Raw genomic sequence first — 57,671 nt, 5'->3', positions numbered from 1 at the left:
TCAGTATTGGAAACCAGTTCCAGCTTATAAGATTCTTTCCAGCCTGCGGCTTTACGTAATAGGACGATTTTCGCTGAGTTGGTTAATGTCAAAGACTTTTCAACATAATCATTGCTCAATGTGATTTCTTTGTTCCAGACCGGAGAAAGTGTTCTTAAATCCATTACCAGCACATCATTGACATTATCTGTCTTTTTATTCGCATATCTGTCATTGAATATGGCTGCATATTTCCCGTTTTCTGAGAAAAGGACATAAGTAGTTCCTGATTTGTTGGTAGACTCGATGCTGTATTTTGCAATACTCTTTGTTGTAAAAGTCCCTTCCTTTCTACTGAAAACATGCTGGAATACTTCCTTTCTGTTTTCTTTTCCGAAATACTCTTCCGTAAATGCTATAAATTTATCATCATCGATCTGTTGCGACCCCAGATAATTGTGAAGAACACCATTCGTTTTGTTGGCATAATCTTTCACATAAGTATCCACAAGACTTCCGTTCTGATCCAGTTTTCTCATCAGTAATTTCTTGTGAGGGAAAACATTTCTCATCAATCCGTCAATATTGATAACACTGAACATATAAGAATTGTAATCATCTGCCAGTACCAGTTTATCATCCGTTTCAAGATTGGCATCCACTGTGAATTTTGTTCCTTCTGTTACTTTCGTCTGTGCATAAGAGTACACGGAAGCGGTAATTAATGCCGAAGCAATAATCTGTTTAATCATATCGTTTTCTTTAGTTATTATAAATTTTTTCTTCTAATCTTTTCAGTTCAAGATTAGCATCGTAGGATAGTTTAATATCCACTAAATGCTCCTGTAACTCATTTAAATATTTCTCTGCTTCCTGATAGTTTCCTAAAGCAATATTCAATCTTATCAGGTTAAAATAAAGGTATTCTCCGATCTTCTGATTGTAAACAGCTTTCTTATCGTTGTAATTTACTTTTGTTAAAGCTGTTTTCCAGAGATCAATTCCTTTCTGCATATTCTCCATGGCAATTTTGTTCGGTGCATAATCCGATTTCGCCTGAAGCTTTTTCAGATTGGTCGTCACATAGATATACGCTTTCTCCAGATCATCATACTCTCCTTTGTTTTTTACCGTCGCCAATGTCACCGTAGAATTAATCGTCTGATACCCGAAGTTTTCATTGATAATATTTCTTGTGCGGTCGATCGTTCTTTGCAGGAATCTTTTTTCCTGAGCATTGAGATTAATTTCATTAGTCGGAACGCTTGCTATTTCTGCAAAATCTGAGAAGTAGGTTTTATCGAGCTTTACTGCGCCGCCTTGCTTCGCTGTGATTTTTGTAGGTTGGTTGGCAAAAGTTTTTCCCTGATTGTCCTGAAAATTTGTTCTTTCCATTTCAATGACAATATCAAGATAATTTCCACCTTTTGAAAAACCGGTCACATCAATTTGAGAAGCCAGAATTTTGTTATCCACAATTAAAGCATCCCTCAGATCAGGCTGCTGGTACACCGGCATTGGAGGAATATTAAGGATAGGTCTTGAAGGAAGCCTCAGTACGGGAGCTCCATTGGTTGCTGCAATTTTTTCAACAGCTGACAATTTGCTGTATTCTGCAGATTCAAGTTTGTATTTTTCCTGAAGTTTTTTTACTTCAGCATCATAGTCTTTTAATCTTTCCTGATGCTCATACTTGGCATTTTCAACATTAGCCTGGTAATTGTCTACCTTTTTCTGGTGGTCTTCTTTTGAAATTCTGATGACATCATCTTTTGTAATGTTATAGGGAGACTTTACCATAATCGTATAATTTCTGTTGGAAAGTTCCGTAGGAAAAACCGGTTCTTTTAAAAGCTGGAAACTGATTATTTCTTTATCAATTCGCTGAGCCTGGGAAAATTCGGAATAAAATAATGGTATTAAAAAAAATAGTTTAAATTTATTCATGGATATTATAGTTTTCGGTGCAAATGTATAATAATTTTATGGACATTTTCTGATAATATTTTGTCCAGTTATTATCAAAACTGGTCACAAAAAAAGGCAGCTGCACAAATGCAGCTGCCTACAGAAATTATTAACTCAAAAAATTTTATTTTTTAATGGCTTTTACCGTTGATTTTGAACCATCCTTAAAGTTCATCGTCACTAAGTATAAACCGGCATTTAATTCCCCTAACTGAAGTTCATTAGTTGGATTGTCAATAGTTTTCACTACTCTTCCCGCTACATCTGTAACCGTTATAGTTTTAACACCTTTTATATCACTAATATGAAAAACATCTTTAAAAGGATTCGGGTAAATATCTCCTTTTTTAAGACCATTTACTTCAGCGGTACTGAGTTGTATATTTTCGTCAACTGAAAATGCAAAAATATTAGGATAACCCGATCCGCTTGCTTTAGTTATCATCACACTTTGTATAGGTTTCACCTGGTTTACCGCATCTATTGCCAATGCATTCTGATAAAGTCTCGGATCTGTACTACTTGATTCTAATGCATCTGAAGTTCTTTTTATCCTTCCAATCCCTTTGATGGCAAAGTTAGCTCCTCCATACCAATCAGAAAGACTTATATTGGAAAATACCTGGCTACTTCCATCCGTAAAATTGACTGTTACATTCACCTTAGATGTTCCACTACCACTGGTAGAAAGCATATACAATGTAAAAGCAGCTTTAGGAGTTGTAAACGTAAGAGTTCCGCTATCATTGGCAGCAGCCAGCCTTAATGAATTATTCGCATTTAAGTTTCCTAAAACATAACTAAGTCCCGGAGTTGTTGTAACTACAGAGTTGATAATGCCATCAACAGGAATACCGTACGTAATAGCTGGGCTTGTGGGTGTCAACTGAAAATCTTTAGCTACAAAAGCGTAAGAAACTCCATCTACATCATTGCTTGTACTCATCATGGAAGAACCCATCCCGTTAGCGATGACATCGGTTGTAAAGCCTGAAGAAACCGGCATGGTTTGATAATTCTGAGCCTGCATTACAGCGGTAGAGAATACAGCAAGACATGAAAGCTTTTCTAAAAATAGTTTTTTTTTCATAGTGAGAGGTTTTTTGTGTTTAATCTAATCCAAAAATAAAAAACCACTAATAAAAAAGCTATTTCACAAAACAATAAATAACATATTGACTTAAATTGTAAAAAATAGCTACAAAAAAACTAAAATTATTAACACAAAAAAAATAAGTAATGAATATTATTTACCTGTTCTCAATAATAAATCCCGGAATTTTGAAATAATCTATCTCATAAAAATGGGAATATTAAAGTCAGGAAATTACCCCTTATAACAAAAAGGCAGCCGCACGAATGCAGCTGCCTACAGAAATTATTAACTCAAAAAATTTTATTTTTTAATGGCTTTTACTGTTGATTTTGAACCATCCTTAAAGTTCATCGTCACTAAGTATAAACCGGCATTCAATTCCCCTAACTGAAGTTCATTAGTTGGATTGTCAATAGTTTTCACTACTCTTCCCGCTACATCTGTAACAGTTACAGATTTTACATTTTTGATATCTGCAACATGAAGCACATCCTTAAAAGGATTAGGATATACATTCACTTCTTTTTTCTTCAGATTCGTTTCTGAAGTGGATAAAGAGGTAGCCACTTCAAAGGTAAAATCAATAAATTCTCCTCTTGAAATAGCAGAACAAGGGTTTGAAGGGGCTGTACTGTTATAATCAGTCACCACTCTCATTCTATAAGATCCAAGAGGTGTTCCTGCAGGCACAGTGATAGATCCCGACGTGCTTGTAACATAAGTATTGGTCACAAACATTCTTTCTGAAGCTTCAAAAGTTAAATTATTATTCCAGTCTACCCAAACCCCGATTCCACATGTAGGGCCACCGACCGTAAAAGATACGGAAGTACTGGATCCAGGAGCATTGATTATTTTGTTACTGGTTGTTGTTAAATTCTGATATCCGCCTGCAACACTTGAACCGGATGAATAAGCCATATCTACAAGTCCTCCTGTAGAACTGAAGTCAGAAAGCCATGAATTCTGAGAAGTAGATGAAGGTAAGCAATACCCTGTTTTGAATGTAAGCATTTCACTCCAGATACTTTTATCAGCAGCACTGCATACAGATCTTACCCATACATAATAATTGGTATCAGAAGATAATGAACTTAATGGTGCAGAAGTCGTAACAGAAGTTACAGAGTTGGAAGCGTTCAAAACAGTAGATGCATCAGGTGCAGTATTCGTTGTACTGTAGTATACTTCGTATCCATTTGCAGGAACCGAAAGAGGAGCTGTCCAGCCAATTGATGCAGAGTTCGTTGTAAGATTGGATACTGCAACTGCAGTCGGCTCAAGGCAGGATGGAATATCCTGAACGGTAATATTATCAATATAAATAGAACGGTAAGTACCTCCTAAACCATGTTTGAATGCCAGTTGCAAATCAGAACCTGCAGGAATATTCACAGTATATTGTGCATGCGTGGTTGTAAGAGAAATAGGAGTTCCTATCTGTGTAAAAGAAGCAGGGTCTGCAGGGTTTGATAAAGTACCTACTAACAATGTAGTCCCTGTTGTTCCTGTTTTTGCATAGAATCTCACACGTTTGGTCCCGTCTGAAAGGTTCACCGTTGGAGGTGCTACCAACATCTGATTTCCTGTAGTAGCGCTTGAATTATATAGATAGTAAGCGTTAGGTACTGAATAATTACTGGTGGTCGTTACATATCCATACCCCGAAAATGAAGGAGTTTCCAGGTATGCCCAACAGCTTGGTGCATTGTTATTACTTTGTGAACCTGTACTTGTCGTATCAAAATTTTCTGTATAAGGAACCGTGAAAGTAGAACAGGCCGTTTTAAATGTTCCTGCAAAAGACCATACACTCTGTCCGGTTGCTGTATTACAATTCGATCTTACCCAATAATAATAGGTTGTATTGGAATTAAGACCTCCTATTGTTGTACTTGTTCCTGTTACTCCCGGATAAGTAGGTGTTACTGAGCTTGCCGGTATTGTGCTGGAAGTACTGTGGTACACATCATAACTGGCAGCACTGCCTGTCCATGAGACTAAAGCAGAATTGGCTGTGATTCCGGAAACGGCCTGCAATACAGGAGGCATACAATCCGAATAGGCATCTGCCGAAAAAGCAAAAATATTCGGTATACCTGAACCACTTGCTTTGGTTACCGTTACACTTTGTATTAGTTTTGCCTGATTTGCAGCATCTATAGCCAGTTCAGCCTGATATAATCTTGGATTGGTTCCGCCCTCAGGAGAGGGAATATCATCACCGGCACTGGGAGTAGCCCCGGGCTTTTTAATCCTTCCTATTCCCTGGATGGCAAAACTAGGTCCATTATACCAGTCAGCAAGACTGATCCCTGAAAACGTCTGCGAACTTCCATCAGTAAAATTCACTACTACATTTACCGTAGAAGTACCACTTCCACTTACTGCAAGCATATACAGCTTGGTTGCAGCTTTCGGTGCTGTAAATGCCAGGGTTCCGTTATCATTAATTGCAGCCAGTCTTAAAGAGTTGTTCGCACTCAGACCGGCCAGTTGAAAACTCAGTCCCGGAGTGGTTGCCACTACAGAATTAATAATCCCGTCAACAGGAATACCATACGTAATAGCTGCACTTGTGGAGGTTAACTGAAAATCTTTAGCTACAAAAGCGTAAGAAACTCCGTCTACGTCATTGTTTGTAGTAATTGTGGAAGAACCGATGCCGTTAGCGATTACATCAGCTGTAAAGCCTGAGGAAATGGGCATGGTTTGATAATTCTGAGCCATCATAGCCGTGGCTGAAAACAGAGCAATAGCAGGTATTACTCTAGAAAATAAATTTATTACCATTTTAATCACATTTGAGGCGAAATTTAAGAAAAATAATAATACGAAAATATTATTTTTAACAAAATCACAACCTTTATTTAAAATGTATGAAAAATTAATATTAAAAACCTTTTAATAAGTAAATTTTAAAGGTAACATAAAACGTAATGAAACATCTTCTTATTGATTCTTAATTTTATTATTGAGAAATTAAATCCTATTTTTGTCATACAAATTTTTTGAACAATGCCGAATATTTCAAACAGAGCACTGCATATGCCGCCATCGCCGGTAAGAAAACTGGTTCCTTTTGCGTTACAAGCAAAACAAAAAGGAATAAAAGTATACCACCTTAATATCGGACAGCCTGATATTGAAACTCCGGAAACAGCTTTAAATGCTTTAAAGAACATCGATTTAAAAGTATTGGAATATGCTCTTTCTGAAGGTAATATAGAATACAGAAAGGCCCTTACTAAATATTATCATTCATTAGGCTTCTCAGATCTTACTCCCGATAACTTCATTGTTACCAACGGAGGTTCTGAAGCGCTTAACTTTGCGATCTCTACTCTATGTGACGAAGGTGATGAAGTCATTATCCCAGAACCTTACTATGCCAACTACAATGGTTTCACCAGCACATTTGATGTGAATGTAGTAGCTGTACCTTCTACAATTGATACTGGTTTTGCTTTGCCGCCTGTTGAAGAATTTGAGAAAAAAATTACAGAAAAAACAAGAGCGATCATCATCTGTAACCCTGGTAACCCTACCGGATATCTTTATACCCGTGAGGAACTTCAGAAACTGGCAGAAATCGCTTTGAAATATGATATCGTCATCATTTCTGATGAAGTATACAGAGAATACGTATACGATGGAAAGCAGCAGATCTCAATGCTTGATTTCCCTGAATTAGCTGAAAATTGTATCATTATTGACTCTGAATCCAAGCGTTACTCTATGTGTGGAGTAAGAATCGGGTGTATGGTGACACGTTCCAACAAGATCCGCAATGCAGCAATGCTTTTTGCACAGGCAAGATTAAGCCCGGTTCTTTTAGGACAGATTGCAGCAACAGCAGCACACCAAAATGACGGCCCTTACATCAGAGCTGTAAGAGAAGAATATACCCACAGAAGAAATGTATTGGTAGATCTTTTAAATGCTATTCCAGGAGTGATCTGCCCTAAACCAAGAGGAGCTTTCTACTGTGTTGCAGAACTTCCGGTAGACGATACTGAAAAATTTGCCCAGTGGCTGCTTGAAAAGTATTCTCTTAATAACGAAACCATCATGGTGGCGCCTGCAGGAGGATTTTACAGCGATCCTGAATTAGGTAAGAAACAGGTAAGAATTGCCTATGTACTGAAAGAAGAAGATTTAAAAAGAAGTGCTGAAATTCTTAAAGAAGCTTTAAAGAAGTACAGAGAAGAATTCAGTCTGTAAAAATATACTGATGCCGACAACAAAAAAATTCCATCTGAAAATCCTGTTTTCGATCCTTTTGCTGTCGGCATTTTTTTCCTGTGATTCCAAAAAGACAGAGCCATCTGTTTCTCAAAAAAATCCACACGAGATTACCTTCATCAGCGTATCCGACATCGGAGGACATCTGGGAAACTACAGAATTGTGAAGGCCACAAAAGATTCTGTTTTTGCAGAACAAGGGATGACAGCCAATCAAACCCATAAAGCGTGGTCATCTGCTATGAATGCCGAAACCTGGAAAAAGCTGGTATCAACGATCAATATTGTAGATCTTGACCATATCAAAAGTTCTCCAAGCCAACAGTCTGTAGACGGAACAGATGAAACCTTCCAGATCCGGACTCCCAAAAAATCACATATCTATGTGAATGCTTATGCAGATACTTTACATTACAAGCAGTTACAGCAACTTAAAGAACAACTAGACAAAATTCTCCCCAAAGAATACCAATAAAAACATGCAGGAAAATTTTTCATTACAACCTTACAACACATTTGGTGTTGAAGCCAAAGCCCGTTATTTCACTGAAGTTAATACTATTGATGAATTAAAAGAGGTACTCATTTTCGCGAAGACCCAAAATCTTCAGCTTCTGTTCCTGGGAGGCGGAAGTAATATTCTTCTTACCAGAAATTTTGATGGTCTTGCTATCAGACTTAATTTAAGAGGTATTTCCGAAGAAATCATCAATGAAAATGAGGTATGGGTAACCGCAAAAGCAGGTGAAAACTGGCATGAATTTGTAATGTACTGCCTGCAAAAAAATTATGGAGGCCTTGAAAATCTTTCTTTAATTCCGGGAAATGTAGGAACTTCTCCGATGCAGAATATCGGTGCGTACGGAACAGAGATCAAAGATATTTTTGTAAGCTGTGAAGTATTGGACCTGGAGAATCTTGAATTGAGAACTTTTAATCTTGAACAATGCAGATTCGGATACAGGGACTCTATTTTCAAACAGGAAGGAAAAGGCAGATATGTTATTCTGGAAGTTACTTTTAAACTAACCCAAAAAGATCACCATATCAAAACCGAATATGGAGCGATCCAATCTGAACTGGAAAATCTTGGCATTAAAGATCCTACCATTCAGGATGTTTCAAAAGCAGTGATCAATATCCGTCAAAGCAAATTACCGGATCCTAAAGAAATTGGAAATGCCGGAAGTTTTTTCAAGAACCCAACCATCCCTTTAGCTCAGTTTGAAGCATTAAAACAAAAATTTGAAAATATTCAGGGTTATCCGAATGGAGATGGGGTAAAAGTTCCTGCCGGCTGGCTGATTGAGCAATGTGGATGGAAAGGGAAGCAGATCGGAAATGTAGCTTCACACAAACGGCAGTCTCTGGTCATCATCAATGCTACAGGAAATGCTACAGGAAAAGAAATTTTTGATTTTTCTACAGAGATCATTAATTCTGTAAAGGAAAAGTTCGGGATAGAACTTGAACGGGAAGTGAATATTATTTAATCTAAAAATATATAAAGGCTGATTCGTATGAATTCAGTCTTTTTTTTATTTCTTATTATCTGTAAGTGTTGGTTGAGTGCACAGTCGCAAGGATCTTTTATTTTCTTTGTTAGTATTTTACGGCGCAAGGATTTTTATCTTCGATAACATTTAATACTGTTCGATCTTTGTACTACAAAAGGATTAACCTTATCTTATTTCATTCTCACCCTTGCTGAAAATCTCATATTTGAGCGAAGTCGAAATGCTCCCGCGCCTTTAAACGGCATATTATTTAAAACTTTTGCTCCTTTGCGCTCACCCAACAAAAAATTAATTCAGAATCAATTCATACATAGTCTCCGGAAAATCATTATTTTAGCTTAAAAATTACAATTTGTGATGAAAATAGCTATTCTTGGAGCCGGAAATATGGGACTTTCTTTTTCGAAATCATTCTTAAAATACGAACTGATCAAACCTGAACATCTGCATCTTATTATCAGAAGCCAGGAAAAAATCTCCAAAATAGCTGAGGAATTTCCCAAGTCCAAAATCTCCACTTTTGAAGAAGTAAAAGATATTGATGCTGATTTGATCATCATTGCAGTAAAGCCTCAGGATTTTCAGGCGGTTGCCCAAAATATTCAATTTACTTTCAAAGAAAACCAGATGATTTTATCCATCATGGCGGGAATCAATATTGAAAAAATCCAGAAATTACTGAATCATCCGCTTGTGGTAAGAGCAATGCCGAACTCTCCTACCCTTCTGGGAATGGGAATCACAGGGTATACTGCGGCCAATGGAATTTCTTTCAGCCAGTTAATCAATATTGAAAGATTATTAAACAGCACAGGAAGATCGGTTTATCTGGAGGATGAGGAACTTCTGGATGGAGTTACAGCTCTGTCAGGAAGCGGCCCTGCCTATTTTTATTATATTATTGATGCTATGATTAAAGCCGGCATTGAAATGGGAATTGAAGAAAACCTTTCCAAACTTTTTGTAAAACAGACCATGCTGGGCGCTTACCATCTGATCAATAATTCGGAAAAGAATCTTGAAGAGCTGATTAAAGATGTTGCATCCAAAGGAGGAACTACTGAAGCTGCTTTAAAAACATTTGAAGAAAACAGTTTCAAAGAAATTCTGAAGCAGGGAATTCTGAACGCCGAAAAGCGTGCAAAAGAACTCAATAGTTAAGTTTCCTATCCAAAAATCTGCGTAGCAACCATCCTATATATACCCCGAAAGTATTCAGGAGGATATCATCTACCTCAAATATTCCCATTCTGGTAAAATATTGAAGCGCTTCTACAATAACAATACATGAAATAAAACCAAATATCAGAGGTTTCAGCTTTTTCAGTCCGGGAATGAACCAGCCCAGAAATCCAAAAGGAATAAACATCATAATATTACCCAAAACAATGGTTACTATATCTATAGTTTTATTGGATCCCTGAATAAATTTAATCGTAGAAAAAACAGGTTCTACCGTGATGAGATTTTCCTCATACTGAAATCTGCCCATTCCCAAGAACATCAGATAGAGCAAAAACAGAGTATACGGAACAATAATGATTGTATAAATTTTCTTTAACATCGAACTGCTAATATATTCATTTCAAAAACATTAAATTTGTGTATTAAAATAATTTAATGAAATACGTTCTGCTTACACTTATTTCAGCAATGCTGCTGTCGGTCTCATGGCCAACTTATGGGGTTCCGTTTTTTATATTTTTTGCCCTTGTTCCTCTTCTGATGATGGAACATGGCATTTCAAAATTTTCTGATTATAAAAGGAAAAGCTGGGTAGTCTTCGGATTATCTTACCTATGCTTTGTCATCTGGAACGTAGTCACTACAGGATGGCTGTATGGTTCAAAGAATCCGGATGGAAGCCACTCACTGATGGCTGTTTTATTCCCTGTATTAGTCAATTCTCTTTTATATTCTCTGGTATTCCAATGTTATCACTGGTACAAAAATGCCCAGGGAACGTATTGGGGACTAGGATTTTTAATTGCCATCTGGATGAGTTTTGAAAAGTTTCACTTAGGATGGGAACTGACATGGCCATGGTTGAACCTGGGGAATGTATTCTCAGACTATCCGAAGCTGATCCAATGGTATGATACCTTAGGAGCAACCGGAGGAAGTTTTTGGATTCTTGTCATCAATGTTCTGATTTTTTATACTGTAAGAACATGGGAAGCCGGAAGAAAGAGAAAAGACCTGATCAAAAACTCCACTATTGTTACGGCTTTAATTGTTTTGCCAATGATTATTTCAGTAATCAGATATAACAATTTTGATGAAAAGCCAACCGGACAGGTTAATGTTCTGATGCTTCAGCCGGATCTTGATCCTTATGCTGAAAAATACTCGAAAGACAGTCTGACCATAGAACAGGATTTATTAGCACTTGCTGAAAAAAACTCGACAGGTAAGATTGATTATTATATCGCCCCTGAAACAGCGTTACCGGGAAGAGGATCCATTTCCGAAACAGGTTTTGAAAAGAGTTTACTTTTAAACAATATCAAAGGATTTTTATCAAATCATCCCGGATCTGTTTTTGCTACAGGAATTTCTTCACACCGATTCTTTTATAATCCAGCCGGCTTACCTAAAGAAGCATATCAGATTAATAGTGGTGTTTGGGTGAGCAGTTATAACACCGCCATTCAATTGGTTCCCGGTCAAAAAGTACAGGCTTATCATAAAGGAAAGCTGGTGCCAGGTGTTGAAATATTTCCTTATATGAATGTTTTAAAACCATTATTGGGAGATGCCATGCTGAATCTGGGAGGAACAGTAGCCTCTCTGGGAACAGATAAAGAAAGAGTTGCCTTTTCAAATCCTTACAATAAAGGAAAAATGGCCCCGATTATTTGCTATGAAAGCATCTATGGTGAATTTGTAACAGACTATGTAAAAAAAGGAGCTAACTTTTTAGGTATTATGACCAACGACTCATGGTGGGGCGTTACGGAGGGACATAAACAGCTTCTATCTTATGCTAAACTTAGGGCTATTGAAACCAGAAGAGAAATTGCCCGTGCTGCGAACAGCGGAATTTCAGCGCATATCAATGCTAAAGGAGAGATCACAGCCGATACTTTTTATGGTGACCAGACAACCTTATTCGCAAAGGTAAACCTGTATGATACAATGACTTTTTATACAAGAGCAGGAGATCTTCTTTCAAGGTTTTCCATATTTGCATTAGGATTCTTATTGTTTTACTATCTGATTGAATGGTTTAAAAAGAAAACAAAGAAAGCTTAGTTTTTAAACACTAATTGCACAAATTTACGCACGAATAGCACAAGATCTGTAGATCATACAGATTTTGTGCTATAAAAAAGAGAAAAGCCAGCTGGACGTCTGGCTTTTCTCATTGATAGAAGATAGAATTGATTCAATTACTTAATCGTAAGTTTCCTGGTGGTTATTTCGTTTTTTATCTTCAGTTTTAGTAAATAAACTCCTTTAGGCAAATGAGCAACATCAATAGACTGATCTCCATTGATACTGATATTCAGTTTTCTTCCGTCCATCGAATACATTTCAGCTTCTGAAACTTTTTCTCCTTTGATATAGACTTTATCTGACACAGGGTTTGGATAGATAACAAGCTGCTTTTCAGATTTGATTTCCGCTGTTCCCAACACACTTTGTGCAGAAGCGTCAGAATATACTTTTGCAGCATCAATTGATTTCACACTCCAGTATACATTTTGAATGGAAGGATCAAGTTCAAGAAACCATGATGGTGTCGTTACCACATATTTCGCAATATCATGAGCTCCCTGCGCTGTTCCTACCGAGATCTCATAACGTAATGCATTCACCGGAGTTTTATCATCAGAAGCACCACTCCATGTAAAATTGAAACGGTTTCCGTTTTTAGTAAGATTCAGTTGCGTTGGTGCTGTAGGTTTAGCGTTTGCTTCTGCAGCATTATTTTTAAATACTTTAGTCAGTGAAGGCAGATCTGAAGCAGACCAGTCGAATCCCCCCAATAAGATGTCCGGATGATGATCATTATTAAAATCAAAAAGCTGTACCAGCCCGGGACCTCCAAGGACAGTAATCCCCGTTACAGTTCCTTCATTGAATGTATGATTGGAAACATCATAGATATAGGTTTTCACTACAGCATTATAATTTTCATTTCCTGAAATAATAAAGTCATAATAGCCGTCATTATTTAAATCTCCGACACTTAGTGCAACATCAGAAATATCGCCAGCTTGAATTATATGAGGAGTTAATGTTCCGGTACCATCATTCATTAAAACAGCAGAATAGGCATCATCGTTGGCATCTCTTCCAATCACCACGATATCCTGAAATCCATCAGCATTAAAATCTGCAAAATCTATTTTCCCCACTGAGACAGGCGCAAGATCCTGTGTATGAGTCAGAACTCCTGTCTGGTTCATGTATACTTTGGATATAGCATCTCCGTTGATGTCTGATCCGATAATCACAAGATCCAGAAGATTATCATTGTTAAGATCTACCACTTTAAAGCTCCCGCTCTGAGTTCCATCTACCCAGTTTTCTGTAAGATCAAAACCGGTGCCCGTATTTTTGTAATAATCCAGACTATTTCCAAAACCTCCTCCGTGAGCGTATTGAGTTCCATTAAGGGCATAATCAGGCTTTCCGTCATGATTAAAATCAAAAACTTCCAGGGATCCATAAATTTTTCCCGGCAGTTCCGCTTCTTTTACAAATCCTGACCCCGTGTTTTTGAAGCGGTATTGTTTATAATTAACAACATCCATATAACTTAGCCCCGTCGAAATAATATCCAGTAACCCGTCATTATTATAATCAATGAATTTAATATCTCCCAGATGGGTCATATCTGCTCCCAAGCCTGCAAACGGCAACAATGTTGTTCCATTGTTCTGATATACTTCATTATACGTACTGTCCACATTTCCATCGCCATCAGCATCTATCGCTCCGTTGAGTACAATATCCAGCGTACCGTTGTTGTCTATATCTGCAATATCAGCTGCAGAATAATAAAAATTATTCATACTAGTCTGCATTTCAGTAAAATTCTGAGCCATGATGCTGACTGGTACCATAGAACATAAAATATAGATCCTCTTCATAATTGTTTTTATTTAGATTAATTAAAAACAAAGATAGAGTATTAAATTTTCCGGGTGAAAAAAAGGCTGTATGAAATATATCAGCACTGATTATCTGCTGTATCCCAAGGATTCTGCTATTTTAAAAATTCAATATTATTAATCAGCCACTTATTTGCAAATATTTTCCAAAAGATTTGTCTATCTAAAAAATTCTTCGTTATTTTGCACTCTCAAATATTATACAAATAAGAACATCGAGATATGTCAAGAATTTGCCAAATAACAGGAAAGCGTGCAATGGTTGGTAACAACGTTTCTCACGCTAATAACAAAACGAAGCGTCGTTTTGAAATTAACTTATTAGAGAAGAAGTTTTACCTTCCGGAGCAAGATAAGCACGTTACACTGAAAGTATCAGCTCATGGATTGAGAGTGATTAACAAGATTGGAATCGAGGAAGCTATTGAAAGAGCTACTAGAAACGGATTGATTAAAAAGAATTAATAAATCATGGCAAAAAAAGGAAACAGAGTTCAAGTAATCCTTGAATGTACAGAGCACAAAGAAAGTGGAATGCCAGGAATGTCAAGATACATTTCTACAAAAAATAAAAAGAACACTACAGAAAGATTGGAATTGAAAAAATACAATCCTGTTCTTAAGAGATCTACCATTCACAAAGAAATTAAGTAATTTATAAATAATAACTTACCATGGCAAAGAAAGTAGTAGCAACCCTACAAAGCGGTCAGTCTAAGAAGATGACTAAAGTGGTGAAAATGGTTAAGTCTTCTAAATCAGGAGCTTACGTTTTCGAAGAAAAAGTAATGAATGCTGATGAAGTAGATGGTTATTTAAAAAAATAATCAGTACTTTGTTTACAATATAAAAAACTACTCATTTTTTGAGTAGTTTTTTTGTTATATTCGTTTCATAAAAAACACATTATGAAGCAATTCTTTATTTTATTTTCAGCCATACTATTCACCTCGCCTTCCTATCATTCTCAAACCCTTCAGAATAAAAGAAGCTCTACAGAGAAAGTAAAAATTATTATTTTGGGAAATGTACAGGATGCCGGCTCTCCTCAGATCGGATGCCGTAAAGAATGCTGTGTGGATCTCTGGAAACATCCCCGGCCCGACAGAAAAGTATCTTCTCTGGGAGTCATCGACAAAGAGCTGCAGAAAAATTATATCTTCGATGCCACCCCGGATTTCACTCAGCAGCTGCAATTCCTGATGGAGCATTCAGCCGATCCAAAGAAAGCCGTGCCTGATGGTATATTTATTACCCATGCCCATATCGGACATTATACAGGTCTTATGTTTTTAGGAAAAGAAGGTATGAATTCCAAGGATGTTCCCGTCTATAGCATGCCAAGGCTTAAAAAGTTCTTTGAAACCAGTGGGCCATGGTCCCAGCTGGTCCGTTTGAATAATATTATTCCCTATGAGATGCAAAATGAAACACCAATAAAGGTGAACTCTCATTTAGAAATCACTCCTATACAGGTTCCTCACCGTGATGAATATTCGGAAACAGTGGGTTTCCTTATTAAAGGACCTCATAAAAAAGCGTTATTCATTCCGGATATAGATAAATGGAATAAGTGGAAATACCATATTACAGATCTCATAAAAACAGTAGATTATGCATTTCTGGACGGCACATTTTATGATTCGGAAGAAATAGGCTACAGAAATATTGAGGATATCCCGCATCCTTTTGTTGTGGAGAGTATGGAACTGTTTAAAAGCCTGTCACCTGAATATAAAAAAAGAATTTTCTTTATCCATTTTAACCATACCAATAAAATTTTAAATCCGGATAGCAGACAGAGTAAACAGGTTATTGAAAAAGGTTTTAATATAGCACGCCTGGGAGACGAATTTGACTTATAAAGGCAATCAGTGTCCTGATCAGACTGTAATAAAAACCCTGCTGCTGAATATCAGGAGATAAAAATAATAAAGACTTTGTTTACATATAAAAAAACAACTCCTGTTTTGGGTAGTTTTTTTGCTATCTTTGCTCACCAGATTATTAATCAGTAAAGTATGAAAAAGATACTTGTTCTGGCCTGCACAGCAACTTTTTTATTTTCATTCAGTCAGAAAACAATGAATACTGTAGAATATAAAAGTTCGCCGAAAGTTTTCAGCATAAAAGGATTATCTCAATCGGTAAGCATTGATTGCGGAAATTCCAGAATGATTTTGCTATCCGGACAGGTGCCTCTGGACACGGAAGGCAATCTTGTGGGAAATACGATTGAAGAGCAGACCCAGCAGGTTTTCAAAAATATTGAAAACATCCTGAAAGAATATGAAGGTACAGGAAAAGATATTATCAAACTGGTCATCTACACCACAGACATCAAAAAAACACCTGATTTCAGAAAAGTAAGGGATTTGTATGTCAATCTTCAGAATCCTCCCGTAAGCAGCCTTGTAGAAGTGAGCAGGCTTTTCAGAGATGATGTGTTGATAGAAGTAGAAGCCACAGCAGTGATTAAAAATAAATAAGAATAAACTAAAACTATGAGTTGGTTTAAAAATATTTTCAAAAAGGAAGAAAAAGAAACCTTAGATAAAGGATTGGAAAAATCCAGCCAGGGATTCTTTGAAAAAATGACGAAAGCCGTAGTCGGTAAAAGCAAAGTAGATGATGAAGTTCTGGATGATCTGGAGGAAGTACTGATTGCTTCCGATGTAGGTGCCTCTACCACTATCAAAATTATTGAAAGAATTGAAGAACGTGTTGCCAGAGATAAATATGTAGGCGTTAACGAACTTGACAAAATTCTCCGTGAAGAAATTTCGGGATTATTGCTTGAAAATCCACATGCCGGTACGGGAAATATAGATACTTCCAAAAAACCATATGTCATTATGGTAGTAGGAGTAAATGGAGTGGGAAAAACAACAACCATCGGAAAACTGGCTCATCAGTTCAAATCGGAAGGTAAAAAAGTAGTTCTTGGAGCTGCAGATACCTTTAGAGCGGCTGCCGTTGACCAGCTTGTTATCTGGAGCGAAAGAGTGGGTGTACCCATTATAAAACAGGAAATGGGATCGGATCCTGCATCTGTAGCTTTTGATACGGTACAAAGTGCTGTAGCTCAAAATGCAGATGTTGTCATCATCGATACTGCAGGAAGACTTCACAACAAGATCAACCTGATGAACGAGCTTTCCAAGATCAAAAGAGTGATGCAGAAAGTGATTCCTGATGCGCCTCATGAAATTTTATTGGTACTTGACGGCTCTACAGGGCAGAATGCTTTCGAACAGGCAAAACAATTTACAGCAGCAACAGAAGTAAATGCTTTGGCAGTAACAAAACTGGACGGAACAGCCAAAGGAGGTGTTGTTATCGGTATCTCCGATCAGTTCCAGATTCCGGTGAAGTATATTGGTGTAGGCGAAAAAATGCAGGATTTACAACTTTTTAATGGTACGGAATTTGTAGACTCATTCTTCAAGAAAAGATGATTTATATCATGTTTTCCCTTATATTAGTAACAAATCATTTTTAAAATATTAACAATAAAAAAATTTGCAACTATGGGAATTATTACATGGATCTTATTCGGTCTTATTGCAGGTGCTATCGCTAAAATGATCATGCCTGGAACTCAGGGAGGAGGATGGCTTATCACTATCATCCTTGGAATTCTGGGAGCATTTGTAGGAGGAGCTATAGGAGTTTACGTTTTACACTGGGGAGATGTTACTTCATTCTGGAATCCGAGAAGCTGGATTCTCTCCATCGGAGGAGCTTTAATCATTCTCTGGATTTATGGAATGGCAACAAAGAAAAGCTGATAGTAACGCTGATAAAAAATAAAATCCCGGATCTGAAATTTCAGGTCCGGGATTTTTGTATACAATATAAAATTTAGTTAGTTGTTGATTCTGATCTGATAAGGCATTTCCATTTTCACCTCAGACTGTAGCTTTTTGTTTGTGATCTGCTGCAAAATCTCATAGTTGGACTTCCCTATCTTATTTTTAATAATTCGTGCCGAAACATCTTCCTCATTCAGGTCTTTAAAGATTTGTTCGAACGGGGTCATTCTCTTAGGGAAAGCCTCTACGTGGTAAGATTTCATTCCTGCTTTCTGAGCGGCAAATTTCACAGCATCAGTTAAAGTACCCAATTCATCCACCAATCCAATTTGCTTGGCACGAACACCACTCCATACTCTACCGCCTCCTACATTATCAATCTGTTCAAAAGTTTTCTTTCTGTTCTGAGTTACAAAATGAACAAATCTCTTATAGGTACCTTCCACACTTCTTGTCATCATATTGACTCCGTAAGGGGTCACTCCGTTTAATCCGGAATAATACATAGAGTTGGCATTGGTAGAAACAATATCCGCACGAATTCCGTTTTTAGCAGCAATATCTTTATAGTAAGGCATCACCCCGAACACTCCGATAGAACCGGTAAGTGTATTAGGTTCCGAATAAATTTTATCTGCAGCCATTGCTACATAATACCCACCTGATGCTGCATAGTCTCCAAAAGAAACGATCAGTGGCTTTTTCTTTTTCAGCTGCTGTAATTCAAATAAAATTTCATCTGAAGCATTGGCACTTCCTCCCGGAGAGTTGATTCTGAACACAACCGCTTTCACTTTATCATCCTCCTGAAGTTTTTTGATGTACTTCACATATTTCTCGGAATGAATATCATTATATTCATCTCCGTTATTAATAGATCCTGAAGCATAAAGCACTGCAATCTTTTCACCCGATTTATCTTCATCCGCATAAGAATTGATATAACTTGTTAAAGAAATCTTGTTCAGCTTTTCTTTATCTTTTACATTGAGCTTCGCTTTCAGAAGATCTTCATATTCGGATTTCTGGATCAGCTTATCCGCAAGTTTATATTGTAAACTCTGCTCAGGAATCATTCCGTATAAGCTGTCTGTAATTGTTCTGAACTGAGCAGTATCAATTTTTCTTGAAGCCGCCATTTTATTGGATGTATTTTTCCAAAGATCATTCAAAAGAGTGCTTAACTGTTCTTTATTTTCAGGAGAAATATCATTTCTTAAAAAAGGTTCTACCGCAGACTTGAATTTACCATGACGGATTACTTCGATTCCGATTCCGTATTTATCTGCAAAATCTTTGAAGAAAGTAACCTCAGTAGAAAGACCTTTTAATTCGATCATTCCTGCCGGATGCAGATAATATTGATCAGCAACAGATCCTAAATAATAAGCAGACTGTGATACTCCGTTTCCATAAGCGTATACAAACTTTCCGCTTTTTTTGAAATCCTCAATAGCATTTCTAAGATCATCAATCTGCGTAAGGCCTGCAGACAAGTCATCGGCTTCTATACTGATTCCTTTAATATTATCATCCGTTTTTGCTTTGTTGATAGCCTCTAATGCATCATATATAAGAATACTTTTATTTTGGGCACCTATCCCGAATAATCCCATCTCTTCTTCGGTAGGACTATCGATTATATTGGTCTTTAAATTAATCGTAAGAACTGAGTTCTTTTTCACCGCCACCGACTTATCATTCCCCATTGCACTGAACACAAGCATCATGATGAAAAAGATGAAAAATAGAGCGCAAAGTATGATAATTGCGACTATATTTGCCAAAACATTTTTGAAGAAACTTCTCATAAATCAATCAATTTTCTAATATGTCGCAGCATAAGGTCGTTTTGTTACTGGGAAGTAACTTAGGAGAGCAAAAAAAAAATGTAGAGCTTGCATTAAAAAAAATCAGTGAAGCCGGAAATTACATTTCACAAACCAGCGAATTTTTAATGTCGGACCCTGTAGAGTTTGCCAGTTCCAATATTTTTTGTAATATTGCAGCAATAATATTCACACATCTTTCACCCATTCAACTGCTTGATTGTATTAAGAATATAGAAGTTGAGATGGGAAGAATTAATGATTCAAAAGTATCCGGAGGTTACACAGACAGGATAATAGATATTGATATCATTAAGTATAATGAGTTGAATTTTAAATCAGAAAGATTAGAAATCCCTCATAAAAAACATCTTTTTGAAAGGGATTTTTCCAGGATATTATTAAAAGATTTTATTTAAAACATAAAACATATTGTATGAAATTAGGTTTATTATTATTGGCTACGTCATTGCCAATTGCAGCTTTCGCACAGAACAGCGGCACAACAGTAAGCTCTTCCACAGAGTACCCTAATACATTCTCCTCAGGTTCCGCTAATGTAAAACCCTTTGACAATAAATCCAGACGTTTCAGAGACTGGTCTATTTCTGTTGGAGGAGGTCCTGCATTTATGGTACACTCCGATTTAAAATCTATCCGCAAGGATAAGACTAATTGGGGATACAATGCTTACGTAAGCGTGGACAAACAAATCACACATGCATTCGGGCTAAGCCTTATGTATATGAGAGGAGAAACAAAACAGACAGCCCAGCTTCCTGGTGCTGAAGGTGTAAAATCAGGAATAGCTACTGCAACAACACAGTTTGACAACATCTCTTTATTGGGGGATATCAACTTCTCGAACTTATTCAGAAGAGTAGACAACCACTCTCCGTACAGATGGGCTTTCCATGGATATATGGGTATCGGACTTCAAGGGTTCAGAACATCACTGCATGATAACGACGAATTCAGATGGAGCAATACGCCAAGAAGAACTCCTTTATTCATTAAACAGGACATTGATATCAACTCTATCTTCTATCAGGGAGGTGTGGGAATAAAATACAATGTTTCAAAACTTATTGACGTTGAGGCAAGAACCATGTACATTATCAGTGGTGATGATGAATTCGATGGCGGCGGATGGGCAGATCCTAATGATTATGATCCTTCCACTCCAGGTTCAAAATATAACATGTTAAATTCCAGAAGATCTGATAACGCCTGGACAGTAAGTTTAGGAGTATCTTTCAAACTAGGAAAGCACGAATCTCATCTGGCATGGCATGACCCGCTTCAGGAAGCTTACTACAGAACCAGCGTTCTTGAAAATGCAAGTACAGACCTTGTTGTCTGCGAAAAAGGAGATGCAGACAATGACGGAGTATGTGATGACTGGGACAGACAGCTTGATACTCCTGCAGGAGCAAGAGTAGATGGAGCCGGAGTTGCTTTGGATATGGATCTTGATGGAGTTATTGACCTTTACGATAAGTGCGTAACTGTACCAGGACCTGTTGAAAATAACGGATGCCCGATTAAATAATTAAAACAGCCTTACAATTCTTTTTCAAAAAAGAAATCAAATAATAATACACGATGAAATTAAGTTTAGCAATTGTTGCATTAGCTTTGGCAATTCCTTCTGCCGCTTATGCACAAGACTCAACAGCAGTTTCCAATGGAAAATATCCCAATACATTTTCCTCAGGATCTGCCAATGTTACACCATTTACCAACCAATCCAAGAGATTTAATGATTGGTCTGTTTCAGTAGGAGCAGGTGTTCCGCTTCTGCAGTCAGCAGATTTAACCTCTATCAAAAATGGTAATGGTAAAAACCTTTTTGGCTATTCAGCGTATGTAAGTATTGATAAAGCGATTACCCATGCTTTTGGGATCAATTTACAGTATGACAGAGGTGAAACCAGACAAGGATGGTTCAATACTAAAAATGCAGCACCGGATGCAACAGCAGTAGGAGCAAGAACTCAGTATGACGCGATCTCTATCTTGGGAGATATCAACTTCTCAAACCTTTTAAGAAGAGTTGACAACCACTCTCCTTACAGATGGGCACTTCACGGATATGCAGGTATCGGTACTATTGCATACAGAGCATATCAGAAAGACGGTAATAACAGACAGAGATTGATGACAGAAATCAAACCTTTCGAATTAGGTTCTATGTTCTTCCAGGCTGGTACAGGTCTGAAGTTCAAAGTGAACAGAAGAATCGATATCGAAGGTAGATTAATGTATGTAGTAACCGGTGATGATGAATTTGACGGTGGAGGTGATGCTTACAGCGCTATCAACAAGCGTTCTGAGCAGGTTTCAGACAACTTCTTCAACGCTACTTTAGGTCTTTCTTTCAAACTAGGTAAGCACGAGTCTCATGTAATGTGGCATGATCCGCTTCAGGAAATCTATTATAAACTTGATGTACTGGCTAACAAAAACCAGGATATTGAAGTATGTAAAAAAGGAGATGCTGATAACGACGGAGTATGCGACGATTGGGACAGACAGCTTGATACTCCTGCAGGGGCAAGAGTGGACGGTGCCGGAGTTGCGCTTGATACTGACTTAGACGGTGTAATTGACCTTTACGATAAGTGTGTAACAGTTCCAGGACCTGTTGAAAATAACGGATGTCCTGTTGTTAAAGATAATAAGCAAACTGCTGTAGAAGTAGAGAAAACCCTTAAAGATATTTATTTCAACTTTAACAAAGCAACCATCAGACCTGAATCTAATGAGAAACTGGATCTGGCTGCTTCAATTATCAAAGAAAACGGAGGTAATTACCTGTTAACAGGACATACAGATATCAAAGGAAATGCAGCATACAACCTTAGATTGTCTAAAGAAAGAGCAGCAGCTGTAGTTGGAGCTCTGGAAAACAGAGGCATCAATCAAAATGTGCTGAAATCAAGAGGGGTAGGTTCTGCTGAAGCTACTATCCCTGCATCAGCTTCAGATGCTGAAAGAATGGCGGACAGAAAAGTTACTGTAAGATTTGTAGAAAGTTCGGAATGGGATTCTATCAAAAAGAAAGACTATGAAGATGCTCCTGTAAAAAAAGCAGTCAAAAAAGCTCCCGCTAAGAAAAAGAAGAAATAATTTCAAATACTTCATAAACCGAAAAGAATTGTTCTTTTCGGTTTATTTTTTTTCTACTACGAATTTTTTTACATACCTTTATCATTATTTTCAGGACAATTGTACAAACACATTAGTAATCAGCACGTTTGTTTTGAAAAAAATTAACACAATATCACTTTTTAGCGTAAAAAATCATTTAAAATAACTTAACTTAAAAAAATAACACTATGAAATTAAGTTTAGCAATTGTTGCATTAGCTTTGGCAATTCCTTCTGCCACGTATGCACAAGACTCAACGGCAGTTTCAAAAGGAGAATATCCTAATACATTTTCTTCGGGATCTGCTAATGTTTCCCCATTCACCAATCAATCTAAAAGATTTAACGATTGGTCTATTTCTGCCGGGGTGGGTGTTCCACTTCTTCAGTCTGCGGATTTAACCTCTATCAAAAATGGTAACGGTAAAAACCTTTTTGGATATTCAGCTTATGTAAGTATTGATAAAGCGATTACCCATGCTTTTGGGATCAATTTACAGTATGACAGAGGTGAAACCAGACAAGGATGGTTCAATACTAAAAATTCAGCACCGGATGCAACAGCAGTAGGAGCAAGAACTCAGTATGACGCGATCTCTATCTTAGGAGATATTAACTTTTCCAACCTGTTAAGAAGAGTTGACAACCATTCTCCTTACAGATGGGCACTTCACGGATATGCTGGTATTGGTACTATTGCATACAGAGCCTATCAGAAAGACGGAAGCAACAGACAAAGATTAATGACGGAAATCAAACCTTTCGAATTAGGTTCTATGTTCATGCAGGCTGGTACAGGTCTTAAATTCAAAGTGAACAGAAGAATCGATATTGAAGGTAGATTAATGTATGTAGTAACCGGAGATGATGAATTTGACGGTGGAGGTGATAAATACAGCGCTATCAACAAACGTTCTGAGCAGGTTTCAGACAACTTCTTCAACGCTACTTTAGGTCTTTCTGTTAAACTTGGAAAACATGAATCTCACTTAATGTGGCATGATCCGCTTCAGGAAATCTATTATAAACTTGATGTACTGGCTAACAAAAACCAGGATATTGAAGTATGTAAAAAAGGTGATGCTGATAACGACGGAGTATGCGACGATTGGGACAGACAGCTTGATACTCCTGCAGGGGCAAGAGTGGACGGTGCCGGAGTTGCGCTTGATACTGACTTAGATGGTGTAATTGATCTTTACGATAAGTGTGTAACTGTTCCGGGACCTGTTGAAAATAACGGATGTCCTGTAGCTACAACAGGACCTGTAGTAGAAACAGAAACTAAATTGGAAGGAATTGAGTTTGACCTGAATTCTGACAGAATTTTACCTTCAAATACTCCAATTTTAAATAATGCAGTAAACTATATTAATTCTTCAAATGGTTCTTACAATGTAATCGGAGCTACAGATACAAGAGGTACTGATGCTTACAACCAGAAACTATCTGAAAGAAGAGCAAACAACGTTAAGAACTATCTGATCAAAAACGGTGTTCAGACAGGTAAATTACAGGCAATAGGAAAAGGTGAAAAAGACCTTAAATATCCTGAATGTGAACCGGCAACGAAGTGCCCTGAGTGGAAAAACAGAGCCAACAGAAGAGTATACTTCGAAGCTAAATAATAAACATATTGATATATTATATGAAAGTCACGCCCTGCGTGACTTTTTTTGTCCTAATTCTTTCCTTATTTTTACAACATGATTTCTCCGCAGGATTTTCAAAAGCTAAAATATGATACTCTTAAGTATTTCTGGGGTTATACCGACTTCAGAGATTCTCAGGAAGAAATTATCAATGCTGTTATTAATGAAAAAGACACCCTGGTTCTCTTACCTACAGGAGCAGGAAAGTCTTTATGCTATCAACTACCAGCCTTATTGAAAGAAGGAACCTGCCTTGTTGTTTCTCCTTTGCTGGCATTGATGAAAGACCAGGTGAATCAGCTTAAAGCCCGCGGTATAGAAGCAGAATATCTTTCCTCAGAGTTGGATGAATATGATGCTGAAGCCATTTATGACCGCTGTAAAGAAGGACTTACCAAGCTGCTCTATGTTTCCCCTGAAAGGCTTACCAATACTCAGTTTATTCAAAATATGGAAGAAATACAGCTCTCCTTCATTGCCGTTGATGAAGCGCACTGTATTTCAGAATGGGGACAGGATTTCAGGCCCAGCTACCAGAATATAAAAGGATTCAGAAGTAATAACCCTGAAATTCCCTGCCTTGCCTTGACTGCAACTGCAACTCCGAAAGTGCTGGAAGAAATTAAAAATAAACTGGAACTGAAAAATCCTTTTGTTTTTCAAAAGAGTTTTAAAAGAGAGAACATTAAAATTTTCACAGATGAAGTATCTGATAAATTTCAGCGTGTTTTTGATATTCTAAAATACAGCAATGATTCCGGAATTGTTTACGTAAGAACAAGAAAAGAGGCTGAACTGCTGGCAGAATTTCTAAAGAAAAATCAACTGAAAAATGTAGATTATTTTCATGCCGGCCTCACAACCAAAGAAAAGAATGCAAGACAGAATCTTTGGAATAACAGTGACAATCACGTCCTTATTTCTACCAATGCCTTTGGAATGGGTATTGACAAAGATAATGTCCGTTTTGTCATTCATTATTCTCCCGCTGCATCCCTTGAAAACTATTATCAGGAAATCGGAAGGGCCGGAAGAGATGGAAAAGACAGTTTTGCTTTCATGCTCTGGAACAAACAGGAACTATTGAATTTTGATCAGGTTTTAAAAAACCAGACACCCAACAAAGCTGAGTTTTTGAAAATCGTTAGTTATCTCTACTCTATTTTTCAGGTAGCTGAATTTGAACTTCCGGAAAAGACATTTCAACTGAATCATCTCAGTATACAGAATTTTACAAAACTATCGAAGGCCAAGATCAACAATGTCCTCAATTTTCTGCACAACCAGGAAATTGTCTACTACAATGATAACAAGAGTCTGTCTTCGCTCGAACTTTTTATTAAAGCTGATGAGATTGATCAGCTGCCACAAAAAGATGGCCATTTCATAGAACTCCTTTTCCGTACCCTATCAGGAATTACTACGCATAAAGTGATGTTCAGCGAACAACAGGTCAGCAACAAAATCAATATCAGTGTTCCTTTAATCAAAGAACGTCTGAAAGAGCTTCAGCAAAAGAATTACCTCGAATATATCGACGGGGCATTAGCCAGCATTAAATTCCTGAAACCCCGTGATGAAAGAGCTGTGAACAGCGCTTACTGGAAATTATTTGAACATATTCAGAGGAATAAAATCCAGAAATGGGAAGAGATGAAGTTTTACGTAGAAAATAACGACTATTGTAAAATGAAACTAATTTTAGCCTATTTTGGTGAAAAAAATTCAAAAAACTGCGGCCAGTGTTCGGTCTGCGAAAAAAATAAGCAGTCTATCTTTGGTAAGAATATTTCTCAACAGATCATTAATTTATTAGCTAAAAAGTCAGCTACCATTGAAGAACTGTCTATCCAGCTCAGCTATCATTCCAAAGAAAATATACTGGAGAATCTGATTTTCCTTTTGGATTCAGGAAAGGTAAGAATGCTCAACTTCAGAACATATGCGCTTAATCATGAGTAATGAGTAATGGGTAATAGATAATGGATAATTAGTAATGGTAAACATTGGGTAGAAAGAGAGTATGATGTCATCATTATGATCTCAACCTGCCTAAATCCACTACTCTCAAACGCTCATACTCTAAAACTCTCCTACCTTCAAACCCTGATATTTTCCGACTCTCAGCTCAAAAACTTATCTTTGCAGTATGAAATCATTGAAAGTCGTTTTTTTAGGAACTCCTGAGTTTGCAAAAACCTCTTTGGAGGCCATCCACCAATCTCACCATCAGGTAGTAGGTGTTGTAACTGTTGCTGATAAGGCAAGCGGACGCGGACAGAAAATTCACCAGTCACCGGTAAAAATCTATGCAGAAGAAAATAATATTCCTGTTTTTCAGCCGGAAAAGTTGAGAAACCCTGAATTCCTGGAAGAACTTAGGAAACTGGATGCTGATGTTTTTGTAGTGGTTGCCTTCAGAATGATGCCTAAAGTGCTTTTTGAGATGCCTAAAATGGGAACCTTCAATCTTCATGCTTCATTGCTTCCTGATTACAGGGGTGCTGCACCCATCAATTATGCTGTAATCAACGGAGAAGAAAAAACCGGAGCAACTACATTCTTTATTAATGAAAAAATTGACGAAGGAAATATTCTTCTTCAGCAGGAAATGGAAATTTTACCGGATGAAAATGCCGGAAGCCTTCATGACAGACTCATGGAAATGGGCTCAGGCCTTGTGGTTAAAACATTGGATGGTCTTGCTGAAAATGCTATTGAAGAGAAACCTCAGCCCCATGTAGAACATCCTAAAAATGCTTATAAAATTTTCAAGGAAGATACGAGGATCAATTGGGAACAGCCTTCAAAAACCATTCATCAGTTTATCCTGGGAATGTCTCCTTATCCTGCAGCTTTCACTACTTTAAAGATTGACAACGAAGAAAAAGGACTAAAAATATTCGGGGGTAAGTTTGAACTTGTTGACCACGGAAAACCAGCCGGAACTCTTGATATTTCAAAAAATGAATTTAAAATTTACACTCAGGATGGGATCTACTACCCTCTTGAACTTCAACTGGAAGGTAAAAAAAGAATGATGGTAAAAGATTTTCTGAATGGCTTCCGAAACTTTGACGGAATTATATTAAGCTAAAATAGACTATTATCAAACATAGAAAAGTCCCGAAAGCATGTACAAATAAACTTTCGGGACTTTTTATTTTTTCAGTCATCAGCTTTTACTGACAATTTTCTTTCGGATTCTGCTTATAAATTCCGGAGTTACTCCCAGATATGCTGCAATCTGAATATTCGTTAAACGGTTGGCTGTCTGCGGATAATCTTTTAAAAACTCAACATAGCGTTCATCTGAAGGTTTGCTTAGATTATCAATAATTCTACGCTGTAGGGCAATAATTGATTTTTGAAATTTAAGCCTCATTAATCTTTCAATCTCCGGCATTTCAGCGTACAGTTTTTCTTTGTCTTTTTTGGGAATAAGAAGGATTTCACTATCCTCAAGCGCCTGAATATTGAGTTTAGAGGGAATACGGTTCACAAAACTATCAATATCGGAGATCCACCAGTTTTCGATTCCAAAATACAATATCTGTTCGGCTGCATTATGATGGGTATGAAAAACTTTAAAACATCCGCTTACTACAAACCCTTCAAATTCGCAAATCTCTCCTTCTTTTAAGAGGAATTCTTTTTTCTTTATTTTCCTTAAACTGAAAGCACTGCAGTATTTCTCCAGCTTTTCGTCTGAAATTTCAATATATCCCCGGATGTGTTTTTTTAAAGATTCAGTCATGGTCTAAAAATAAAAAAAGGTTTAGAAAAATCCTAAACCTTATAATTTTGTATTATAAACAGTCAATTAATGTGAAAAGAATTCACTATTGACCATTCATTTTTTATAGTTGTACCATCTCCGTAACCTCTACATCATAGCCTCCAACCTGAGGTTTGATATTAGGGTTTTGAGTGATTACTTTAAACTTGTTGATTCCTAAATTCTTAAGGATTTGCGTTCCGATTCCATAATCTCTGTAGTTGTACGCCAGTGTAGGATGCTGCTCCTGGCCGTCCTGATAGTTCAGGAACTGCTGAAGTTTTCTCAATGTATTTTCAGAATTAGAAACATTGTTGATGAAAATAATAGCTCCTTTTCCAGCCTCATTAACCATATTGGTTACTTTTTCCAACAGAGGTTTCTCCCCATTATTTAATCTTGTCAATACGTCGAAATAAGAATCTGAAGACTGTACTCTTACCAAAACAGGCTCATCTACTGTCCACGTTCCTTTTGTCAATGCAAAGTGGATCTGGTCATTGGAAGTTTCTCTGAAAGCATAAAAATCAAAATCACCATAATGGGTTTTTACTTTTTTCTCTTCAAGTCTCTCTACAAGATTTCCTTTTTTAAGCTGATAATGGATCAGGTCTTCGATAGAAACGATCTTCATATCGTGTTTTTGGGCAAAAGCATGAAGTTCAGGCAAACGGGACATTGTACCATCTTCATTCATGATCTCGCAGATCACACCTCCTTCTTTCAATCCTGCTAAATTCGTAAGATCGATTGCTGCTTCAGTATGTCCGGCTCTTTTCAATACACCTCCTTTCCTTGCACGAAGCGGGAAAATGTGGCCAGGTCTCATAAAATCTGTAGGCTTGGATTTTTCATCCATCAATGCTAAAATTGTTTTTGCTCTGTCACTTGCAGAAATTCCGGTAGATGTTCCGTTACCCAGAAGGTCAACCGATACGGTGAAAGCAGTCTCCTTAGGATCGCTGCTTCTGCTTACCATCACTTCAAGTCCAAGCTCATCACATCTTTTTTCAGGAAGCGGCATACAGATCAGCCCTCTTCCGTGAAGAGCCATAAAATTGATAATTTCCGGCGTTGTCAGTTCTGCCGCGCAAAGAAAATCACCTTCATTTTCTCTGTCTTCATCATCTACTACTATGATTATTTTACCATTTCTAAGGTCTTCGATAGCCTCTGGAATAGTATTTAATTTAATATCTGACATTTTACTTTTTATTTGTGCAAAGATACTCATAAAAATAAGCATCTGCCAATTAATTATGAATGGTTTATTACGCTTTGGATAAAGAGTCTGCAGCCGCTCTGAAAATCTCGTAAGATCTCAATCTTTTCTGATGGTCGTAGATATGTGAATTGATCATCAGCTCATCTACCTGGAACCTTTCCTGGAAATCTTTAAGCTTTTCCTGAATTTCGGCCTGATCTCCGATAAAAGTATATCTCAGTTTCTGCAATACCATAGATTTTTCCATTGGCGACCAGATGTCATCCATATCATCCACCGGTGGAGCAAAAGGTTTTCTGTCGTTTCTTACAATATTGATGAATGCCTGGAATAAAGTGGTGGAAATTTTATGAGCTTCCTCAGAAGTTTCTGCCGCTACCCCATTAACACAGGCAATAATATATGGTTTATCCAGATATTTTGACGGTTCAAAATGTTCTCTGTATATTTTAAAAGCCATTTCCATCTGCTCAGGTGCGAAATGTCCCGCAAAAGCATACGGCAAACCTAGTTCTGCAGCCAGCCATGCACTGTCTGTACTGGATCCCAGAATATAAAGCGGAATATCCAGCCCTTCTCCGGGAATTGCACGCACCATCGCCTCTGAATTTTCTTTGGAGAAATACCTTTGAAGTTCGAGAATCTGTCTTGGAAACTGTTCATTGATGATGGCAGGATTTCTTCCTAAAGCCTGCGCCGTTAAGCCATCTGTTCCGGGAGCTCTTCCTAACCCAAGATCAATTCTTCCGGGAAACAGAGATTCCAGTGTTCCGAACTGTTCTGCAATGATCAGAGAACTGTGGTTAGGAAGCATAATTCCTCCTGAACCTACTCTGATTGTTTTCGTTCCATTGGCAATGAAACCAATTAAAACAGAGGTTGCTGAACTGGCAATACTTTCCATATTGTGGTGTTCCGCCAGCCAGAATCTTTTATAATTTAAATTTTCAGCGTGATTAGCTAGTGATAAGCTGTCCTGAAAAGTATCATGAATGCTTTTACCTTGCTTTACCGGGGCAAGATCTAAAACAGAAATTTCAAAATTTTTCATGTTATGATGTTAATTTTTCTTTAATCTGAAAAACAAGGCAAATTTAAAACATAAAAACTGCATTAGTTACTTTTTGTAATTAATAAAAACAATTGATCAGTTCAGGGAAAAACTATTGGAATAAAAATTTTTTTTAGCTTTATTTTATATATAATATTTGGGTAAATTGCAACATCATTACATGACATGAAAAGAAAAATAATGTATATCGAAAACAAATCCTATGGTCATCACGGACCTGCATGGATTGGTTTTGTAGAATTCTCAAAATCAGGGCAAACTGTTTATTTCGATAACAAGGCACTCAAAAAACTCAAAAGGCCAGGAATCAATGCTAATCATTTTGATATAGAAACGGGAGAAGAATATTGGGTGTCCGGCGTTAAGAAAAATGGTCACAACAGACATCAGTTTGGTGGTGGAAAAATTATGATTGATAAAAACTCTATTAATGACTATCTAAAGCTGGTAGACTTCAACTATATTGATGAAAAGTATTTTGAAATTGTTGAATTTTCCCGTACAGACAAAAACTTATTTAATGAAATAGAAAATACAGAAACTGAATTCAGAGACGAAAGTTATCATGCTACTATTTATGATAACAACCGAAGAAAATTAATCTTAGACACTAAAATTTAAATGAAAAATATTTATTTGCTCCTTTTATCATTCCTTTTAATAAGCTGTTCTTACAATCAATTTTATAAAGACAGAGAGTCTGACAAAACAGATGGTGAAAAAATTCCCATAAAATTTTATTGGGAACTTCGATACGGAAAAAATCCGGATGATATTTATAAGTTATTTGGTGAGAAGTTTTTTAAGGTGACTGATAAAGAAAAACTTGTAAAACTTATGAATACAGTCAATGCAATTGGTCCCGTTGAAGAATATAATCTTGCCAAATGGGAAACAATGGTTGTGAAGGGAAGTAATGCACGGAGTCAATACTTCTTTATGTACAATGTAAAAAGAGGGACTAAGAAAACAGAAGAATCTTTTACTTTAGAGAAGAATAAAGAAGGAGACATAAAAATCGTTGGCTACAGAGTCAATCAAGATATGCTAAACGAATAAAAATAAAAGGGTTTTGAACATTTTCAGAACCTTTTTTATTTTACGGGCTTTCATTTAAGTGATTTTAAAATAAACAATACGAATAAGCACATTTTAACAAAAATAATTCAATAAAAAGAGATATATTTATTATATTCGTATACCAAATTTTAAAAATATTAATATGATCAAAAAAACAAACAGCCTGTTTTATAAGCAGATGCTGACAGGAAAAACTGTCTTTATGAGTTTTCTTATTGCTGCCACATTTTCATCATGTAGTAAAAACAATGAGGAAATTACTTCTGAAGCTCAAACCAATGCATTCAACGCAGAGAATGTAAAAAAAGGACAATTGAACGGCCAGGAAATTACCTATGAAAGAAAAAACGGAATGAATTTTTTCCAGGGCGATATTGTTCTTACCGATAAACAATTATCAGAAGGTAATGAAGTTAATAAAGGCGGTGCCAGCTATTCAAGGTGGCCGAATGGTAAAATTTATTATACTATTGCCAGCAATATGGGTTCCATCAATGTTAATAAAATCAATTCTGCCATCAGCGAGTACAATAACAAAACCAATACACAATGGATCTACCGCACCAACCAGTCTAATTATGTGGAATTTATTTTCGGAAGCTCATCAGGATCTGATGGCTGGGCTCACATCGGATATCAGGGTGGAAAACAAACCATTTCTTTGGATCAGTATATTTCTGTAGGATCAGTTATTCATGAAATGGGGCACACGGTAGGACTTTATCATGAGCATACGCGTAAAGACAGAGATCAATACGTAAAAATTCTGTGGAATAATATTCAAAGCGGACAGTCTTATAATTTCAATATCTATAATTCCGGAACCGATATAGGCCCGTTTAATATTAATTCGGTGATGATGTACTGGCCGACCTCATATTCCAGAAACGGACTGCCTACGATTACCAGAGCTGACAACAGCAATTTTACTTATACCAGAACCGGATTTACCACCGGAGATATCAATACCATCAATGCGATGTATCCTTAATTCTTTTAGAACTCCATAAAAAAAGAACTCCTACGAGTTCTTTTCTTTTTTATAATTATAGTGGTTAATTAAAATCCTGATTTCGTTAAATTCAAAATGATTGGGCAGTGCATTCTTCCACTCGGTTAAAGTTTCGTGTGGATTTTTATAGAATTCATCTTCAAAAGCTTTGATTTTATCCGAAGTAATGACTCTGGCGATGTCCAGCAATCCCTGTTCGGCAAATTTGGCAAGATGCCCAATAACAGTTTCTTTCACCAGCCCTCTTTCCAAGGCAATTTCTCCGATCGTTTTTCCCTGTTCAAACAGCTGGAAGGTTAAAACCTGGGACGGAACTTTAGCAATTTTCAGATTGATTTCCTTATCATTCTTTTCATCTAAAAGTTTCTTTTCAAGAAGATGTATCTCTCTCAGGCTGTTCAGATATTCTTCAATGTCTTCCAGCCAGCTTTTAAATTCTTCGTTGTATTGTTTCAATCCTTTTGCACCTTTTATCTCAGCATAAAATTCTTTCAAAGGATCGAATATTTTATTTCTGGTTTCTGTAAAAAAGAAATTAACCGCACCTTTTGATTTGCTTTCAATTTCGGACCATTCTTCTTTCTGTTCAATAAAATTATTGACTTTCTGGAAAATGATTCGTTCTAATTTTTCAAAAATTTTCCCCAGATTAACCGCTTCATGTTTCAACTGAAGATAAAGCTGTTTGGTTTTAACGTGGTCTATATTCTTGGTGACAATGGAAAGGTTATTCCACTCCTCCACTTCTTTCAAAAACCATGTACAGTCTAATGTTCGCAATACTTTTCTGATGCTGTAATCATATTTTTCCTGATTCAGAATCGCCTCCACATGATCATTGGCAATCGTATCGGTGTGGAAATGCAGAATCCTGTTATCTTTGAAAATAACTTCGGGAGTAATTTTTGATTTTAAAACAATGCCCTCCAGAGTTCTGCAGCGGGATAAGGCCACATACACCTGACCGGCAGTAAAACTTTTCCCGGCATCAATAATCACTTTATCAAACGTTAATCCCTGGCTTTTGTGAATCGTAACCGCCCATGCTAATTTGATGGGAAACTGCTCGAAACTTCCCAACACTTCCTCTTTGATATTTTTATCCGTGTCAAGGAAATATTTTTTCTGTTCCCAGGTTTCTCTTTTGACAACAATTTCTCTTTCACTCTCATCCAGAACAACACGGATTTCATTTTCATCCAACCCGATAATCTCACCCAGTTTTCCGTTAAAATATTTCTTTTCTCCGGAAATATCATTTCGGATAAACATGATCTGAGCTCCAATTTTCAGTTCTAAAAACTGGTCATTTGGAAATTGATTTTCTTTAAAGTCTCCTACCAGTTTAGCTTCATAAATCTGAGGATCTACTTTTATTTCAGCTAATTTTTCCTGATTGATCTCGTCTGCCATTTTGTTGTGAGAACACAGATATACATAAGATTCTTTTCCCATATCAAAGTCAGGATCATATCTTTCATTGAGATGATTAAAATCTATATTATCCACATCGCCGTCACGGATCGCATTCAGAATTTCCAGAAACTCTTCGTCAGATTGTCTGTATACCTTTGTCAGCTCAATGGTGACGATTGGAATTTCTTTAATGGCATGGCTGTCAAAAAAGAAAGGTGAGTTGTAATACATTTTGAGGATATGTTCATCTCTTACCACCGGAGGAAGTTGATACAAATCTCCGATAAAAAGCATCTGTACCCCTCCGAATCTCTGATTATTCCTTCTGATGAATCTCAAAGAGAAATCCATCATATCCAGAACATCAGCCCTCAGCATTGAAACCTCATCGATAATAATGATCTCGACCTCTCTCAGAAGTTTGAGTTTATCTTTACGGTATTTGAAATGAGGCATCAGATCGGCAATATTATTGGCCAAACTGGTATCTATCCTTTCTGTAGTAGGAAGAAAGGTTCTCAACGGCAGCCCAAACATGGAATGGATGGTTACTCCTCCAGCATTAATGGCAGCAATTCCCGTGGGAGCCACTACAATATGCTTTTTCTTGGTACGCCTTACAAAATCATTAAGAAATGTTGTCTTTCCTGTTCCGGCTTTCCCCGTTAAAAAAACACTTCTGTTCGTATATTCTATTAAGTCAAAAAAATGATTATTCATCTTCGTCAAAAATACGGAAATGAATTTGAATTTCTTACCTTGGCATAAGTTTTGAAAATTCTTAAAAAGAAAAAAGTTTATTGTGAAAAAATTATTCTTTCATATCCCGGCAATAGTATTGTGTACTACATTAACTTTAGTTTCGTGTAATACATCAAAGAATGCCAATACCAATCTTCCTGTTGATATTGCAGACAGACCTGCTGACGAAGACAGTCAGAAATATGAACAGGCACAGCTGGATAGATTAAAAGCTTCTATTGAATCTGAAGTATCAGGAGAAAAATGTACGGATGCCAGCGAATGGGCATTTGCTCCCATGGGATCAAAAGCCTGTGGCGGACCTCAGCAATACATTGCCTATCCTAAGAAAAAAGAAGAAGCTTTCCTACAAAGAGTGAATGAGTATACGGATAAAGTGAAAGCTTTTAATGAAAAGTATAATATTACGTCTGACTGTATGATGATCGAGCCACCTACATCACTCAAATGTATCAATGGTAAGATCAGACTTATCACGCCGGACAATAATTAACAATAAAGCAAAGGTTCTATATCAAATCGAAAAAGCTCTGTTTCAGAACAGAGCTTTTATATTTATTTTTAAACAGATCAATGGTGAATTTTGCTCCGCAAGTGGATGGTGAAGTTTTTCAATCCCAAAAAACTGACAAGCGCGGCGAATTGACGATTCACTATTCACCTGGCATCCTAAAATTGATGATCCTTCACATTCTCCTTATACCATGATGAATATTTCACATAGTTATCTGCAATTCTGTTCACTTCTCCTTCCAGCAACTGGGCATTGATATCTTTGATTTTTCTTGCAGGAACTCCTCCCCAGACTTCTCCGGATTTAATGTGAGTTCCCTGAGTCACTACAGAACCAGCTCCTACAATGGAGTTTTCTTCTACCAGACAATCATCCATCACAATAGCTCCCATTCCGATCAGTACATTATCTTTAATAGTACATCCATGAACAATCGCGTTATGTCCGATGGAAACATTGTTCCCGATATTCAAAGGATATTTCTGATACGTACAGTGCAGCATTGCATTATCCTGAACATTCACCTTGTCACCCATCTTGATATAGTGAACATCACCTCTGATCACTGCATTATACCAGACACTGCAGTCTTTTCCCATTGTAACATCGCCAATAATAGTTGCCGTTTCTGCTAAAAAAGTATTCTCTCCGATCTGTGGTGCTTTTCCTAAAAGCTGTTTTATTAGTGCCATAATATTAATTTGAAATGTGAAAATGTGCCCAATTGGGAATTAAAATATACTAACATTTCTGATATCTAACTTCTAAATTACAGTGATAGCAAAAATCTAACTCTCAATTTTCAGCTTCTAACTTCTAATGCGTATTTTTGTATCTCAAATTTAACGAAAAAATGCGTACCATACTTATAGAACCAACTGAAAACCCAAAAGTGATGAAATTTGTAGCAGATTACAATCTCATCCCCGGGTCTTTGGAACTGGACAGAAATTCAGATATTTCAGAAATTCCTCTGGCACAGGAACTTTTCAATTATCCGTTTGTGGAAAGAGTTTTCATTACCGCTAATTTTGTAGCTGTAGCAAAACAGGATACCATAGAATGGGAACATGTAGCTGAAAGTCTGAAAAATGTAATTGAGGATGAATTACTGGCCAACCCGAGAATTTATCTTCAGAAGAAAAAAGAAATGTATCAGATTTATGCTGAAATGACTCCGAATCCCAACGTAATGAAGTTTGTTTCAAGCAAACTGCTGATGGATGGTTTTGTGGAAGTAAAATCGAAAGAAGCGGCTGAAGAAGTTCCTTTGGCACAGGCTATTTTTAAAGAGTTTGATTTTGCAACGGAAGTTTTCATTTCAGACAACTTTGTAGCTGTTACGAGAGATAATTCTGTAGAATGGCACCAGGTGATGATGACTGTTCGTGCCCTTATTGCCGAATATCTTCAGAACGGAGGTGAAATTTCAAAAATCGAACCTCAGAAACATGAAAATCCTGTGGAGAAAATTATCAACAGAGATTATACAGAGGATGAGCAGAAAATTTCTGACATTTTAAATGAATATGTAGCTCCTGCCGTAGAAAATGATGGTGGAAAAATTTCTCTGATGGAATACGATCAGGAAAATAAAACAGCAAAAATGCTTCTACAGGGTGCATGCTCCGGCTGCCCAAGCTCTACTGCTACTTTGAAAAACGGAATTGAAAATATCTTAAAACAATTCGTTCCGGACTTGGTAGAAAGAGTGGAAGCTGTAAACGGATAAAACTGCCGAAATGCCTCTCGGAAAAAAAATTGTAGTGATTATTGGAAGTGCTTCGGCAAATTCCAGCAATCAGAAACTGATGGAACAGGTGCTGGAAAATATGGACAATACAGACTTTCAGATATATGCTGATTTATCTTTCCTTCCCCATTTTGACACCGCATTAACGGATGATCATACTCCTGAAGAGGTTCTGAAGATCAGAGAGGATATTAAAAACTCAGCAGGTGTTATATTTTCCACACCGGAATATATTTTCAGTATCCCGGGGAGATTAAAAAATCTGTTAGAATGGTGTGTTTCCACAACGGTATTTTCGGAAAAACCTGTTGCTGTGATCACGGCTTCTGCCAGCGGAGAAAAAGGACACGAAGAGTTGTTAATGATCTTAAAAACTCTCGGAGCCGCAGCAGATGATAAACATCAGGTATTAATAAAAGGGATAAAAGGCAAATTTGAAAGCAATGGCTTACTTGAAAGTAATACCTTTGCCAAAGTATCAAAATTAGTAACAGATTTTAGAACCTCTGTTTCATAATTAAAATTTAGAATATTGAATAAGAAAGGAATTTTACTAGTCAACCTCGGATCACCGAGATCAACAGCTGTAAACGACGTAAAGGAATATCTTGATGAATTTCTAATGGATGAAAGGGTGATTGATTACCGTTGGATCTTTCGTGCACTGCTTGTACAGGGAATCATTCTGAAAACCAGACCTGCAAAATCTGCTGAAGCCTATAAAACAGTCTGGACCGATAAAGGTTCTCCACTGATCGTTATTACTGAACAAATTCAGAAAAAGCTTCAGAAAGTAGTAGATGTTCCTGTGGAAATCGGAATGAGGTATGCTGAGCCGAGTATTGAAACCGGAATTCAGAAACTGGTTGATCAGGGAATCACTGAGATTGTTCTTTTTCCACTATATCCTCAATATGCGATGAGCACCACGGAAACGGTTATTGAAAAGGCCGAAGAGGTAAGAAAAAAGAAGTTTCCCGGTATAAAAATTAATTATATTCAGCCTTTCTATAACAGAGATATTTATATCAACTGTCTTGCGGAAAGTATTAAAGAGAAGCTTCCTGAAAATTTCGATGCATTGCAGTTCTCTTACCATGGTGTTCCGGAAAGGCATATTTACAAGACAGATCCTACGAAGACCTGTAACCTTAACGACTGTTGTTCCAGAGATGATAATCCAAGTCATCAGTTCTGCTACCGTCACCAATGTTATAAAACAACGCAGCTTGTTATTGATAAATTGAATTTACCTAAAGAAAAAACGATTGTTTCTTTCCAGTCAAGATTAGGAAAAGATAAATGGATTGAGCCATATACCGACGAAACATTGGAAACAATTGGTAAAAAAGGGATCAAAAACCTGGCAATTGTATGTCCGGCTTTCGTTTCTGACTGTCTTGAGACCCTGGAAGAAATTTCTGTAGAAGGGAAAGAGCAGTTCATGCATGGCGGCGGTGAAAATTTCCATTATATCCCGTGTCTGAATGATGAAGACCGATGGATTGAAGTGGTAAAAACACTTTGTGAAGAAAAACTGAATGATTTCTATTTAGTATAATTTTTTTACTCAAAATATACAAAAGGCCGCAAGAATTAACTTGCGGCCTTTTCATTGAATATATTAAAGATTTGATTTGGTTATTTTTTAATCAGGTTTCCTGCTTTCTCTCCGTTTACCAGTACAATATATACTCCCGGAAGAATATTAGAAGGAAGCTGAATGTTCAGTTTATTTACCCCATCAGTAATTTCAACTTTTTCTGATATTTCTTTTTTACCGGTAAGGCTTACCAGTTCTACAATTCCTTTTCCTGATTTTCCTTCAAAGTTGATGGTAAATCTGTCTGTTGCAGGATTCGGGCTTATAGTGTACAGCGCCGTATCTGCGGTTGCCATTTTTCCTGCAGGAGAAGTTCCTCCTCCTACACCTACAGCATTCCATGCGTTGGTAACCTGAGTTACTTCATTACTGCCTGCTCCATACAAATCTGCTGCTGCCTGAAGAGAATAAGTTCTTGCATTTGCATAGGTAGAAGAAGAAGTAAGATAAGTCGTTAATGTTCTGTAAGCAATCGCTCCGGCTTTATCCAGTCCAATGCCAGAAACATTATAAGCAAAGCCCTTGTCATTCGTACCTGATCCTCCTGTTACTAACAGGTAATACCAGAAGTTAAGGACACCTGAATTGGTATGAACCCCGCAATAATCATTAGACTGGCTTGGAGTAACGCAACCTGAAGTTGTGGTAGTTTTCCAGTAAGTTCCCATATAGGTATCCGGCTGGCTGTATGCATTCGGATTCGCCATATTTCTGATCACGTAGTTGAAATCTTCTCCCAATGTCCAGCTTGCCTGAGTAGGTCTTGCCCAACGTTCAATGGTATTTCCAAAGATATCTGAGAAGCCTTCATTTAATGCTCCGGACTCTCTCTGATAAGCAAGATTAGCTGTTTTAGAAGTTAGCCCGTGTGTAATTTCGTGGCCGCATACATCTATAGCTGTTAAAGGTTTTCCACCGTTTGTGGTAGAACTTCCATCCCCATAAGTCATTCTTGAACCATCCCAAAATGCATTGAAATAGTTGGTAGAATAGTGAACATAGGATTTAATAGCGAAATTGTTATTATCAATACTCTTACGTCCGTATTTTGTATAGAAGTAATCCACTGTCATTTCTGCTCCCCAATGGGCATCTGTAGCGTATTGATCTTTATTGGTATTAACATTATTCCAGTTGTTGTCCGTATCGGTAAAGTCTACCGCAGAAGCATAGCTTGTTCCTTTTTTCAGGTTATAGGTTTCTACTGAAGTTCCTCCGTTTCTTCCTGTTTCTCTTAATCTGTAGCTTCCGTTATAAGAGTCTGTAGTGATGCTGCGGGTTCCGCTATATCCTGTAACGGCTGTTCCCGGTGTGTTTACTTCGTGAATAATGGCATCTACTCCCAGCACTTTTCCATTTTTAGCATCTACAAAAACATATTGTCTGCTTAATGGTTTTTCTGCATAGATATCGAATTTATAGGCTAGCCTTAAATCATTCAGCTTGTCATCATCAGGATTTGAATAATAAACCAATTCACCTTTTGGAGCATAGCTTGCATTGGGATCACCGGTTTCTTTTTTAAGAAAATCTTCTTCTTCTTTATTTTTCCATTTATAGGATTCTGCTCCTACAAATGACAAAGCGCTCTGTAAAGCAGCATTTTCAGCAAGGCTGGCCGTTTTGTCAAGACCTTTCGGAATTTTAATAACCCATTTTCCTGATTGTCCTACAATTTTACCGTCTTTTGTCTGTACCGCCATCATTCCGTATTCTACAGGAATATCATTAACGGTCTGTTGAAATCTTTGAGTTTCGAAGCCTAATGCATCTTTTTCTAACCCTAGTTTACGAGCCTGCCCCGGAGAAAGTCTCTGAGAAGCTTCGTCAAATAAAACAGGGGCTCCCTGATAGGAAGGTGCATTTTTTTCAAATCTCATAAATTCAGCATGTAATCCGCTTTTTCCCGGAACTAATTTTGATGGTGTGTTTTGCCCAAAGACAAAAGAGCATGCAGCAACGCTTGCTACTAAGATAAATTTCGTTTTCATATTAATAATGGTTGATTGTGGTGACGAATTTATAAACTTTTCACAATAAAACAACACTATCGATGAATAAAATTCAATTGATATTATAAATCAGTAAATAAAACACAATGATGATTTTAAAACAAAGAAAATTATTTAAATATAATTTTTCTGCAATATGAATTTTATGTTAAAAAATTTAACTGAAATCAATTTTTTGTGAATTATTATTTTTCACTATGCAGTGCATTATAATGTAAAAAATTAATCCTAATCTACGGTCTGGAGGATAAATTCTGTTCAATAGAATCAAAAAAAAGGAACCATCTTAACAGACAGTCCCATTTTATATGATATTTTTGTCGTATTACTACCTACCTCTTGTTGGCAATTGGTGTTCTGAATTCCCCATAACCCATCAAACCATCATAATTTCTTCCGAAAGGTGCATAATAAAGAAAAGCCTGATAGAGATTTTCTGTCTGCCAGAAATTACCGTTTATTTCTCCAAAGTTCAGAGAACCGTTTCCTTCTTTTGTTGCCAATACATAGTTATAAAAACCTTGTTTCAGGAATATTTTCGCGACATACTGTTTGGTAGATGCGTCATACTGCATTTGATTTTCCTTGCTGGGTTTAAAATTATTAAATCCTCCCAGTACATAAATTTCTTTATCCACAGGATCGGAATCCAGATAGAAGTGAACCCATGAGTAGTCAGCTTCTCTTTCTGCGTCTCTCTCTCTTCCCAAGTCGTTTCTTCTGTAGTACCAGGCTCCATTCACATCCGGCTGATACTGATAATTTAAAGGAAACGCCCATACCGGATGAAGATAAGTCTGGTTAACATCATCTTTTATTTCAGCAGCACGCACCATATCTGCGGCCATATTCATATTTTTATTATCGAAATAATAAAACTCATTATCTCCCGGAAAAACAAGATTCATCTGCTGAAACAATACCTGATTTCCTAAAACACTGCTCGGTTTAAGATTGGAAATCACCATATTCGGGTTGTTATTCTGCATCACATTCATCGTGATTGAATTAACATTGGAAGAAATATCTCCGCCTTTCGGAGAAACATTCACTTCTACCCTCTGATTAGCATTGGGATTTTTTGCATCTGCAAATCTTGAAATATTTAAGCCCACGGATGTTACATCTTCCACCAGATAAAATCGTTTTTTGAACAGAGGCTGGTCTGCCGAATCTTTGTAGACAATCAGTTCATAATTCCCTGAGACTTTCAGCTGGATTTTATCATTCGGGAAAACAAGTTTATAGTGGGTATAAGCCTGTAATGTATTGAAAGAATACTGGAACTGATCCAGAAGAGCATTCATACTTCCGGTAGCAAATTCTGTAAAAAACAGATTATCTTCATTCCAATTTCTGTCGTAATGTTTGAAGGTATACCTGTAGATCTGACTGCCGTTGGTAAGATCATCAAAGCCTAAAACCAATTGTTCACCAATTTTAATGACAGGGGTCTCATCATTGGTCTGAGGGTTGAACAGCTGAATACTTTGGATATTTTGTCCAAAAACCAGTCCGCCCAAAGAAAGTAAGAGTATTCGCAAAGTTTTCATTATGACGAAGATAACGAAAAATAGCCATTTTCTTAATAATATCGTATTTTTGAATAAAAAAATATTCACATATGCTTCAGATTCAAGGTTTCGTATTCAACTTTGCGAGCGAAAATACTTACATCGTCTATAACGAAAATAAAAATGCCTGGTTAATCGATCCGGGAAACATGAATACTCAGGAAACTCAGGCTATAGATAATTTCATTACTGAAAAAGAGCTGAAGATTCAGAAAATTCTTTTAACCCATGCTCATATTGATCATGTTTTGGGACTTCAGTGGGCTTTTGACAAATTCAAAGTGCCAGTACATATGCATCAGGAAGATCAGGAAGTACTGGATATGCTGCAGGCAAGCGGGATGAGATTCGGAATGCAGATCAACCCTGTAAAAGTGGATGTAGAATATAGTAAGGAAGGCGATGAGCTTGATCTGGATGGAGAAAAGTTCAAAATATATCATGTTCCGGGACATTCTCCGGGAAGTGTAGTCTATCATAACGAAGCACAAAAATTCATGATCTCCGGTGATGTTCTTTTTGAAGGCAGTATCGGAAGAACAGATTTATATAAAGGAAATTATGATCAGCTGATTGAAGGAATTAAATCGAAACTTTTTATTTTAGATAATGACACCCAGGTTTTCTCAGGACATGGAAATCCTACATCGATTGGTTTTGAGAAACAGTATAATCCATTTTTGAAGTAAGAGAGCTTGAGCGTCATATAAATCTCTTGAATCAAATTTATATCTGATGCTTTATATTAAAACCATTCTTGTTGGGTAAATTTTAACCGTAATTAAATTAACAGGTCGCTCCTACGGAGCTCCGTAAGAGCGATCTGTTAATCCCTGCCATAAATATTGATATTTCCAATGTATTTAGACTTTTTATCGGACAGTAATGATAAAAAATACAAAACCGTCAGAAAATTCTGACGGTTTTGCTGTTATAAAGAAATAGAATTTAGAAATCCAATGTGATTGATGCTCTGGCAGCAGCTCCCATGATAGGTCTGGCCATGATGATTCCGTCTCCATTGGGCGATCCTGCTCTTGGATCTCCTTCTGTAATTCCGATGGTGTTAAAGATATTGGTTCCATCCACTGCAAAACGTATTCTTCCTAACTGGTAAGACATTCCCGCTCCAAATTCTGTGAAAGAAGGCAACGTCTGTACATTCTTCTCATCCTGGAAGCGTTTTCCATAATAATTCATACTTACATAGGCTCTCCATGATTTGGTAATATTCACAGCCGGTGAAATATTAAAGAAAAATTTAGGCATCCTTCTTACTACATTTCCTTCAAGAACACTTCCTGCCTCAAGGTTTTTATATTTTGGACTCTGGATGGTTCCGTTGAATGTTACTTCTACAATATTATTGAATAAACGGGCGAAACCTTCCACTTCAACTCCATAGTTCTGTGTATTGGCAAAGGTATTTTCAGATTTTCCATCAGAGAAAACATCCGTAAATGACAGGTTCTTCAAGGTAGAATAGAACGGAATCACTGCTACATCAAAAGTACGCGAGTAATATTTATATCCAACCTCCAATTGGTTTGTGGTCACTGATTTTAAAGGTTTATCAGGGGTTGGATTGGAGAAATAATTGTAGTAAGCTTCTTCATTAGGAGATCTGAAACCATTGGAGAAACGGGCGTACACTGCATTTTCTCTGTTGATTTTATAATTGGCAGCTAATGTAAAAGAAACTTTATCCACATTATAGTTCCAGTAGGTATATTTATTTCCCAATACACTCATATTGTCATCAGCGGTTGTTGTGTTGAAACCATGAGTTCCATCCGTGGTTAACCCTGAATTATTTAAATTCGCACTTGTTGTATTGGCAAAATTTCCTTTGTAATAATCGTGGCTGTAACGAAGACCACCATTTACACTTAAAGCATCGGTAATATTATAATCCAGGTTTACATACAGATCATTCAAACTTCCCTGAGTCTGGGTATCTCTCTGCAAAAATGTCATATTGGTAACCCCGTTATATGTTTTGGAATATCCAATATCTGAAGGACTTAAAGAAGTATCTACCAGATTCAGTAATTCAGGTCTGTCCGTTGCTGTAGTCAGAATATTACTCCAGTTCCAGTATTGGTGTGATTTCCAGTTGGATTTATAAAAACCTGCGGTTACATTTCCTTTATCAAATTTATAGTTGAACTGTAAATCGTTGACAAAGTTATTCATCTGCTTATCAATTGCCCAGAAGCCAAGCTTTTGTACATATTGAGGATCAACCATTCTTCCATTGCTTACCAATGAGTACTGATAGTTGTTTCCGGTAATTCCGTTACTCTTAGCAAAATCGGCTGCCGTCTGCGGTCCGCCTGCAGGAAAAATTCCTGTATAGTTCATATTGATATTGGTGTATCTGGTTTTGTTTAAAACCGTGAAATTATTTCCAAGATCATACTTAAACTCAGCACCCACTGCATCTACTTTCGGATGGATCCCGTCTTCAAGGTTTCTGTTGAAAAAACCACCTCCGGCCTGTGGAATATTCAGCTGACTGATGGCTCTGTAACTGTACGTTCCGTAATTAGGATCAAATCCCTGGAATCCTTTCAGTTTATTTCCGTTCTGGATTAAAGGAATCGGAAGGAAGAATGTATTTCTGTCATCCAGTTTTTTGTAATATACTTTTACATAGCCTTTATCAAAGACATATTTCAGATTCATTCTGATCTGCCCGCCGTTATTGGCTTTAAAACCCGTCTTTCTGATCCCGTCATCTGTTCTGTAAAAACCACCGACATTGAAAAACAATTTATCCTGAACCAAAGCACCTCCTACATTCACATCGGTACGCATCAATCCGTAGGTACTTGTTTCAAGTTTCGCCGTACCTCTGAAATCATTGGTTCCTTCTCTGGTAATAAAGTTGATCAACCCTCCGGGAGAATTCGTTGCAAAAATAGAACCTGAACCTCCTCTCAACGCTTCCATACGGTTGACAGAATTGTCTACACGGAAAAAATTATCTGCATTGGCAAACTGAAGCGCTCCATCTTCAAAAACGGGAAGACCATCTTCCTGTACCTGTACAAATTCATAAGCTCCTGCAGAAGGAATCCCTCTTGCGAAAAGGTTGTTTCCCACTTCTCCTCCTGAAGTTTCCACCGCAAATCCCGGAACTCGCTGTAATAAAGCCGCAGCACTGATCGGGTTTTGTTTCTGGATTTCTTTGGAGCTAAATGTGGAAATCGCTGTACTGGATTCTATTTTTTTCTTCGGATTTGAGTTTCCTGTAATGACAATCTGATCGATGGAGGAAACTTTTGCAGAATCCTGCGGTGTTTCCTGGGCATAAGCATTATTAAAATATAACGTAGCTGTTGCGGCGATTAAAAAGATTGATTTTTTTTTCATAGCCATATTCTTTTATTGTTAGTTCAGTTTTGTTGTAATTGTAAATACACTCCATTGGTCCAACCGAATCCGTCCTGATTGGGGTATTCCCCGCCGCCTGCTATTGTTTCTGTGTCTAATGCATTGTATTTTTCCATCAGTTTCCCGGTATTTTTGTAGACCCTTTCTACATTGGAACACCAGTTGTTTTTAATTTTTTCAGCCAGCTCATCAAAGCCATAATTTTTCATTGCTTTAAAGCCGAGCCATTGATAAGGAGCCCATGCATTGGGAAGATCCCACTGCTGACCCGAGTTTTTAGTTGTGGTAACAAGACCACCCTGGTAAAGAAACTTTTCAGCAACAGCTTTAGCAACAGCCTCAGCCTGCTCCTGATTTGCAATACCCAGAAATAAAGGGTAAAGAGCAGCAATATGTTCAGACGGTGTTTTTGTGTTTTTTTTTGTGTGATAATCTTTATAATTGTTAGTATTTCCATCCCAGAAATAGTTATTGATCATCTGTCTTCGGCTTGCTGCTCTTTCTGAAAAATAATTTTCTTTTTCACTCAGATTCTGAAGTGCTGAAGATTTCGCCAAAGTCATTTCCAAATGCCACAAAAGGCAGTTCAGATCAACTTGTGCCAGGTTCAGCGTTTCTATCGTCTGTATATTTTCTCCGTCTGCAAACCATCTGCTGGAAAAATCCCAGCCTGATTCACAGGCACTTCTTATATTTCTGTAAAATTCGTCTCCAGAAGCAGTCTCCTGATCTTCAATATCGATCAGGTAACTTTCGGGACGTGGTGCATTTTCTGCATCGTAATAACGGTTCAGGATATCTCCGTTTATTGTTTTCACTACTCTTTTTACGCTGGAATTGTTTTCAAGCCCTTCTTCGCCATCCATCCAGAAAGCATATTCTTTTTCCAGGGTTTCGTGGTATTGTGTATAAATTCCTTCATTATGCGTTGTTTCAAAAAGGAGATCAAGCATTAATGAAAAATAAGGAGGCTGCGATCTGCTCAGGAAATGAGTTCTGCTCGCATTCGGAACAAATCCTACATTTTGGATCAGATAAGAACAGTTTTCAATAATATTTTCCATCATTTCTACTCTTCCGGAAACCTGCAATCCAAGCATAATAAAGTAGCTGTCCCAATAGAAAAACTCATTGAAACGACCTCCCGGAACAATATAGGGTTTTGGTAATTTTAAAAGCGTTCCTTTTTCTTCATACGCTGTACGGGTTAACTCATCCCATAGTTTTTCAATATGCTCACCAATGGGAAGCTGATCTTGTCTCTGAACAGAAACTCTTGCTCCTAAAAAGTCAAAATGAGTCATCACAAAATCCTTCAGATCAAAACCTTCTGCATCTTTTGATTGTTCATAATCCTCATTGATCTTTGCAATGGGGAAAAGAGGAACTGCATCCGTCATCATTTTCTGATCTTCAAAAATTTCAGATCTCTGTACATTATCAAACAGACTTTGAATTTCGTTTATATAAAGCTGATTACTCATTGTTATTTTTTAGGATTAATTTTTAATTTATTCATGAACACTGCCGAAGTGATCAGTAATGAAAGCGGAATCAGGGAAAGGTAAAATGCCTGCTGACCGCTGAATTCCTGAAACACAAAACCGGTAATGATAGAACCGATAGTTCCTCCGATTGCTGAGAACACAACAATCAACCCTGACATCGCACTGTGCAGATATTTCGGGATTGATGCCAGAATTACAGAATTGATACTCGGATAAATCGGTGCCAGCAAACCTCCCATCAAAGGAAATAAATAAACAACCAAAGGCGCATTCATCCAGTTTGTATTCGTATCAATATGAATATCATGAGTCAAAGGCAAAACCAGCAATAAACTGATGGCAAAACCTATCACACAGAAAGCAACTACATAAATCCAGCTGAATTTTTTGGAGAAGAATCCCGATAAAAATCTTCCTAACGCAAAAGCTCCTGCTAAAACCGCTCCCGCCTGGATACTCATAGAGGTAGGTACTTTTAATATTTCTTTATAAAATGTGGGTGTCCATGTCTGAAAACTTTGTTCCACCAGTACAAAAAGGAATGCACACAATAAGAAGCACAAAACCTTTTTATAACTGAATAAGCTTACACTGTTTTTCAAATCTCCCAATAAATCTGTTTTATCGCTTTTAGCTTCCTGCTCATTCAGTTTTGAAAAGAATAAGAATAAAAAAGATAATGTTGAAAGTCCTCCCAGTACCCAATACACACTCAGCCATTCTGTAGATTTCGGATTATGATCATCCATATATAAGCTGAATAAAACATTTCCCGCTAATACTCCGATCATGAAGAATCCTTCCAGAAATCCCATAAAACTGGAATGCTCTTTATCTGTTTCCGTCACCAGTCCGATAGAAGTAAAAACCGATATTTTGATCAATGCAAAAGAAACCCCTACTGTGGCAAATAATAACTTGAATACCCAGAAGGTATTGGTAAACGGCATTACAAAACACATACAGCTTACCAGCAATAAAGCAGTCAACATTGATTTTTTGATTCCTATCTTCGGAAGAAATGAAGCCAGAATGAAAGAACATATGGCAATCGGAAGATCTTTGAAGCCTTCCAAAACACTGGCCGACGATTTTGAAATCCCAAAATTCTGCTGTACCTGTAGAATGACTGTTCCCACAGAATTCAGAAGAATGGCGAAGACAAAATAGTTTAAAAATAAAGCGGCCTTGATGTTAAGATTTTTCATTCAGGTGATTTCTTGTCGGCTAAGATAGAAGCATTTCCGTTAACGATAATTTAACACAGTAAATCAATATTTGAACTATATTAATATATTTAGTATTTTTAATGAATAAATATGATTAACTAGATGAAAGTTACTTTTGAAAGGGTCATCCCTAATGAAAAGAGTTCATTCCGTACCATTCACAACAACTCTCCTATTTCAGAGTTCAAATGGGAATATCATTATCATCCCGAAATTGAGCTGGTATGTGTTATTTCCGGAAACGGAACCCGCCACGTGGGCTATCATAAAAGTAATTACACAAACGGAGATCTGGTATTAATCGGGTCCAATATTCCCCACTCCGGATTCGGTCTGAATTCTATTGATCCGCATGAAGAAATTGTCCTTCAGTTCAAAGAAGAAATTCTTCAGTTTCCCCAGCAGGAAGTGGAAGCAAGATCTATCAAAAACCTTTTGGAACTTTCAAAATACGGGATTCATTTTCATCAAAAAGTAAAAAAGGTGATGCTTCCCAAACTGAAACTGATGCTGGAATCTGAAGGGTATAAAAGATATTTATTATTGCTTGAAATTCTTTTTGAACTTTCCAAATGTGAAGATTATGATCTTTTAAATAAGGAAATCATGCCCTACACCATTATTTCAAAAAATAAAACCCGTCTTGAGAATATCTTCACTTACGTAGAACATCATTACGACAAGGAAATTGATATTGAAGAAGTAGCAAAACTAGCTAACCTGACTTTACCCGCTTTCTGTAATTTCTTTAAAAAAGCTACCCAGATTACCTTTACAGAATTTGTGAACCGCTACAGAATCAATAAGGCATGCCTGCTGATGGCGCAGGACAAATCGATATCAGAATGCAGCTATCAATGTGGTTTTAATAATGTGACCTACTTTAACAGGATGTTTAAAAAATATACGGGCAAGACTCCTTCAGAGTTCATCAGGAATTATTCTCATAATAAAGTGAATGTGGATCTGAAGGTTGAAAAGGAGGTCAAAGCCAAAGTAAGCTTTTAATTTTTTGTAATCAAAAATCTGTTTATGGTAAACCGTAAGGATAAGCAACTTACATAAGTTATTTTCGTAAAACAATTTAAAATAACAAACCATGGCAATTAGAATTACTTGCATCAACAAAGACAACGGATATCATGAAAATCCAAACTTAGCAATCACTCATTTAGGATGGACTGGAGATGATGGAAAACCAGGAAAAAGTACTCGATTAGAAATATATAACTGGATAAAAAATGAAAGAGGATTAGCTTATGTTACTGATAGTTATGGAAACCAAGTAAAGGTTATCACAGCTGAAACTTATAATGGTACCAAATATTTAAAAACTGAGGCAGATAATACAACAAAAAATAATTTATTATCACTCCCTGAATGTAAATAAAGGTTCAAAGTTATTAAATGAAGGCTGTCCTATTAATTAATAGAACAGCCTTTTATATTATATAAGTAATAATTAGTGATTATCTAAAATTATTTCCATTTAATATTGCATCCCATACTAGGTCTCTGAATTTCTTCCTGAGCTTCCCCAGCCAACAGATTTTCAAAAGCAATAATCAGATCCTCACCAGTTACATCTTTATTATTTCCAGGTCTTGAATCATCCATCTGACCTCTGTATACAAGATCAAGCTTATCATCAAAGAAATAAAAATCCGGTGTGCAAGCTGCATCGTAAGCTTTTGCTACTGCCTGGCTTTCATCAAACAGATAAGGGAAATCAAATCTTCTTTCAATCTGGAATTCGATCATTTTTTCCGGAGAATCTGCCGGATATTTTTCGATATCATTCGCATTGATGGCGATGAATTCAATTCCGCGCTCGTTATAATCTTCGTACAATTCATTGATCTTGTCAATGACATGAAGAACAAACGGACAGTGGTTGCACATAAAGATCACCAAAGTACCTTTTTCTCCTTTCAGTTCTTCCAAAGACTGAAGTTCATTCGTTTTTGACGGGTTAGGAAGTTCAAAAAACGGAGCTTTTGTTCCTAATGCCAGCATATTTGAGGGAGTATTCATATCCTTATTTCTTTACCGGCAAAGATAATTATTTCTTTTGTTAATTAGGAAGAAGACATTTTCATTTTTAATTAAGTAAGGAAGCTGGAAAATGGAGGAGAGAAGATTTTCAGCCCTCAAAAATAGTTATAGTCAAATTCTATTAACCTTAAAAATAACTTCCAGTTCCCATTCTTCCAGCTTCCAGCCTTTAAATTAATTTTCTTTAAAAGTAGGCGAACCCATAAAACTCACAATATCTTTTGGAACTTATATTAAAAAGTTTGTAGTTTTGCTAACGCTGTTAGTAAATAAAAATCATGGGTCTACATGAACGCCGTCAACGAGAAAAAGAATCCATCCGTGCAAATATTTTGCAGGCTGCTTTTACGTTGGCGAAAACTGAAGGCTGGGGTTCGCTTTCTATGCGTAAGATAGCAGATGCTATTGAGTATAGTGCTCCCGTTGTATATGATTATTTTGAAAATAAAGAAGCTATTCTATTTGAAATTTCTTTAGATGGCTTTCATAAGTTACATATAGAATTATTAAAAGCTCAGCAGAAACACGACACTCCGGAAGAGCAGCTTGTTGCTATTGTGGATGCGTACTGGAACTTTGCTTTTAAAAATAAGGAATATTACCAGCTGATGTTTGGTCTTGGAATGCAATGTTGTGGGAAAGGGCAGATGAAAAAAGAATTCTCATCATTTCAGGAACTTATCTATGAATGTACTTATGAGATTATAAAGAAAAACGGATCCAATCCGGACAATGCCTGTCATATGTCCCACGCTCTGTTTTCTGCCGTACACGGTATGATCTCTATTATGATGATGCGTACAGCTGATATCCCTTCAACGATGAATAAAACGACTTTGGACGAAACTGTTTCGGCTTTTATTAAGTCTTTATAGATTTTTTTTGAATTAAAAATTAACACCGTTAGGAAAATTAACACTGAATTAATATAGATTATTCTGTTATTCCTGATTAAAAAATGAAATCACTTATGAAGCAATATACAAGATTCAGCTGTTAAAAGTAATCATTTTTTGCTTATAAATTAACACTGTTAGTAAAATTAACACACCTTACACCAACATTATACACTTCAATACATTAAAAAAATTTCAATTATGGAAACAATCGACCTCATCGGACATTAAAAATTCTGTAATTTTTTTTGAACAAATCATTAACACTGTTAGGAAAAAATACAGCATTTATCAAAACTTTTTTTTACTTACCTCTAACACTTCATTAAAAAATTAAACCAACAATGAAATTACCTGGAAAAACAAGGTTTATTGTACTTATTGCAAGTATAATTCTTTTACAGAGCTGCACAAAAGCCGCAGAAGGAACCAATGCCGCACCTCCAGCTCCAGAACTTCCGGTTTATACCGTTATTACTTCACCCGCTACTACATATCAGGAATTCCCAACTGCCTTAGAAGGGAAAAACAACGTAGAAATCAGATCTCAGGTAGATGGATACCTGGACAGAATCTATGTAGAAGAAGGAGCATATGTAAGAGCAGGACAACCGTTATTTAAAATAGACTCAAGAAGCTATGGCGAACAGATGAATATGGCTCAGGCTAATCTTCAGGCTGCCAATGCCAATATCCAAAAAGCAAGAGTGGAAGTAGACAGACTTCAGCCACTGGTTGCTGCCAAAGTAGTTTCTGATGTACAGCTTAAAACAGCAAAAGCCAATTATGAAGCCGCTGTTGCTGCCGCAGCTCAGGCCAGAGCATCTGTAGGAAGCGCCAGAATCAACGTAGGATTTACAACCATTACAGCTCCTGTAAGCGGTTATATTGGAAGAATTCCTTACAAAAAAGGAAGTCTGATCTCCAGAACAGATCCAAATCCGTTGACATTATTATCTGATATCAGCGAAATCTATGCGTATTTCTCTTTAAGCGAACTTGATTTCATTGCTTTCCAGAATAAATATCCGGGAGCAAGCTTAGAAGAAAAACTGAAAAATATGCCCATGGTAGATCTTGTGATTGCCGACAACAGTACTTACCCTGAAAAAGGAAGATTAAGCATTGTAGACGGACAGTTTGACAAAACTACGGGAGCCATCAGTGTACGTGCCGTTTTCCCTAATGCCAACGGAACTTTAAGAACCGGAAATACAGGAAGAGTGCGTATGCCACAGCTGATTTCTAATGCAGTCGTAATTCCTCAGGAATCAACCTTCGAAATTCAGGATAAAACCTATGTCTATGTAATGGGTAAAGACCAGAAGGTAACCGGGAGACCGATCAAAATATCAGGAAAAACGGATAGCTATTATTTTATTTCTGAAGGGCTTGCGCCTGGAGAAAAAATTGTATTCACAGGAATTGGAAACCTGAAAGACGGTGCTTCCATCAAGCCGAAAAATATTTCTTCGGACAGCTTGTTAAAAGCAAAACCATTATAGTTCTTTCCGAATACAGAAGACTTAAAAAAATAAACTTCTTATGTTAAAACAATTTATAGAAAGACCGGTCCTTTCAACGGTCATCTCCATAATACTCTTATTATTGGGAGCTTTGTCTCTCTTTAATTTACCGATTGCCCTCTTCCCGGACATCGCTCCACCGAGTGTACAGGTTACGGCATTCTATCCTGGAGCCAATGCTGAGGTGGTAGCCCGTTCAGTAGCCACTCCTATTGAAGAAGCGGTAAACGGAGTTGAGAACATGACGTATATGACCTCAAACTCCAGTAACGACGGTACCATGACCCTGAGTGTTTTCTTCAAACAGGGTGCCGATGCAGACAATGCAGCAGTAAACGTACAGAACCGTGTATCGAAAGCGATGAGCCAGCTGCCTCAGGAAGTGGTACAAGCCGGGATCTCAACCCAGAAGGTTCAGAACAGTATGATTATGTTCATGGGACTGACCAGTGAAGATGCGAAACAATATGATGAATTATTCCTTCAAAATTACCTGAAGATCAATGTTATTCCACAGATACAGCGTATTCCGGGTGTAGCACAGGCTCAGGTATTCGGGACAAGGGATTATTCCATGAGAATCTGGCTGAAACCGGATCGTCTGGCGGCTAATAATCTTTCGCCTCAGGAAGTTTTGGGAGCTATTAAAGACCACAACCTTGAAGCAGCTCCAGGCCGTTTGGGACAGGGAAGTAAGGAAACTTACGAATATATCCTTAAATATAAAGGAAAACTGAATAAGGGTGAAGACTATGAAAATATCGCCATCAAAGCAAACAGTGATGGATCTTTCCTAAGATTAAAAGATGTTGCAAGAGTAGAATTTGGTTCTTATACCTATACTGCCACCAACAGAGTAGACGGAAAACCGGTTGCCGGATTTGCTATTCTGCAGACAGCCGGATCCAATGCCAACGAAATCCTTACGGAAATTGAAAAGCAGGTGAAAGTAATGGAAACCACTCTTCCAAAAGGAGTGAAGCCAATCATCATGTATAACTCCAAAGACTTCCTGGATGCTTCTATCCATCAGGTTGTGGAAACGCTTGTTATTGCTTTCATATTGGTATTTATTGTAGTATTCATCTTCCTTCAGGATTTCAGATCTACCTTAATTCCGGCTATTGCCGTGCCGGTTGCAATTATCGGAACCTTCTTCTTCCTGCAGTTATTTGGTTTCAGTATCAACATGCTTACTTTATTTGCATTGGTACTCGCCATTGGTATTGTAGTGGATGACGCCATTGTGGTGGTAGAAGCCGTCCATTCTAAAATGGAACAAACGGGAATGCCTGTAGAGCATGCTACCATGCACTCGATGAGCGAAATTTCAGGAGCTATTATTTCCATCACATTGGTAATGTGTGCCGTGTTTATTCCGGTTGGATTTATGCAGGGACCTGCGGGAGTTTTCTACAGACAGTTTGCCTTCACATTAGCGATTGCCATCTTAATTTCAGCGGTGAATGCATTAACATTGAGTCCGGCATTATGTGCGATGTTCTTAAATGATCCTCAGGGAGAACATGGAGAGCACGGTCATAAAAAAGGTTTTGGAGCAAGATTCTTCAATGCTTTCAATGCGAGCTTCAACAGCATGACCAGAAAATACATCTATAGCCTTAAGTTTTTAATTAAAAACAAATGGGTGGCGATAGGAGGTCTTGTTGTCATTACAGCAGCAAGTGTATTTTTGATCAAAAAAGCACCATCAGGATTTATTCCTACTGAAGACCAGGGATTTGTGTTGTATGCAGTGAATACTCCTCCGGGAAGTTCACTGGAAAGAACCCACAGAGCGACAGCGCAAATTGATCAAATCATCAATGGTGAAAAAGCAACCAACCACCTTTGGGTAGCGGACGGGATGAACTTCATCAGTAATGCCAACGCATCTCCCTATTCTGCAGGTTTCATCAAGCTTAAAGATTATGACAAGCGTGGTGAGATGAAAGACCCGGATCAGATTGCAGCAACATTGACAGGTAAGGTAAGTCAGGTAAAAGATGCCAACGCATTCTTCTTCAACTTCCCCACTGTACAAGGTTTCGGTAACGTTTCCGGATTTGAATTCATGCTTCAGGATAAAACAAACGGTTCTTTTGAACAGTTGGGAACAACCACTCAACAGTTTATCGGAGAATTGATGAAAAGACCTGAAATTGCTTTTGCCTTTACTACTTATGCAGCAGGAAACCCTCAGTATACTATTGATGTGGATACTGATAAAGCCAACCAGCTGGGTGTTTCTGTAACAGAATTGATGCAGACGATGCAAATTTATTTCGGAAGTAGCTTTGTATCGGATTTCAACAGATTCGGGAAGTATTACAGAGTAATGGCTCAGGCCGATATTCCTTACCGTACGGATGTTAATTCATTAGAAGGAATCTATGTTAAAAATAAATCAGGAGAAATGGTTCCTGCTAAAACTCTGGTAACGTTAAAAAGATCTTTCGGTCCTGAAACGGTAACAAGAAATAACCTTTTCAATGCTGTAACGATTAATGGAACCCCGAAACCTGGATACAGTACCGGAGATGCCATCAAAGCAGTAGAAGAAGTAGCACAACAATCACTGCCAAGAGGATACGGATATGAGTGGACAGGGATTACCCGTGAAGAGATTAAAACAAGCGGACAGACTGCTTTTATTTTCTTCTTAAGTATTCTATTCGTTTACTTCTTACTGGCAGCTCAATATGAAAGTTATATCCTTCCGTTTGCTATTATTCTTACCATTCCTACAGGGATTTTCGGAGTATTTGCCTTCACAGGACTAGCTGGAATTGATAACAATATTTACGTTCAGGTAGGATTGATCATGCTTGTAGGACTATTAGCGAAGAATGCCATCCTGATTGTAGAATTTGCCGTACAGAGAAGAAAAGCCGGTAAAACATTGATTGAATCTGCCCTTCAGGCATCAAGATTACGTTTAAGACCGATCTTAATGACCTCTTTTGCCTTCATCGTGGGAATGCTTCCGCTGGTATGGACGCAAGGTGCTTCTTCAAAAGGAAACCACTCTATCGGTTACAGTACCGTGGGTGGAATGCTTACAGGAGTAATCTTCGGGATCTTTATTATTCCGGTAATGTATGTAGTGTTCCAGTACCTGCATGAAAAAATGCCAAGCAGAAAAAAGAAAAGACTTCTGAAAAAACAAATGGAGGAAGAACTTTTAGCTGCTAGTCACTAATAAAAAAATGAATGACAAAAACTTAGAGAAAAGTTTAAGATCATAGGTTTACCTATTTACCTGCCTGTTCTTAATGGTTTTAAAAACTAACTATTTTCTCCTACTAAAGAAATTTTTGCATCAACAGAAACCTCTCTAAGTTTTGTCTTCAATTAAAAGTTTAAAAACTATGAAAAGAGTAAAAAATATTATTCTAACATTTGTGCTGGCCATCGGCTCTGTTTCGTGTGTGTCTAAACTGGCATACACGGAGCCTGAGCTTCCACTTCCGGAAAAGTTCCAGTACACTGCCACTGCAGACACAGCCAGTATAGCCAATCTGGAGTGGAAACAGTTTTTCAGCGATCCAATTTTACAGGGATTGATTGAAAAAGGAATTAAAAATAATTATGACCTTCAGATTGCCCTGAAGCAGGTAGCTGCTTCACAGGAAAAACTGAAACAGGCAAAATATATGCAGTATCCGGACGTTGGATTCGGAGTAAGTGGACAAATTTCAAGACCTTCCAAAAACAGTATGAATGGGCAAAGCTTAAATTTATTTTTAGGTTCAAGCCATGTTGAAGACTATAACGCAGCCTTCAACCTTTCATGGGAAGCGGATATCTGGGGAAAAATCAAAAACCAGCAGGAAGTTTCAAGAATGCAGTACCTTCAGACCTATGAAGGTTCAAAAGCGGTTCAGACTCAGGTGGTGGCAGCTATTGCACAAGGATATTACAACCTGCTGATGCTTGACAGACAACTGGCGATCGCAAAATCCAATCTGGAACTGACCAGCAATACCCTTTTAATGACCCAAAAAATGTGGGAAAGCGGCGATAATACTTCTTTGGGAGTACAGCAGGCCGCAGCACAGAAACAGGCTACAGAACTTCTGATTGCCCAGCTGGAGCAGAATATTGCCATCCAGGAAAATGCATTGAGTATTCTGGTTGGAGAACTTCCCAACAAAGTCAACAGAACCATTGAAATGTCTGATACTTCATTGCCTCAAAACATTACGGCAGGACTTCCGGCAGCTATGGTAAGCAGAAGACCGGACGTTCGCCAGCAGGAACTGGTTTTATTAGAATCCAATGCGATGGTAGGAATTGCTCAGGCGAATATGTATCCGGCATTGAAAATTACTGCTAATGGTGGAGTAAATTCATTCAAATTTGATAACTGGTTCCAGATTCCGGCTTCGTTATTCGGATCGGTTTTAGGGGGAATTACCCAGCCTATTTTTCAGAAAAGACAATTGAAAACAGATCTGGAAGTAGCCAAAATTCAAAGAGAAAAAAATGTTCTTGCATTCCGTCAATCAGTATTAAATGCTGTGGGAGAAATTTCTGATGCCTTGGTTTCCAATGAAAACTTAAAAATTCAGGAACAAAAAGCCACAGAACAGGCAACTACACTGAAAGATGGAATTAAAAGTGCACAACTTCTTTACAAAGGAGGTTCAGCCAATTACCTGGAAGTGATTACAGCACAGGGGAATTCCCTACAGGCAGAGTTGAATCTGGCTTCCATTAAAAGACAGAGATTAAGCAGTATTGTAGATTTATACAGAGCTTTAGGCGGCGGTTGGAAGTAGTAAATTAAATTATATTTGTTGAAGTGCGGTTCTTTTCAGAGCCGCATTTTTTTGTATTGTTTCTGTTTATTACAATGAATATAAACTTAGATTCTA

At 37.3% G+C, this 57,671-nt stretch carries 50 protein-coding genes (1 of these 50 running past the window's edge); 32 read left to right on the top strand and 18 right to left on the bottom strand.

The window, feature by feature from the left end:
- The 4 genes from AC5YGI_RS12885 to AC5YGI_RS12870 all read right to left on the bottom strand — a co-directional run.
- Window positions 1-731 carry the 5' portion of a hypothetical protein gene (locus AC5YGI_RS12885; RefSeq protein WP_446104955.1) on the bottom strand. The gene continues 691 nt to the left of window position 1, outside the view, so only the first 731 of its 1,422 coding nucleotides appear in the window; it begins with the start codon at window positions 729-731; its stop codon lies beyond the left edge, outside the window.
- Window positions 732-741: 10 nt separating this feature from the next.
- Entirely contained in the window at window positions 742-1,926 is a 1,185-nt protein-coding gene (locus AC5YGI_RS12880; RefSeq protein ID WP_496168538.1) for a hypothetical protein, read from the bottom strand.
- 145 nt (window positions 1,927-2,071) lie between these two features.
- On the bottom strand, window positions 2,072-3,037 hold the full coding sequence (locus AC5YGI_RS12875) for a T9SS type A sorting domain-containing protein (protein ID WP_496168537.1): 966 nt from the start codon (window positions 3,035-3,037) through the stop codon (window positions 2,072-2,074).
- A 306-nt stretch (window positions 3,038-3,343) separates the two neighbouring features.
- Entirely contained in the window at window positions 3,344-5,836 is a 2,493-nt protein-coding gene (locus AC5YGI_RS12870) for a GEVED domain-containing protein (RefSeq protein WP_330742957.1), read from the bottom strand.
- 225 nt (window positions 5,837-6,061) lie between these two features.
- Between AC5YGI_RS12870 and AC5YGI_RS12865 the strand changes: the two genes are divergently transcribed.
- The 4 genes from AC5YGI_RS12865 to proC all read left to right on the top strand — a co-directional run bounded on the left by AC5YGI_RS12865 (window position 6,062) and on the right by proC (window position 9,966).
- On the top strand, window positions 6,062-7,267 hold the full coding sequence (locus AC5YGI_RS12865; RefSeq protein WP_330742958.1) for a pyridoxal phosphate-dependent aminotransferase: 1,206 nt from the start codon (window positions 6,062-6,064) through the stop codon (window positions 7,265-7,267).
- Between the two features lie 10 nt (window positions 7,268-7,277).
- Window positions 7,278-7,763, top strand: a complete 486-nt coding sequence (locus AC5YGI_RS12860) for a hypothetical protein (RefSeq protein WP_330742959.1) — start codon at window positions 7,278-7,280, stop codon at window positions 7,761-7,763.
- A gap of 4 nt (window positions 7,764-7,767) precedes the next feature.
- Window positions 7,768-8,781 carry a UDP-N-acetylmuramate dehydrogenase gene (gene murB, locus AC5YGI_RS12855; RefSeq protein ID WP_330742960.1) on the top strand — a complete coding sequence of 338 codons (1,014 nt, stop codon included), beginning with the start codon at window positions 7,768-7,770 and terminating at the stop codon, window positions 8,779-8,781.
- A 381-nt stretch (window positions 8,782-9,162) separates the two neighbouring features.
- On the top strand, window positions 9,163-9,966 hold the full coding sequence (gene proC, locus AC5YGI_RS12850) for a pyrroline-5-carboxylate reductase (protein ID WP_330742962.1): 804 nt from the start codon (window positions 9,163-9,165) through the stop codon (window positions 9,964-9,966).
- Here proC and AC5YGI_RS12845 read toward each other — a convergent pair.
- Window positions 9,956-10,369, bottom strand: coding sequence for a VanZ family protein (locus AC5YGI_RS12845; protein ID WP_496168536.1), 414 nt, complete (start codon window positions 10,367-10,369; stop codon window positions 9,956-9,958). The two genes, proC and AC5YGI_RS12845, sit on opposite strands and share 11 nt — an antisense overlap.
- Before the next feature lie 56 nt (window positions 10,370-10,425).
- On the opposite strand from AC5YGI_RS12845, the gene lnt reads away from it, so the two are divergent.
- Complete coding sequence (lnt, locus tag AC5YGI_RS12840) at window positions 10,426-12,060, top strand: apolipoprotein N-acyltransferase (protein WP_496168534.1); 1,635 nt, start codon at window positions 10,426-10,428, stop codon at window positions 12,058-12,060.
- Between the two features lie 137 nt (window positions 12,061-12,197).
- On the opposite strand, the gene AC5YGI_RS12835 is transcribed toward lnt, so the two are convergent.
- The gene (locus tag AC5YGI_RS12835; protein ID WP_496168533.1) at window positions 12,198-13,907 is read right to left on the bottom strand and encodes a T9SS type A sorting domain-containing protein; all 1,710 of its coding nucleotides are present in this window, start codon (window positions 13,905-13,907) and stop codon (window positions 12,198-12,200) included.
- Between the two features lie 243 nt (window positions 13,908-14,150).
- Here AC5YGI_RS12835 and rpmB point away from each other — a divergent pair, with 243 nt between their 5' ends.
- The 7 genes from rpmB (at window position 14,151) to AC5YGI_RS12800 (ending at window position 17,719) form a co-directional block, all read left to right on the top strand.
- Window positions 14,151-14,393, top strand: coding sequence for a 50S ribosomal protein L28 (gene rpmB / locus AC5YGI_RS12830; protein WP_002976757.1), 243 nt, complete (start codon window positions 14,151-14,153; stop codon window positions 14,391-14,393).
- 6 nt (window positions 14,394-14,399) lie between these two features.
- Complete coding sequence (gene rpmG, locus AC5YGI_RS12825) at window positions 14,400-14,582, top strand: 50S ribosomal protein L33 (RefSeq protein ID WP_002976756.1); 183 nt, start codon at window positions 14,400-14,402, stop codon at window positions 14,580-14,582.
- A gap of 20 nt (window positions 14,583-14,602) precedes the next feature.
- Window positions 14,603-14,755 (top strand): DUF4295 domain-containing protein, encoded by a 153-nt coding sequence (locus tag AC5YGI_RS12820; protein ID WP_002976755.1) that lies wholly within the window; start codon window positions 14,603-14,605, stop codon window positions 14,753-14,755.
- A gap of 81 nt (window positions 14,756-14,836) precedes the next feature.
- Window positions 14,837-15,793 carry an MBL fold metallo-hydrolase gene (locus tag AC5YGI_RS12815; RefSeq protein WP_496168532.1) on the top strand — a complete coding sequence of 319 codons (957 nt, stop codon included), beginning with the start codon at window positions 14,837-14,839 and terminating at the stop codon, window positions 15,791-15,793.
- 156 nt (window positions 15,794-15,949) lie between these two features.
- Window positions 15,950-16,417, top strand: a complete 468-nt coding sequence (locus AC5YGI_RS12810; RefSeq protein ID WP_330743083.1) for a RidA family protein — start codon at window positions 15,950-15,952, stop codon at window positions 16,415-16,417.
- A gap of 15 nt (window positions 16,418-16,432) precedes the next feature.
- Window positions 16,433-17,386 (top strand): signal recognition particle-docking protein FtsY, encoded by a 954-nt coding sequence (gene ftsY / locus AC5YGI_RS12805; RefSeq protein ID WP_076595870.1) that lies wholly within the window; start codon window positions 16,433-16,435, stop codon window positions 17,384-17,386.
- A gap of 72 nt (window positions 17,387-17,458) precedes the next feature.
- On the top strand, window positions 17,459-17,719 hold the full coding sequence (locus AC5YGI_RS12800; RefSeq protein ID WP_034694983.1) for a GlsB/YeaQ/YmgE family stress response membrane protein: 261 nt from the start codon (window positions 17,459-17,461) through the stop codon (window positions 17,717-17,719).
- Between the two features lie 77 nt (window positions 17,720-17,796).
- Here the strand turns inward: AC5YGI_RS12800 and sppA are convergent, their stop codons facing one another.
- The gene (gene sppA / locus AC5YGI_RS12795; RefSeq protein WP_446104944.1) at window positions 17,797-19,554 is read right to left on the bottom strand and encodes a signal peptide peptidase SppA; all 1,758 of its coding nucleotides are present in this window, start codon (window positions 19,552-19,554) and stop codon (window positions 17,797-17,799) included.
- Between the two features lie 20 nt (window positions 19,555-19,574).
- Between sppA and folK the strand changes: the two genes are divergently transcribed.
- The 6 genes from folK (at window position 19,575) to fmt (ending at window position 27,474) form a co-directional block, all read left to right on the top strand.
- Entirely contained in the window at window positions 19,575-19,991 is a 417-nt protein-coding gene (gene folK / locus AC5YGI_RS12790) for a 2-amino-4-hydroxy-6-hydroxymethyldihydropteridine diphosphokinase (protein WP_137905588.1), read from the top strand.
- Window positions 19,992-20,008: 17 nt separating this feature from the next.
- On the top strand, window positions 20,009-21,124 hold the full coding sequence (locus tag AC5YGI_RS12785) for an OmpA family protein (protein WP_330743095.1): 1,116 nt from the start codon (window positions 20,009-20,011) through the stop codon (window positions 21,122-21,124).
- Between the two features lie 53 nt (window positions 21,125-21,177).
- Window positions 21,178-22,704: an OmpA family protein gene (locus AC5YGI_RS12780; RefSeq protein WP_330743096.1), complete on the top strand. Its 1,527-nt coding sequence runs from the start codon at window positions 21,178-21,180 to the stop codon at window positions 22,702-22,704.
- A gap of 209 nt (window positions 22,705-22,913) precedes the next feature.
- Complete coding sequence (locus tag AC5YGI_RS12775; RefSeq protein WP_202841231.1) at window positions 22,914-24,353, top strand: OmpA family protein; 1,440 nt, start codon at window positions 22,914-22,916, stop codon at window positions 24,351-24,353.
- A 78-nt stretch (window positions 24,354-24,431) separates the two neighbouring features.
- Window positions 24,432-26,339, top strand: a complete 1,908-nt coding sequence (locus AC5YGI_RS12770; RefSeq protein ID WP_330743100.1) for a RecQ family ATP-dependent DNA helicase — start codon at window positions 24,432-24,434, stop codon at window positions 26,337-26,339.
- A 187-nt stretch (window positions 26,340-26,526) separates the two neighbouring features.
- Window positions 26,527-27,474: a methionyl-tRNA formyltransferase gene (gene fmt / locus AC5YGI_RS12765; RefSeq protein WP_137905590.1), complete on the top strand. Its 948-nt coding sequence runs from the start codon at window positions 26,527-26,529 to the stop codon at window positions 27,472-27,474.
- 78 nt (window positions 27,475-27,552) lie between these two features.
- Here the strand turns inward: fmt and AC5YGI_RS12760 are convergent, their stop codons facing one another.
- From AC5YGI_RS12760 to AC5YGI_RS12750, 3 genes are all read right to left on the bottom strand, one after another.
- Window positions 27,553-28,134, bottom strand: a complete 582-nt coding sequence (locus tag AC5YGI_RS12760; RefSeq protein WP_330743103.1) for a Crp/Fnr family transcriptional regulator — start codon at window positions 28,132-28,134, stop codon at window positions 27,553-27,555.
- Between the two features lie 103 nt (window positions 28,135-28,237).
- Window positions 28,238-29,359, bottom strand: a complete 1,122-nt coding sequence (ribB, locus tag AC5YGI_RS12755) for a 3,4-dihydroxy-2-butanone-4-phosphate synthase (RefSeq protein WP_202841239.1) — start codon at window positions 29,357-29,359, stop codon at window positions 28,238-28,240.
- 67 nt (window positions 29,360-29,426) lie between these two features.
- Window positions 29,427-30,431 (bottom strand): LLM class flavin-dependent oxidoreductase, encoded by a 1,005-nt coding sequence (locus tag AC5YGI_RS12750; RefSeq protein WP_330743108.1) that lies wholly within the window; start codon window positions 30,429-30,431, stop codon window positions 29,427-29,429.
- Between the two features lie 186 nt (window positions 30,432-30,617).
- On the opposite strand from AC5YGI_RS12750, the gene AC5YGI_RS12745 reads away from it, so the two are divergent.
- The 3 genes from AC5YGI_RS12745 to AC5YGI_RS12735 all read left to right on the top strand — a co-directional run bounded on the left by AC5YGI_RS12745 (window position 30,618) and on the right by AC5YGI_RS12735 (window position 32,523).
- Complete coding sequence (locus AC5YGI_RS12745; protein ID WP_330743109.1) at window positions 30,618-31,073, top strand: hypothetical protein; 456 nt, start codon at window positions 30,618-30,620, stop codon at window positions 31,071-31,073.
- Window positions 31,074-31,511, top strand: coding sequence for a hypothetical protein (locus tag AC5YGI_RS12740; RefSeq protein WP_330743110.1), 438 nt, complete (start codon window positions 31,074-31,076; stop codon window positions 31,509-31,511).
- Between the two features lie 163 nt (window positions 31,512-31,674).
- Complete coding sequence (locus AC5YGI_RS12735) at window positions 31,675-32,523, top strand: M12 family metallopeptidase (RefSeq protein WP_330743112.1); 849 nt, start codon at window positions 31,675-31,677, stop codon at window positions 32,521-32,523.
- 30 nt (window positions 32,524-32,553) lie between these two features.
- Here AC5YGI_RS12735 and AC5YGI_RS12730 read toward each other — a convergent pair whose 3' ends face one another.
- Window positions 32,554-34,680 (bottom strand): helix-turn-helix domain-containing protein, encoded by a 2,127-nt coding sequence (locus AC5YGI_RS12730; protein ID WP_330743114.1) that lies wholly within the window; start codon window positions 34,678-34,680, stop codon window positions 32,554-32,556.
- 82 nt (window positions 34,681-34,762) lie between these two features.
- Here AC5YGI_RS12730 and AC5YGI_RS12725 point away from each other — a divergent pair, with 82 nt between their 5' ends.
- A complete protein-coding gene (locus AC5YGI_RS12725; protein ID WP_202841242.1) occupies window positions 34,763-35,215 on the top strand; it encodes a hypothetical protein in 453 nt (150 codons plus the stop codon).
- 176 nt (window positions 35,216-35,391) lie between these two features.
- On the opposite strand, the gene AC5YGI_RS12720 is transcribed toward AC5YGI_RS12725, so the two are convergent.
- The gene (locus AC5YGI_RS12720) at window positions 35,392-35,928 is read right to left on the bottom strand and encodes a gamma carbonic anhydrase family protein (protein ID WP_034694954.1); all 537 of its coding nucleotides are present in this window, start codon (window positions 35,926-35,928) and stop codon (window positions 35,392-35,394) included.
- Window positions 35,929-36,089: 161 nt separating this feature from the next.
- On the opposite strand from AC5YGI_RS12720, the gene AC5YGI_RS12715 reads away from it, so the two are divergent.
- Genes AC5YGI_RS12715 through hemH form a run of 3 tightly spaced genes read left to right on the top strand, consistent with a single transcriptional unit; the run spans window position 36,090 to window position 38,550 of the window.
- Window positions 36,090-36,968, top strand: coding sequence for a NifU family protein (locus tag AC5YGI_RS12715; RefSeq protein ID WP_454510155.1), 879 nt, complete (start codon window positions 36,090-36,092; stop codon window positions 36,966-36,968).
- A gap of 10 nt (window positions 36,969-36,978) precedes the next feature.
- Entirely contained in the window at window positions 36,979-37,506 is a 528-nt protein-coding gene (locus AC5YGI_RS12710) for an NADPH-dependent FMN reductase (protein WP_496168525.1), read from the top strand.
- A 15-nt stretch (window positions 37,507-37,521) separates the two neighbouring features.
- Window positions 37,522-38,550, top strand: coding sequence for a ferrochelatase (gene hemH, locus AC5YGI_RS12705; protein WP_227942867.1), 1,029 nt, complete (start codon window positions 37,522-37,524; stop codon window positions 38,548-38,550).
- Window positions 38,551-38,630: 80 nt separating this feature from the next.
- Here the strand turns inward: hemH and AC5YGI_RS12700 are convergent, their stop codons facing one another.
- Both AC5YGI_RS12700 and AC5YGI_RS12695 read right to left on the bottom strand, forming a co-directional pair.
- A complete protein-coding gene (locus tag AC5YGI_RS12700; RefSeq protein WP_496168523.1) occupies window positions 38,631-40,583 on the bottom strand; it encodes a M4 family metallopeptidase in 1,953 nt (650 codons plus the stop codon).
- Window positions 40,584-40,936: 353 nt separating this feature from the next.
- Entirely contained in the window at window positions 40,937-42,157 is a 1,221-nt protein-coding gene (locus AC5YGI_RS12695; protein WP_446104935.1) for a type IX secretion system plug protein, read from the bottom strand.
- A gap of 71 nt (window positions 42,158-42,228) precedes the next feature.
- On the opposite strand from AC5YGI_RS12695, the gene AC5YGI_RS12690 reads away from it, so the two are divergent.
- Window positions 42,229-42,867 carry an MBL fold metallo-hydrolase gene (locus AC5YGI_RS12690; RefSeq protein ID WP_330743134.1) on the top strand — a complete coding sequence of 213 codons (639 nt, stop codon included), beginning with the start codon at window positions 42,229-42,231 and terminating at the stop codon, window positions 42,865-42,867.
- Window positions 42,868-43,126: 259 nt separating this feature from the next.
- On the opposite strand, the gene AC5YGI_RS12685 is transcribed toward AC5YGI_RS12690, so the two are convergent.
- Genes AC5YGI_RS12685 through AC5YGI_RS12675 form a run of 3 tightly spaced genes read right to left on the bottom strand, consistent with a single transcriptional unit; the run spans window position 43,127 to window position 48,293 of the window.
- On the bottom strand, window positions 43,127-45,556 hold the full coding sequence (locus AC5YGI_RS12685; protein ID WP_330743136.1) for a TonB-dependent receptor: 2,430 nt from the start codon (window positions 45,554-45,556) through the stop codon (window positions 43,127-43,129).
- Window positions 45,557-45,579: 23 nt separating this feature from the next.
- Complete coding sequence (locus AC5YGI_RS12680) at window positions 45,580-47,061, bottom strand: trehalase family glycosidase (RefSeq protein ID WP_330743138.1); 1,482 nt, start codon at window positions 47,059-47,061, stop codon at window positions 45,580-45,582.
- Between the two features lie 2 nt (window positions 47,062-47,063).
- Window positions 47,064-48,293: an MFS transporter gene (locus AC5YGI_RS12675; RefSeq protein ID WP_330743140.1), complete on the bottom strand. Its 1,230-nt coding sequence runs from the start codon at window positions 48,291-48,293 to the stop codon at window positions 47,064-47,066.
- Window positions 48,294-48,416: 123 nt separating this feature from the next.
- Between AC5YGI_RS12675 and AC5YGI_RS12670 the strand changes: the two genes are divergently transcribed.
- The gene (locus tag AC5YGI_RS12670; protein WP_137905600.1) at window positions 48,417-49,322 is read left to right on the top strand and encodes an AraC family transcriptional regulator; all 906 of its coding nucleotides are present in this window, start codon (window positions 48,417-48,419) and stop codon (window positions 49,320-49,322) included.
- A gap of 91 nt (window positions 49,323-49,413) precedes the next feature.
- Window positions 49,414-49,704, top strand: coding sequence for a DUF3892 domain-containing protein (locus tag AC5YGI_RS12665; protein WP_330743143.1), 291 nt, complete (start codon window positions 49,414-49,416; stop codon window positions 49,702-49,704).
- A gap of 89 nt (window positions 49,705-49,793) precedes the next feature.
- On the opposite strand, the gene AC5YGI_RS12660 is transcribed toward AC5YGI_RS12665, so the two are convergent.
- Window positions 49,794-50,348: a thioredoxin family protein gene (locus AC5YGI_RS12660; RefSeq protein ID WP_120232903.1), complete on the bottom strand. Its 555-nt coding sequence runs from the start codon at window positions 50,346-50,348 to the stop codon at window positions 49,794-49,796.
- 299 nt (window positions 50,349-50,647) lie between these two features.
- On the opposite strand from AC5YGI_RS12660, the gene AC5YGI_RS12655 reads away from it, so the two are divergent.
- The 4 genes from AC5YGI_RS12655 (at window position 50,648) to AC5YGI_RS12640 (ending at window position 57,575) form a co-directional block, all read left to right on the top strand.
- Entirely contained in the window at window positions 50,648-51,244 is a 597-nt protein-coding gene (locus AC5YGI_RS12655) for a TetR/AcrR family transcriptional regulator (RefSeq protein WP_034694942.1), read from the top strand.
- Between the two features lie 365 nt (window positions 51,245-51,609).
- On the top strand, window positions 51,610-52,770 hold the full coding sequence (locus AC5YGI_RS12650) for an efflux RND transporter periplasmic adaptor subunit (protein WP_110008062.1): 1,161 nt from the start codon (window positions 51,610-51,612) through the stop codon (window positions 52,768-52,770).
- A gap of 40 nt (window positions 52,771-52,810) precedes the next feature.
- Window positions 52,811-55,993, top strand: a complete 3,183-nt coding sequence (locus AC5YGI_RS12645; RefSeq protein WP_330743150.1) for an efflux RND transporter permease subunit — start codon at window positions 52,811-52,813, stop codon at window positions 55,991-55,993.
- Window positions 55,994-56,162: 169 nt separating this feature from the next.
- The gene (locus tag AC5YGI_RS12640; RefSeq protein ID WP_330743153.1) at window positions 56,163-57,575 is read left to right on the top strand and encodes an efflux transporter outer membrane subunit; all 1,413 of its coding nucleotides are present in this window, start codon (window positions 56,163-56,165) and stop codon (window positions 57,573-57,575) included.
- Window positions 57,576-57,671: the final 96 nt, after the last annotated feature.

This window comes from Chryseobacterium sp. CS3K3.1 (genome assembly GCF_059515165.1).
The sequence above is the reverse complement of the archived record's forward strand: the minus strand, read 5'-3'. Positions and strand labels throughout refer to the sequence as shown.

Coding starts and splice junctions, on each gene's coding strand:
- AC5YGI_RS12660 (WP_120232903.1), bottom strand. CDS start 50,348: ATGAATACTCCCTCAAATATGCTGGCATTAGGAACAAAAGCTCCGTTT.
- AC5YGI_RS12655 (WP_034694942.1), top strand. CDS start 50,648: ATGGGTCTACATGAACGCCGTCAACGAGAAAAAGAATCCATCCGTGCA.
- AC5YGI_RS12650 (WP_110008062.1), top strand. CDS start 51,610: ATGAAATTACCTGGAAAAACAAGGTTTATTGTACTTATTGCAAGTATA.
- AC5YGI_RS12750 (WP_330743108.1), bottom strand. CDS start 30,431: ATGAAAAATTTTGAAATTTCTGTTTTAGATCTTGCCCCGGTAAAGCAA.
- AC5YGI_RS12730 (WP_330743114.1), bottom strand. CDS start 34,680: ATGAATAATCATTTTTTTGACTTAATAGAATATACGAACAGAAGTGTT.
- murB (WP_330742960.1), top strand. CDS start 7,768: ATGCAGGAAAATTTTTCATTACAACCTTACAACACATTTGGTGTTGAA.
- AC5YGI_RS12700 (WP_496168523.1), bottom strand. CDS start 40,583: ATGAAAACGAAATTTATCTTAGTAGCAAGCGTTGCTGCATGCTCTTTT.
- lnt (WP_496168534.1), top strand. CDS start 10,426: ATGAAATACGTTCTGCTTACACTTATTTCAGCAATGCTGCTGTCGGTC.
- rpmG (WP_002976756.1), top strand. CDS start 14,400: ATGGCAAAAAAAGGAAACAGAGTTCAAGTAATCCTTGAATGTACAGAG.
- fmt (WP_137905590.1), top strand. CDS start 26,527: ATGAAATCATTGAAAGTCGTTTTTTTAGGAACTCCTGAGTTTGCAAAA.
- AC5YGI_RS12665 (WP_330743143.1), top strand. CDS start 49,414: ATGGCAATTAGAATTACTTGCATCAACAAAGACAACGGATATCATGAA.
- AC5YGI_RS12820 (WP_002976755.1), top strand. CDS start 14,603: ATGGCAAAGAAAGTAGTAGCAACCCTACAAAGCGGTCAGTCTAAGAAG.
- AC5YGI_RS12745 (WP_330743109.1), top strand. CDS start 30,618: ATGAAAAGAAAAATAATGTATATCGAAAACAAATCCTATGGTCATCAC.
- proC (WP_330742962.1), top strand. CDS start 9,163: ATGAAAATAGCTATTCTTGGAGCCGGAAATATGGGACTTTCTTTTTCG.
- AC5YGI_RS12845 (WP_496168536.1), bottom strand. CDS start 10,369: ATGTTAAAGAAAATTTATACAATCATTATTGTTCCGTATACTCTGTTT.
- sppA (WP_446104944.1), bottom strand. CDS start 19,554: ATGAGAAGTTTCTTCAAAAATGTTTTGGCAAATATAGTCGCAATTATC.
- folK (WP_137905588.1), top strand. CDS start 19,575: ATGTCGCAGCATAAGGTCGTTTTGTTACTGGGAAGTAACTTAGGAGAG.
- AC5YGI_RS12720 (WP_034694954.1), bottom strand. CDS start 35,928: ATGGCACTAATAAAACAGCTTTTAGGAAAAGCACCACAGATCGGAGAG.
- AC5YGI_RS12815 (WP_496168532.1), top strand. CDS start 14,837: ATGAAGCAATTCTTTATTTTATTTTCAGCCATACTATTCACCTCGCCT.
- AC5YGI_RS12835 (WP_496168533.1), bottom strand. CDS start 13,907: ATGAAGAGGATCTATATTTTATGTTCTATGGTACCAGTCAGCATCATG.
- AC5YGI_RS12695 (WP_446104935.1), bottom strand. CDS start 42,157: ATGAAAACTTTGCGAATACTCTTACTTTCTTTGGGCGGACTGGTTTTT.
- AC5YGI_RS12680 (WP_330743138.1), bottom strand. CDS start 47,061: ATGAGTAATCAGCTTTATATAAACGAAATTCAAAGTCTGTTTGATAAT.
- AC5YGI_RS12645 (WP_330743150.1), top strand. CDS start 52,811: ATGTTAAAACAATTTATAGAAAGACCGGTCCTTTCAACGGTCATCTCC.
- AC5YGI_RS12740 (WP_330743110.1), top strand. CDS start 31,074: ATGAAAAATATTTATTTGCTCCTTTTATCATTCCTTTTAATAAGCTGT.
- AC5YGI_RS12780 (WP_330743096.1), top strand. CDS start 21,178: ATGAAATTAAGTTTAGCAATTGTTGCATTAGCTTTGGCAATTCCTTCT.
- AC5YGI_RS12875 (WP_496168537.1), bottom strand. CDS start 3,037: ATGAAAAAAAAACTATTTTTAGAAAAGCTTTCATGTCTTGCTGTATTC.
- AC5YGI_RS12715 (WP_454510155.1), top strand. CDS start 36,090: ATGCGTACCATACTTATAGAACCAACTGAAAACCCAAAAGTGATGAAA.
- AC5YGI_RS12865 (WP_330742958.1), top strand. CDS start 6,062: ATGCCGAATATTTCAAACAGAGCACTGCATATGCCGCCATCGCCGGTA.
- AC5YGI_RS12760 (WP_330743103.1), bottom strand. CDS start 28,134: ATGACTGAATCTTTAAAAAAACACATCCGGGGATATATTGAAATTTCA.
- AC5YGI_RS12800 (WP_034694983.1), top strand. CDS start 17,459: ATGGGAATTATTACATGGATCTTATTCGGTCTTATTGCAGGTGCTATC.
- AC5YGI_RS12860 (WP_330742959.1), top strand. CDS start 7,278: ATGCCGACAACAAAAAAATTCCATCTGAAAATCCTGTTTTCGATCCTT.
- AC5YGI_RS12735 (WP_330743112.1), top strand. CDS start 31,675: ATGATCAAAAAAACAAACAGCCTGTTTTATAAGCAGATGCTGACAGGA.
- ftsY (WP_076595870.1), top strand. CDS start 16,433: ATGAGTTGGTTTAAAAATATTTTCAAAAAGGAAGAAAAAGAAACCTTA.
- AC5YGI_RS12770 (WP_330743100.1), top strand. CDS start 24,432: ATGATTTCTCCGCAGGATTTTCAAAAGCTAAAATATGATACTCTTAAG.
- AC5YGI_RS12785 (WP_330743095.1), top strand. CDS start 20,009: ATGAAATTAGGTTTATTATTATTGGCTACGTCATTGCCAATTGCAGCT.
- AC5YGI_RS12685 (WP_330743136.1), bottom strand. CDS start 45,556: ATGAAAAAAAAATCAATCTTTTTAATCGCCGCAACAGCTACGTTATAT.
- AC5YGI_RS12810 (WP_330743083.1), top strand. CDS start 15,950: ATGAAAAAGATACTTGTTCTGGCCTGCACAGCAACTTTTTTATTTTCA.
- rpmB (WP_002976757.1), top strand. CDS start 14,151: ATGTCAAGAATTTGCCAAATAACAGGAAAGCGTGCAATGGTTGGTAAC.
- AC5YGI_RS12675 (WP_330743140.1), bottom strand. CDS start 48,293: ATGAAAAATCTTAACATCAAGGCCGCTTTATTTTTAAACTATTTTGTC.
- AC5YGI_RS12670 (WP_137905600.1), top strand. CDS start 48,417: ATGAAAGTTACTTTTGAAAGGGTCATCCCTAATGAAAAGAGTTCATTC.
- ribB (WP_202841239.1), bottom strand. CDS start 29,359: ATGTCAGATATTAAATTAAATACTATTCCAGAGGCTATCGAAGACCTT.
- AC5YGI_RS12640 (WP_330743153.1), top strand. CDS start 56,163: ATGAAAAGAGTAAAAAATATTATTCTAACATTTGTGCTGGCCATCGGC.
- AC5YGI_RS12775 (WP_202841231.1), top strand. CDS start 22,914: ATGAAATTAAGTTTAGCAATTGTTGCATTAGCTTTGGCAATTCCTTCT.
- AC5YGI_RS12870 (WP_330742957.1), bottom strand. CDS start 5,836: ATGGTAATAAATTTATTTTCTAGAGTAATACCTGCTATTGCTCTGTTT.
- AC5YGI_RS12690 (WP_330743134.1), top strand. CDS start 42,229: ATGCTTCAGATTCAAGGTTTCGTATTCAACTTTGCGAGCGAAAATACT.
- AC5YGI_RS12710 (WP_496168525.1), top strand. CDS start 36,979: ATGCCTCTCGGAAAAAAAATTGTAGTGATTATTGGAAGTGCTTCGGCA.
- AC5YGI_RS12880 (WP_496168538.1), bottom strand. CDS start 1,926: ATGAATAAATTTAAACTATTTTTTTTAATACCATTATTTTATTCCGAA.